Source organism: Neobacillus bataviensis LMG 21833, assembly GCF_000307875.1.
Taxonomy (GTDB): Bacteria; Bacillota; Bacilli; order Bacillales; family Cytobacillaceae; genus Neobacillus; species Neobacillus bataviensis.
In genome coordinates, this window is the sequence record NZ_AJLS01000009.1 from 57,672 (window position 1) to 115,342 (window position 57,671).

Below are 57,671 nucleotides of genomic sequence, written 5' to 3' on the forward strand. Positions count from 1 at the left end.
CATCGAACTGGTTTCAAGGACGATGTAAAAAACTAAGAAATTGAATCTGGAGGGACGCTTTTATGGAAGAAGATCACAAACACGACCAGCAGGCCCCTCCTCGTTATCGTTATAAGTTAATTAAATTCGTGACACTAACATTATTTTTTCTAGTCATCTTCTTTTCACTGGGGATTTTTGGGCTGGAAGCAACCTCCGGCTCAAAGTTTTGCTCATCGTGTCATGAGATGAAGCCGGAGTATTATACATGGAAAGCCTCTACCCACAGTGAAGTGGATTGTGTTAATTGTCATATCGAACCAGGGGTCAAACAGATAGCGAAGGATAAAGCAGAAGGTCTTATAAAGGAATTACGAAAAGAAGAGGGTATAACGGCAGCGATCATTCGGATGCCGAAAGAAATACCCGATAGTGCATGCGAAAAATGCCACACTATTTCAACACGCGAATTTACACCATCAGGGGATATCATTATTCCCCATCAGCAGCACTCAGATAAAAAGATTACATGTACGCAATGCCACAGCAACGTTGCCCATGGGAAAATTGCCGATCGAAATATGACCTTCAAGACTGACTATGATAAATGGGACAGTAAAGTAGGGCAGGCGGCAATGGCAGATTTAAAATTCACCCGCCCAACCATGGAAACATGCATGGATTGTCATATCGCACGAAAGATTACCACTGAATGCAGTGCATGCCATACGACTGGAATGATTCCAAAGAGCCATAAAAAGGCAGATTTCAAAATCAAAAATCACGGTGTCATGGCAAAAACAGATTTACAGGACTGCAATTCATGCCATAAATATATGTCAACTGCCAAGCTGGAAGGGTATGAAGAAGCATCAACCATTGACAAGTATTTAAATACTGACAGCGGGCAATCAAACAAGGATGAGCACACCTACGCAAAAGAAAATACTTTTTGTCAAGATTGCCATAAAACGCGTCCAGCAAGTCATTCGAAAGCATTTATCGGTAATCATGGAACTGAGGCCAGTAAAAATGAACAAAAATGCTATACATGCCACGATCCTAACAAATCAAATACGGCTAGTAATAATACTGTGAATTGTTCTACGTGCCATCAGATGAAACATCTTAAAAATTGGCGAGAAGGTCACCCTATTCCTGTCGATAATGTTAAGAGACCGGAAGCAATGTGCTACACCTGCCATGTGGAAAAGAGATGCACAAGCTGTCATAAAAATTGATTCGGTTTTACGGCGCAGAGCTCTTTTTCTAAACAAAAATAGATGCACTTTGAGGAGGATACTTATGGAGGCCCAGGAACTCCCAATTATAGAAAAGCCTGAACCAAACAAGGAAACACGAACGAAAAAGCGAAATGACCGCTATACCAAATGGCAGGGGATATCGTTAATCATTGCCACATTACTAATCAGCTTGATTGGCGGTTACCTTATCTGTGAAAAATTCATTTGGACGAAAGATCAAAACAGATTAGACCAGCAAATTGCCTATTATGAGACCTTAGTAAGCAAGGAGCCTAATAAACCAGAACACCGGGTAAATTTAGGTTATTCCTACCATTTAAAAGGCGAGAGTGAGGATGCAGTAAAACAATTACAAATAGCCATCGATTTGGATAAAAAGAATGTCAGTGCCTATTTCAATTTAGGACTTGTCTATAATGATGAAAAACGCTATGACGATGCCCTTAAGCAGTCTAAACAGGCTGTTGAGTTAGCGCCGAAAGACTATAAGGGTTACTTATTAGAAGGAATGGTTTATCGAAAGCTTAAAATGTATAAAGATGCGTTGGCATCCCTTCAGGAAGCAGACAAGTTAATGCCGGTCAATAATGACATTATCTTCGAGATTGGAAGAGTAGCAGAGGACCAAGGCAATGTTAAAGATGCGGAAGAGCTCTACAAAAAGGCATTGAGCTATGACCCTCTTTATAAACCAGCATCAGAAGCATTAACTAGATTAGCAGCTAAAGATAAGACTGACAAATAAAAGGAGATGACTAGAATTGAAAAAGACCACTGTATATATATGGATGAGTGCGATGGTTGTCCTTTCTACAGCCCTATTCTCGGCCATCACTTTTTTGGATTTAGGGTCAACACTCAAGCCGATTGTGGCAGCAGCAAATCCTGTAGGAGGGGAGCCGGAGTTTAGACAATCTTTTTATGGCAGCTTTGAATCACCTCTAAATAAACCAATGGATGTATCGAAGATTGGCGAGTTCATTTATGTAACAGACACAAAGAATAATCAGGTACAGGTTTTTAATCAAGCTGGAAATAATGTATTGAAATTTGGTAAAGCAGGGTCGGAAAAAGGACAGTTTCAATTTCCATACGGAATCACCGGGGATAAAGATGAAAATATTTATGTAGCGGATTTGTATAATGCAAACATTTCAATCTTTAATTCTAAAGGGGAATTTATCAAATATTTCCCCGATCCGGAGAAAGCTATAAAGGCTCCAGGTGGAATGCGTATATATGATGAAAAATTATATGTTACAGATATTAAGGAAAACAAACTATTTGTGTTTAATTTAGCAGGAAAAAAATTAATGGAAATCGGCGGGCCGGGTCAAGATGAGGGCAGGTTTATTGCACCCAATGCGGTAGCAGTCGACAAAGATAAACAAATTTATGTCACTGATTCTGGAAATAATAGAGTTCAAGTGTTTGATAAAGAAGGTAAATTTATAAAAGTTATTAATGGTTCAAAAGATGGAAAAGGGAATTCTATATTTGTTAATCCAAGAGGAGTTGCCATTGATTCAAAAGGGACTGTTTATGTGGTAAGCAATTTATCTCATAACATCTATGCATACGACAAAGAGGGAAATGAAGCACGTGTTTTAGGAGGCATGGGGACAGATAATGGTCAGCTTTACCTGCCCAATGGCCTGTTTATCGATGATCGAGATGCAATATACGTAACGGATACCATCAATCAAAGAATATCAGTTTTTTACTAATTAGCTTAGTTCCATGGTTCAAGTTAAACCTTAACTTAAAGGGGGTGATGCAAAAAAGAACTGAGACTAGGAAAGGGTTTACGAAAAGAAAGAGAAAAACAGAGAGAGAAAGAGAGAGAAGGAAATTTGGGAGGTTTTTAGAAATGAGCAAGATAAAAATAGGCTTTTCCGCATTGCTGACGCTTATAATGTTAAGTATGTTTGCTGCCCTTGCATCTGCAGAGGGGAATTTCACACCAACACCCAGCAACCCAGCACCTGGAATTAATGTTGGTACAATTGATAACAGTGGTCAAGTAAATCAACATAAAACACATGGAAATTTCCAAAACAATACAAACTCATGTGCGAACTGCCACAGCACACATAATGGTGATGACAGCCGCTTATTGAAATTCAAAAATGCAGAATATGATATGTGTTTATCCTGTCATGACGGTACAATGGGCTTTTATAACGTCCAAACTGCTAGCGGCGCTGGTATCTTCAGCGAATCTCATGAAAGTGAATCCATGCATAATGTATCATCAGGAATCATAAATGGAAAGGCTCCTGGTGCATATCTCAATAAAGATACTAACGAATTAGAATGTTCAAGCTGTCATAATCCGCACGGATCTGTGAACGATAGATTATTAAAAGAAAATGTTATCGGTAGTGTCCCTTTTGCATATGGAACAGTGAATGGTGTTAAAGTGCCTGTACAAAACGGAGTTAAAACGATTAATCTTTCTTTATCAGATGATCCTGACTTTGCAGCAATCAATGCCTCTACAACCAATTCAGGATTAAAAATAACGAAATCAATTGGACCAAAAGATTCTCAAGATAAAATCAATTATTCTCAATTCTGTGCGGCCTGTCACGATGACTATGCTGCAAGCAGAACTGCTGGCAGACCTAGTAACGCAGGAAAAACTGCTGGAAACACGAATCATGATTTCCTTTACACGCATACTTCTAACTCTAGTTCACAAGGTAGAAACTGTGCAGCTTGTCACTATGCTCACGGTACAGATATTACGACTTTGATGGACACAGCTGGAAAAACAATTGATGATCTGAAAAAACCAGTTGCCCAAGGTGGAAAAGGGTGGTCAGATGCGGTTGCTAAAGATTACATGAAAGATGTAAGTGTTGGCGGTTCTTCTAACAAGAAGTTCACAAACATGGCAGTTTGCTGGTCTTGTCACCAAAGCACACATAAGATCGATACTCCTGTCGTACCAGGCGGAGATTATAGCGGTAAAAATAAAATCCGTTAAAAAAAGCTAACCAATAGCCCTACTATTAGTTAGCCCAGCAAAATGAATAGTAGATAAACAAGGTAGTAATATTCATTATTACTGCCTTGTTTTATTATTCCAGCGAGAAGACAAATTGTCAAAAAGATTTAACTTAACAACGATAATTCATGTTAATTCAGTTGATATAATAAATTTAAACCCCTGTTATACTATGAAAAAGTAAAGGATGAATATCATGAAAAGGACGAACTACAAACGAAAGCTAATTTCATATGTTGTTATTTGGAGCCTTTTTCTTAGTTCCTTCCTTTTATATTCTCCTAAAAACGTTGCCTTATCAGCATCAGGTGTTCCTGAAATAGCGATTATTACGCCGAATGCAGGAGCGATGTTGGATGTTTCAACGGTTGAATTTACAGGAACAATTTCCGAAGATCAAACTTCGTCTGACAAGCTGTCAATAAAGATATTTGAACAGCTGGGTGATTCACAGCAGCCTATTGAAATTACTGGTGAGGGAAAGCTATCAATAACAATGCATGATAAATATGCCGACTTCTCTTTTTTAAAAGACTTCAATGACGGGGTTCATAACTTAACATTTGTAGTCACTGACGAGAATGGGGTAAGCAATAAGATTGACCACTCTTTTACTATTACTGGAGGAGAACAGAGTAAAAATACTTCGATGGCTATTAAAAATGGACTTACCAATCAAGGGCAAACTTCTGCTGTAGAAATCACTACGAGTCAACTATCCATTGTGTCAGCTGCAGTAAATCTGCCCGCTGATGAACAAATGGGTAAAAGGCCATATATGGAAAAAATGTTTCTCATCCCAAAGGGGCTAGCTGGCGAATATGAACCAGGAAAAATTGTCCCTGAAACTTTTCTTCCTGCGGAAGATATGACTCGTGTTCCATTGAATTATGAAGTGTTAATTGATGTAAGAAGTTCGGAACCAATAACTACCACTCAACCATTGGTAACATTTTTTGGAGAAATTACAGGAAAAGAGAAAAAAATAAAGACATCGAAGCTATCGGATGAGATTAGTGCTTATATTTATACCTTTACACCGGATAAGCCATTTGATCCCCGTACAACCTATTATGTTTATTTGAATCCAAATTTCTCGAATGGGCCAGGGGAAAATATCATTCCAAGGTTTTTGAAATTCACAACGGTCAGTGCCAATCATCAAGATGTGAAAGATCTTATTCAAGATCCCGATACAAACCTTGCTGACATACCAGACCATAAACGATCGTTAGACTTCAATATACATGGGAATTTTTCAAATGTAACCAATGCATGTGCCTACTGCCACAGTGCACATAACGGTAAGAATGAAAGCCTTGAGGGCGGAATATTTGGGAATGATGAAGAAAATGTCTGTATGGCTTGCCATGATGGGACAACAGGAACGAAGATTGCGCCTAAGGTTGCAGACCATAAAGCTGAGCTTAAAACCAATCAGCATGTTCAAAGCTCTGGGAGTTCATGTACTAGCTGTCATAATCCACATATTCCAGGGACACCGGAAAATCCAAACAGTTTTAAAGCTATCTCCGATAAAGATAGTCATATTCGAACGTATAAAAAAGCTAGTACAGCAACGGGCAAGGCAGATGATTTTTCATTATGTTTGAGCTGCCATAATGGGAAAAAAGATGAAAAAAGTCAAAAAGTGATTACAGATATTAAACAATATTACAGCAGTACAACGTATATTAGTCAATCCGGACACAAAATAACAGCGGCCGCTGATAGTGGCAGTAATTTAGATGGCCAGATTCCATGCGCGGAATGTCATGAAACACATAGTTCCAATAATATAAAAATGTTAAGAGCTGAATTAGGCAATATAAAAATTACTGATGATAAGGATAAATTTATTTCATCCGGTATTGAGTGGAATGCTGAGAATGAACGAGAATTCTGCAGCAAATGTCATAATGGATCAACGCAAATTTACGGTGTAACGGGTAAAGCAATCTATGATAAGGAAACTGGTAAAGCGATTAATCCAGATAACCCTGACCATAATAAGGGCACTAAAAATGAGGAAAAAGCTTGTTCAGCATGCCATAGTAATGGCGGAGACAATGCCTTTAGGGAAGCTGCCCATGCACCTAAAAAAATTACTAACCCATAATAAAACGAGCGGGGCTTCTTCTCCGCTCGTTTTTGTTGCGATTATTTTTTACCCTTCAACCACTCCCGCAATCCATCAATCTTCCCCCACAAATGCAGATGCATATCCGCATAAACAATGGCTTCATTTTCATCACCAAAACCAAAAAATTCAGGTGGATAGGCAGGGAGCCGTTTTTGGCCGGTTAAATAGCCAATCACATGTTTGTTTTCTTTCTTTGCTGCCTTCAAAAGCATTTCGGCCTCTTTAGTAAAGCCGTTTTCATGCAGCTCGAGTAAAAGCTTGTTATACAAGCCTTGCGCCGAAGACTCTTCATATTGTTGAAGCAGATGGCCGGCTTTTTTAAACTCACCTGAATCAATATAGGCGACAAATAAAGAATAGCGCACCCCTTGATTATCCATTGGATTTAACTCGAGGAGTTCTTCGTATTGTTTTACCGCCTCATTTATTTTTCCTAAAAGGGATAGCGCCTCTGCGTAATGAAGCTTTGCCCGCATGTATGGTCTTGTTTCAATTAAGCCCCAGAAATGTCCCTTGTTTTCTTTGAAAAAGGCTTTACCCAGTTCCCTTTCCCCAGCCTGTATTCCTTTTTCATACAGGAAAAAGGCTTCTTCCAGGCTTTTTGTCTTTTCAGCAAGAATGACATAGGCATCGACACAATTGGGGTTTAGCTTTAATGCTTCTTCGGCGAATTTATAACGCTGCTTCCCGTCCGATTGATAGGCATCATAGATTAAGTTTCGTGCCCGTTCTTCGTCTCGTCTGGAAACCTTCCGTGCGGTCTTTTTATGAACAGGATTTCCACTGGTTAATGGCTGGACTAATGCCCCAGCACCATTTAACTTTTCTTCCTTCGTCGTGCCTCGGCTGTTAGGGAACTGGATGACGGGTGCTTTTCCCATTGGAGGGAGGTCAGAAGGCTGTTCACCACCATATACAAGACCCATTAATTCGGCAATCTCTTCCGCTAATTCGAATTCAAGCTCTGAAACAATGGAGGAAATACTGCCGGCAGAAACGCCGTATTCTTTCGCCAATTCCTTTTGTGTAACCATTTCTTCTATCGGAGCAATCATGGTTAGTAAATAATGCAGGGCTGCGACATAAATATTGGGATTTTGGATCCGTTTTTGCCTTTTTTGACAAAAGTTTAGCCAAAGAATAATCCCTGTGTCGACGATAGGAGGCGGGAGAACCATTTCCAGTTTTTCCTTGAATTGGTCTGCCACCTGTTTGTAAATGGGGGCTGGCCAGTCCAATTCATCCACTTCAAGCAGACCGCCAATCATCGGGAGCTCACTTAAGACCTCCATGAAAAAATCAGTCAAATACTCCTGTGGGGAGTCATAATCGCTGTCAAGGCTGCTTTCTACAATGTAGGAAAAGGCATGTTCAGGCTTGAGATCCGGTAAATCAAAGGGTGATGGGAAAAAGACATAATTTTGCTCGTAAGGGAGCAGAATGCCAATAAAGAAATCCCCTTCCTCAATCGTGATCGGCAAATTGGTTATGACGGTCTCCATTTGTTCCGATGTGAAACCATCTTCAATCGTCAGCTTGTTGTTTTCAACATTAAGCACCTTTCCCGCGATCGTTCTGGCATATGTCCATGTTTGTAAAATTTGTTTCAGTTTCGGCCGCTTAATTTTTCCGCCCTCAACCGTGATAAATTTTTCAATGATGGTTTTTCCGTCAACTAACCCTTCAAAAAGGGAAAACCAAATGGCATGAATCAGCTCATAAAATTCTCGTTCCTGCTCCTGATCGATGTCTATCACCGATTCAAGAACTTCAAAATCCTCTTGTATTTCATGTCCATAGTGGTAATAGGCAAAGTGAAGAAGCTGCTTTTGCAGTTCATCGATTTCGTTTTCAATAATCTGGGTGATCGAAACAGCTTCGTTCATTCCGCAGCACTTTTTATACTTTTTTCCACTCCCACACGGACAACGATCATTTCGGTTTATATGCTCCATTTCCCTCACTCCTTTGATCTTTCTATGTTTTATCCTCATTATTTAATGTGAAAAGTATTTATTCATTATGTATTTATGGCTGGCTTAAAAGGTTATTTTTCCACTCTATACTAACTTAATAGTACCATTTTTGACAGAATGAAATATATAAATACTAAGGAAGTTTAGTGGATTCTAGTGTAAAATTGATTGAAGTTTAAAGTGGAGGGTTTTTGTTACCTTTGAATTTTACCTAGTTATCAAGCTATAATGGAAAAGGAACTGACTAGAACAAACCGGACGTAATTTATATTTTTATAGAGGTGAAGGAAATGGAATTAGCAGAAATTCGTCATGAACTTGAAAAAACAGCTAAGACATTAGCGGACTTTAGGGGGTCTCTTTGACCTTGAAAATAAGGAAGCCCGCATCGCTGAGCTAGATGATACAATGCTCCAGCCTGATTTTTGGAATGATCAGGAGAAGGCACAACTCGTTATCAGTGAGTCCAATGGCTTAAAGGATCAGGTAAATGAGTTTACTGAATTAAGTGACTCGTATGAGAACCTGGAATTGACCTATGAGCTTGTGAAGGAAGAAAATGATGAAGAACTTCGGGCGGAGCTGGAGGAAGAACTTCAGCAGCTAACAGAGCGCCTAAGTCAATTTGAACTGCAGCTTCTCTTGAGCGAGGAGTATGATAAAAATAATGCGATATTAGAGCTTCATCCGGGTGCAGGCGGTACGGAATCGCAGGACTGGGGCTCGATGCTGTTGCGGATGTATACCCGCTGGGCTGAGAAAAAAGGTTTTAAGGTAGAGACGCTTGATTATCTTCCAGGTGATGAAGCGGGGATTAAAAGTGTGACGCTAGCTATTAAAGGACATAATGCTTACGGGTATTTAAAAGCGGAAAAAGGGGTTCACCGCTTGGTAAGGATTTCGCCGTTTGATTCTTCAGGCCGCCGTCATACATCGTTCGTTTCCTGTGAAGTCATACCTGAACTTAATGATGACATTCAAATAGAAGTTCGGACAGAGGATTTAAAAATTGATACCTATCGTGCCACTGGTGCGGGCGGACAACATATTAACACCACCGATTCGGCCATCCGGATTACCCACTTGCCAACGAATGTTGTTGTCACATGCCAAGCGGAACGTTCGCAAATTAAAAACCGCGAGGCAGCGTTGAAAATGTTAAAAGCCAAACTGTATCAGCTTGAAATTGAGCGCAAAGAACAAGAGCTACTTGAAATCCGTGGTGAGCAAAAGGAAATTGGCTGGGGCAGTCAAATTCGTTCCTACGTCTTCCATCCGTATTCGATGGTAAAGGATCACCGGACATCTACTGAAAGCGGAAATGTTCAGGCGGTTATGGACGGGGATTTAGATCAGTTTATTAATGCTTATTTGCGTTCAAGAATTTCATAATAAAAATTTGAAATAGCCTTTGTCGGCATAGAAGCGGCAAAGGCTTTTCTTTTTGGGATTTTTTTCCGTTAATGATGAACAAGCGGGGAATAGGTGGCAAATGATAAAAGATTATTCCTTATTAGTTGATGGTTTATATTCGTATGGAGGAAACTTAATTACCTCACCAATTATGCCAAGCATATTTTCATGTCGATCCAGCTTAGATCCGATATGTCGAAAATGGCTGCGATATTCCGAGGCATGATTGTTAACAGTATTCTCTAGAGAATGAATGTTTTCTTCCACTCTATCTAATCGTTGGTTCACTCCAACAAACTGTTGATCCATGCTATCAAATCGCTTGTTCATTTGTTCCATTATTTGTTTCAACAATTGCTCCATCTATTCCACCTCCTTCTCAACAGATTATACCATAATTCGGTAAAGTTTTTGCTTTCCTATTTGGGCAAATATTTGTCAAATTCGCCCCTCTTATGAAAAAGAGGTTAATAGCAAATGCTAATGTAAATTTTAGCCCTTTATCGCGTCACTTTACTGTTATTTACACTATATTTTCCCCATGCTATACTCACTTTCGGTTATTATAAAAACTTTTTTTGCAAAAGGATTTTTAGAGGAGAATACCAGTATGAATATTTTGAACAATCTGATGCAAACCTATCCAAAAACAAGGGTGGCCATTGATTACATTTTTGTTTTGATTGGTGCTGCTATTATCGCAGTTTCATTTAATGTTTTTTTACTGCCCAACCAAGTGGCTTCAGGCGGCGTCAGCGGGATTAGCACCATTCTAAAAACAGTTGTAGGGTGGGAGCCGGCTTATGTTCAATGGGCGTTTAATATTCCATTGTTTATTGCCGGTGTCATTTTTTTAGGAAAACAATTTGGGGTAAAAACGCTGGTGGGTACAATCTTTTTACCGTTTGTCGTATTTTCGACAAACAATTTGGAGCCGTGGACACACGACGCCTTGCTGGGTGCCTTGTTCGGCGGAATCGGTGTAGGACTTGGGCTCGGAATTGTGTTTCGAGGAAAAGCATCTACAGGCGGTACAGACCTTGCCGCCCAAATCATTAATAAATACACGGGCTTTACACTTGGCCGATGTGTGGTCATGATAGATGGGTTAATCGTCCTAACAGCCGCACTTGTTTTTAATATTGAAAAGGGTTTGTATGCGTTAATTGCCCTTTATGTGACAAGCAAAACGATTGACCTCGTTCAGGTTGGTTTTGGCAGATCCAAAATGGCCATGATTATTACTAGTAAACAGGAAGAAGTTCGCGCAGGAATTTTGAATAAAATTGACCGTGGTGTGACAAAACTATCAGCATATGGTGGTTTTACAGACCATGAACGACCAGTTCTTATGTGCGTGGTGGACCAAACGGAGTTCACAAAATTGAAACAATTGGTCAAAACCCTTGACCCATCTGCATTTGTGGTCGTTATGGACGCAGCAGAGGTCTTAGGTGAGGGTTTTAAACGGGCATAGTCACTGGTATAATAAAGCATTGATGGTATTTATTTCTGAAAGGGGATTCGTTATGAAGAAAAAGCTACTAACATTGTTGCTAGGGACTTCCCTAGTAATGGGACTTGCTGCATGTGGGGGCGGCAATGACACATCAAAAGAAAAGAATAACGGCGGTGGAACCGAAACGGCTTCAGCGGGCGAAGGACAAAAGATTTACGATCAAAAGTGCTCAAGCTGCCACGGTGGGGATCTTAAAGGAGCAGTTGGTCCAGACCTAACAAAGGTTGGAGCAACATATTCTAAAGATGAAATTGCAGATATTATTAAAAATGGTAAAACCGGTGATAAAGGCGTAATGCCTCCTGGTATGGCAACAGGTGACGATGTTGACAAAGTTGCCGAGTGGCTTGCAGGTAAAAAGTAAAATAACAAAACGTTCTGTGATTAAAGTGCAGAGCGTTTTTTATTTGTGGGAAAAAATGGTGAACAGGAAACGCGTGACCAAATTTATTGCAAAGATGTCGTGGTTTTGGCGAACTTTGTCAACTAATGTATCTTTTGAAAAGAAACTGTAATAATTTTACCGCTTTTTTTAGCGTTTTATGATGTTATAATAGATTTATGCGAAATTATGCACATTTCGTTTATTATTTTGGTCTATTTTGCAAATAAAATAAGATTATGTCGAATATTGAGATTCGAAATAACTTTAACTATAGGTGATAAACTATGATAGAACTACAAGAGGTATATAAAAAGTATCGGAATGGCGTTACGGCCATTAATGGCATAGACGTGCGGATAAACCAGGGCGAATTTGTTTATGTCGTTGGCCCAAGTGGTGCGGGGAAATCGACATTCATTAAAATGATGTACCGTGAAGAGGTACCATCATCTGGGACAATCTCGATGAATGGTGTCAATCTCGCCAAATTAAAAATGAGTAAGGTTCCGATTTTTAGAAGGAATCTTGGTGTCGTTTTCCAGGACTTCAAATTGCTGCCATCTAAAACCGTCTATGAAAATGTGGCATTTGCCCTTGAGGTTATTGAAGCACAGCCAAAGTTCATTAAGAAGCGTGTGATGGAAGTATTAGATCTGGTTAACCTGAAGCATAAGGCAAGAATGCTGCCGACAGAGCTTTCAGGCGGGGAGCAGCAGCGTGTATCGATTGCCCGTTCCATCGTGAACTCACCCAAAGTGGTGATTGCGGATGAGCCGACAGGAAACCTTGACCCTGAAACATCATGGGAAATCATGAACATTTTTGAAGAAATTAATACAAGAGGAACGACAATCGTGATGGCAACCCATAACAGGGAGATTGTCAATACAATAAAGCATCGCGTGATCGCCATTGAAGGCGGAAAGATTGTTCGCGATGAACAAAGAGGTGATTACGGTTATGAAAATTAGAACAATTGGCCGTCACGCCCGTGAAAGTTTAAAAAGTATTGCCCGAAATGGCTGGATGACGTTTGCATCCGTAAGTGCTGTGACCGTTACCTTGATATTAGTCGGTGTCTTTTTCGTTATTATGATGAATCTTAACAGAGTGGCACAAACCATAGAAGAAGACGTGCAAATTCGCGTTCACATCGATGTTGCTGCGAATCAAGAAGAACAGCAATCATTAAAAGGTGAGATTGAAAAGATTCCTGAGGTAAAAAGTGTCAAATTTTCTCCAAAACAGAAAGAACTTGATAATTTAGTTGACAGTCTTGGTGAGGATGGTAAGGCATTTAAGCTTTTTGAACAAGATAATCCGCTTAACGATGTATTTGTCGTAAAAACGAAAAAACCGACAGACACAATGGTTGTATCTAAAAAGCTTGAAAAGCTAAATTATGTGGCAAAAGTAAAATATGGACAGGGCAAAGTCGAGAAGTTATTTAAATTTATTAATGCGAGCCGCAATGTGGGTGTAGTTCTGATCATTGGCTTGTTCTTTACAGCAATTTTCTTAATCTCGAATACAATTAAAATTACGATTATTGCGAGACGAAGAGAAATAAAGATTATGAGATTAGTAGGCGCAACAAATACCTTTATACGCTGGCCATTTTTCTTAGAAGGTTTATGGCTCGGCATTCTTGGATCGATTTTGCCAATCATCCTTATTTCAATTGCCTATTATCGTGCCTATGATTACATTGGACCTAGGCTCGAAGGTACCTTTATCAAGGTGCTGCCATTTGAACCATTTGTTTATCAAGTTTCCGGCATTTTGCTTTTAATGGGCGCTTTAATTGGCGTTTGGGGCAGTGTCATGTCCGTTCGAAAGTTCTTAAAGGTTTAATTTTATCAGGAAGGACTAAAAAAAGGGTCCTTCCTGAATTTTTAGTTTACAAGAATAAGATTTTTATAAATCGTAGAAAAAGAGATGTACCTGTACATAGGGAGAGGGGAACCAAAAGAAATGAGAAAAAAGGTAATGATGCTCACAATTGCGGCATCCATTGGAATGGGGACAGCTTTTGGTGGACTATCGATAAAAACAGAAGCAGCCTCCATCTCCAAACTAAAAGGTGATCAAAGTAAAATTCAAGAGAAACGCTCCGATGTAAAATCCGGGTTAAATGAAGCGAACGAAAAGATTAATTCGATAAAAGACCAGCAGGCAGAAGTAAAAAGTGATATGAAACGGATTGATTTTGCAATCGGTGATACCACGACCAAAATGAATGAGAAAACGGCTAAGATAGAAGAAACAAGAGCAGAGATTGCGAAGCTCCAGGAAGAAACGAAGATTATCATGGAGCGGATTGAAAAACGTAATGTGCTGTTGAAGGACCGTGCGCGCAGTTATCAGGAAACTGGCGGGATGGTCAATTACATTGATGTGTTAATGGGTTCATCGAGCTTTAGCGATTTCATTGACCGGGCAAACGCTGTCGCAACGATCATGCAAGCGGATCAGGATATCTTAAAACAGCATGAGGCTGACAAGAAGCAGCTTGAGTTAAACAAGGCACAGGTCGAAAAAGACCTTGCGGGACTTGAAAAGATGCTCGCAGACTTAGAAAAAATGAAGCAGCAATTGGCTGCTCAAAAGGCGGAAAAAGATAAACTACTAGCGAACTTAGTCAATCAAGAGCAAGAAGAACATGAACATGCAATGGATTTGCAAGAACAAGAGCAAATCCTTGCGGCACAAGAGAATGCAATTCAAATGTCAATTAAACTAGAACAAGATCGCCAGGCTAAGGCGGCGGCAGCGGCAGCTGCTGCTGCGGCGGCTGCTAAGGCTACTAAGGCTCAAGGTAATGCATCAACTAGCGGCGGAGGTGGAGGTGCTTCAGCTGCACCTCCGGTTTCTGGCGGAAGCTTCACAAGACCGACTTCAGGTGTTATTACCTCGGGGTTTGGCGGACGCGGCGGGGCATTCCACTATGGCGTTGATATCGCCAAAGCCGGCACGGTACCAATTGTTGCGGCAGCAGATGGAGTAGTATATGTCTCACATTACTCAAGTAGTTATGGAAACGTAGTCTATATTTTGCATAATATTAATGGTCAAACCTATACAACCGTTTATGCCCATATGCAAACAAGAATGGTTGGAGAAGGTACAACAGTGAGCAAAGGACAGCAGATTGGCATTATGGGGAATACCGGTGATTCTCATGGCCAGCACTTACACTTTGAACTCTATCAAGGGCGATGGGCCTATCATTCAGCCATCAATCCAATGGGGATCGTACCACTATAAAAAATGTTGGAGAAGCTGTTGCTTCTCTTTTTTTTGTGCATATGTTTCAATCATAACTCGTCCACTCCTCACATATAAGTTAATAAGCGGGCAGGAATTTGGGCCTTTTTAGAAAAAATTGAGCTGACAGGCATTTTTAAACTTGAGGAGGATTCGGATGAATCGAAAATGGATCGCCCTGTTGATGACGGGTTCGCTGCTTACTGGCGCGGGGGGCACCTATGCTGGAATGAAATTTCTTAATCGGACGGAAGCAGCCCCTAAACTTGAAGAGAAGGCCGCCCCCAAAGAACAAGCTATTAATTCCGAAGAAAATACAGAAGACCTTGACAAAGTGGCGCAGGCCTACGATATGATCCTAAGACGCTATGTGGAAAAAGTGGATCAGGAGCAGCTGGTTGAAGGGGCGATTCAAGGGATGCTCTCCGTTCTAAAGGATCCATATTCCGTTTATATGGACAAGGAAACGGCCAGGCAATTCACGCAAACATTGGAATCGTCCTTTGAAGGCATCGGTGCCGAGGTCGGTATGGTTGATGGGAAAATTGTAATTGTCTCTCCTTTTAAAAATTCTCCAGCTGAAAAAGCAGGCATCAAACCAAATGATCAAATTTTAAAAGTAGACGGGCATAGTGTGGAGGGTCTCGACCTCAATAAGGCAACCATTAAAATTCGTGGAAAAAAAGGCACGACCGTTAATTTAGAAATTGCCAGGAAGGGTTTAAAAGATCCTTTAACCATTGATGTAAAGCGGGATGAGATTCCACTTGAGACAGTTCATGCTTCCGTTAAAAAGCATGATGGCAAGAAGGTTGGCTATATTGAGATTACCTCTTTTTCACAAGATACAGCGGCAGATTTTAAAAAGGAATTAAAAGCGTTGGAAAACGATGATATCAAAGGCTTGATTCTTGATGTGCGCGGCAATCCCGGCGGATTTTTAGATAGTGTTGGTGATATTTTAAAAGAATTTGTCCCGAAGGATAAGCCGTATGTGCAGATTGAAGGGCGTAACGGAAAAAAAGAACGGTACTTCTCTACCATTTCCGAGAAAAAGGATTATCCTGTCCTTGTGCTGGTCGACAAAGGCAGTGCTTCCGCCTCAGAAATATTAGCGGGATCCCTGAAAGAGGCGACCGGATATCAACTAGTGGGTGAAACCACGTTTGGCAAAGGAACGGTACAGCAGCCAATGCCAATGGGAGACGGCAGCAATATTAAGCTTACGTTGGCCAAGTGGCTAACTCCCGATGGGCATTGGATTCATAAAAAAGGAATCAAACCGGATGTAGCAATTAAACAGCCGGCAATCTTTGCCTCCCATCCGATTCAAGTCAAGAAGCCGCTCGTAGAGGATATGAACAATGAGCAGATTAAAAATGCCCAAGAAATTTTAGCTGGCTTAGGATTTGCGCCTGGACGGAAGGACGGATACTTTACTGCCCAAACTAAAATGGCCGTGAAGGGCTTCCAGCAGCAAAATAACCTGGAACCAACTGGAAAAATCGATGTCAAAACCGCTGCCAAGCTAGAGGAAGCCGTCGTCAAAGAAGTAAAAAAAGAGAAGAACGATTTGCAGCTGCAAATGGCATTGAAATTGATCACGAAGTAATCAAAAAGCAGAGGCTGCGGCCTCTGTTTTTATTTTGATTTCAGCAAAATGGGGGGGGGCGGAAATATTGTCTAGTTTGGCGGAATTATTGGGAATTTCCGCGGAAATAGTTTTTAAGTTGGCGGAAATAAGCCAAGCTTTCGCGGAATTTCAACAAATGTTGGCGGAATTCCCTCCTAACCACATCATCAAAACCCACATTGTTACGACATTTTAAATATTTCTAGAAACTAGCAATATGTTTTACAGTGTAAATTTGGTAAAATAATCTTTAAGGACTTTTACATGATAGATTACTAGAAATATAAATAGAGGCAGGTGACAGGAAATGGTGCAAATATGGCTTGTAGAGCTACTTAAAGGGACAGGCAAGTTATTTCTTCATCCTGTTTTATACTATCTTCTTTTCCTTTCAGCGCTTTTAGGTGTGTTGAGAGTGAAACGGGAACGGAAAAATTTCCATGTGCGGGCGCATGATGCCTATTTTGAGCTGCGGCAGTTATTCCCACTGGGAATGATCATTGGGCTTATCCTTTCATTTGTGGTAGTTGCAGCAGGGATCACCGTACCATTTGCTGCTATCCTTCTTATAGCTGGATTTACGCTGTTGTGGTCACTAACGACCAATATACGGTTAGTGTCACCGGCCTACACGGTTGGGGCTGCCTTTTTCGCGGTTATTTTAATCGCTGAAAATAACTTGTCGATTCCGCTTTTTTCAAAGTCGTTCCAATCTATAAGTGATAAGGTGTATCCTTCGATTGTTGTGGTTATGGGCTTATTGATAATAGCAGAAGGTATCCTCATTTTTAAAAATGGTGCTAAAGGAACATCGCCTAAAATTACAAAAAGTAAACGCGGCCAAAGTGTTGGTGCACATGAAGTAAAACGTTTTTGGATGATGCCGTTATTTTTACTGATCCCAGGGAATGCACTTCAGCTTCCATTTGAATGGTGGCCGGTCTTCCATTTAGGCGCAAACGAGTATTCTTTGATTCTTGTTCCCTTTGCGATAGGCTTTCAGCAGCAGGTCAAAGGAATGCTTCCGGCAAAAGCAATCCATCTGCACGGTCGGAGGGTAATGACTCTTGGTGTGTTCATCGCACTCATTTCGATCGCAAGTTATTGGTACCCACTTGTTTCCATCGTGGCCGCTGCTTTGGCAGTTATTGGCCGTGAATTCTTAGCCTTATTGGCTTATATGAAGGATGAGAGCCTGCCGCCTTATTTTTCAAGAAAAAATCAAGGGGTCATGATTATTGGCGTCATTCCTGAATCACCCGCAAGTAAAATGGGGCTTCAGGTGGGAGAATTGATTGCGAAAGCCAATGGTGTATTGGTACGTGACGAAAATACCTTCTACGAGGCACTGCAAAAAAACCGTGCCCACTGCAAGCTCGAGGTCTTCGATACCAAGGGCGAGATCCGCTTCGTCCAACGCGCCCTCTACGAAGGTGACCACCACGAACTCGGCGTTCTCTTTGTCCAGGACGCGAGAAAATATGACGAAAAGGGTGCCTGATGTAATTTTTCATTAACTGCCAAAATAGAGTCATAAATAACCGGAATGAATTTCATAATTCACTGGAATTGAGTCATATTTTAACGGAATATTCTCCATAATTTACCGGAATAATAATTAAAGTTTACAGCGAGAGATTGAATCTCTCGCTATTTTATTAGTGTAGAATATTATGTAAGTTAATCATTCTATAGATCATCTACTACCAGTACCACCACCTTTTGAATGTGAAAGTTTATCCGGTTATATACAACGTGTTGCGTTAAGTAATGGTTATTATTATGCCAATTGGATTTAGTCTCTTGGTGATATAAATAAGAATCTTAAAACAAAATTAGAAATTGAGAAAGATTTATATAAACTTGCTAATTTACTTGTGAAATACAATAAATTCACAAGCAGGGTAACGTAAAGACCCATCATCCCCCCTTTTTCAACTGAAATTTGGAAAACACCATGTAAAAAGGTAAAATAAATGACAATCATATTTCACAAGGATTTCACATTTGTGTTTTATACTCCATTCATGTACGAGGTTACTCCACAAAGGAGTGAAAATCAAAATTGATAAGGGTGGAAACGATGAAACATAAATCATTACTGATGCTATTTGTAGTATCTATCATGGTGATTGCCGCGGGATGCGGAACCAGTAAGGAAAAAGACACTAGCAGCCAAAATCAACAGCCACCGGAAATGATTGACGTTGGATTAAAAATCAATCCGGAAAATCCACAGCCAAATAAAGAGGTAACATTTAGTGCAACGGTAACCCAAGGCAAAGAGAAAGTGGACAATGCTGATGAAGTAACGTTTGAGATTTGGAAGGACGGACAGGAAGAACACGATAAGATTCAAGGGGAGCATAAAGGTGATGGCGTCTACTCCATTACAAAAAGCTTTCCGGAAGCAGGAAAGTATTTTGTGATTTCGCACGTAACAGCTCGAGATATGCACAATATGCCGCAAAAGGAATTTACCGTCGGGGATGCAAATGCTGCCGATGACCAAGCCGAGAACACCGAACATCATGAAGAAGGCCATAATTCCGATCACCACGATCACCATGACGCGGCGGGCGTATCCATGCATTTTATGGCTGCCAAAGATTTAATAGCTAATGCAAAAACAACCTTAACCTTACATCTGCAAAAGGATAATTCTGCTTTAACTAGTGCAAGAGTAAGATTTGAAGTTTGGAAGGACAATGAGGAAAAACATGAATTTATCGAAACGAAGGAAAATAAGTCAGGAGAATATACAGCAGAGACTACTTTCCCAACCACTGGAGAATACACGGTCAAAGTCCATGTAGAAAAGGGCGAGATTCATACACATGAGGAAAACACTATAACTGTCCACTAAACGTTTACGCCTGATTTCAACATCAGGCGTATTTCCCATTAATGAAAAAGCACTGATTTTTTCAACAATGAGAGGGGGATTAGATGAAAAAAGTCGGTCCATTTTTACTTATCTTATTTCTTTTAGCAGGCTGTCAAACAGAGAAACTTTCAGTCCCTCAATCAATGAAAGACATCCTTGTTATTTCTAATTTGAAAAAGCAGGAGATTTCCTTTGTTGATCTACAAACAGGCAAATTAACCGCAAACGACTTAAACTTTCGTATTACTTCAATGGAAAAAATCAATCCTAATACGATTATTCTGGCGGGGGAAAACGAAGATTCACTTTATCGACTGCAATTAAAGGAGGGGTCGCTTACTAAATCAGTACAGACCGGTAAAGGTGTTAATGAGATGTTATACCGGCCGAAGGACCACCTGCTCTATTTTTCAAATGGTTTGAAAAATACGGTTGGATTCTATGACGTTCAAAAGGGCAAAGTTACAGATGAAGTAAAAACAGGTAAATTTCCGAATTCGATGGCACTTAACGAAAATAAGAATTTATTATATGTTGTAAACGTAAAAGGTGCATCAATCTCTGTCATCGATATTAACACAAAGAAAGAACTTGCTCATTTTCCTATCGTTGAGCGGCCAGAGGGGATCTTTTTTGATGGCAAATATGTTTGGGTTGGCGGCCACGGGCCATACGGGTCTTTGAACGATAATATTTATGTGTACGATCCGGAAACGGGAAAAGAAGTAGATCGGGTCAAAGTTGGGGTAATGCCGGTTGGATTTTACGGGGACGCGTCAAATTCATATGTGTATGCGATTTGCCACGGCTCCAGCAGCGTATATAAAATAGATATTAAGAACAGGTCCACCAGCAAGCCGCTGAAGGTTGGCGCCAATCCGAATGATATTATTGGTGACAAGCACAGGATTTATGTTACAAGTTTGGATGGTGACTCGCTTTCCATTATTGACCGCACGGCTTTTATTAAAAGTAAGCAAATCCTGATAAAAAACGGACCACATATGATGGTTCTAGGTGATGAAAATGAGTAAATATAAAGTTTTAATAGCTGATGATGAAGAGCAGATGCTGATGCTGGTTGGGTCCTATTTGGAAAAAGAAGGCTACGAGACGGTTACTGCTGTGGATGGGATAGAAGTGTTGGCACAGTGGGAACAAGGGGCGTTTGATTTGGTAATTTTGGACATCATGATGCCGAAAATGGACGGCTTTACGGTGTGTGAAAAAATTCGCGAGGTCTCAAAGGTCCCGATTATCATGCTGACGGCAAAGAGCGCGGAGCTGGATCGGATTCATGGTTTAAAAATCGGTGCCGATGATTACATAGTGAAACCGTTCAGCCCAAAAGAATTAGTCGCCCGCGTAGAGGCATTGCTAAGAAGGTCTAATGATTTTAAACCAGGGCAGAACGTACTGGAACTAGGGGATCTGTCAATTGATTTGGAAGGACATACCGCCAAAGTCCAAGGAAAAAGAATAAATTTGACGCGTAAAGAATTTAGTTTACTGGAGTTTTTTTTCAATCATAATGGACAAGTTTTTTCCCGGGAGCAGTTGCTCGACCATGTGTGGGGACTGGAGAGTACAGGAACATTACGAACCGTTGATACTCATATTAAAACATTAAGAATTAAGCTTGGTTCAGCAGGTCATTTGATTAAAACGGTGTGGGGAGTGGGGTACAAATTCAAAGACTAAACCTTGGGTTAAAGCAGAAAATTTGGACGACCATTACCATCGTAGCCGTAATTGCGATTGTGTTTGGAACGGGATTAACCTACTATTTGTATGAGAAATTTTATGTAGAAAAACAAAAAGAAATCTTGATTATGCAAGGGGAAGAGCTTCGGAAATTTTATTATAAAGAGTTGAACAAGGCAGAGTTTAAAAAACGGGTACAATGGACAGATGCCAGCTCTGATGCCAAGGTGATTTTTACTGAAGACCCGATGCTGTTAAGCGCGGGGATTCCTTATGATGAATTGGCCGAAAACAATTTAATTACGTTTGATGAAAGACAGCGGCTGCTCGCGGGGAAAAAGGTTATTTTCATTCGCGAGCATCCACGATTCCATCAGGATATTTTGGCGGTTACGATTCCATTATTGAAAAAAGACCAACTAACAGGGGCACTGTTTCTTTATATGCCGCTTGCTGATATTTACGAACCGTTTAAGTCAATTCGCATTGTGCTCGCGGTTTCGTTAGTATTGCTTTTATCGCTTGTAGTCTGGATGGGGCATAAAATGACAAACAGGCTGATTAAACCATTAAAAGAGATGGAAACCATTTCGCGAAAAATGTCCCAAGGTGATTTTTCCAAAAGAATCGAGGCCCGACAAACAGATGAAGTCGGGAATCTCGCCGCCTCTTTTAATACTCTTGCCTCTTCATTGGAAGCCGTCGATCAAAAGCGGAGGGAGTTTTTGCAAAATGTTTCCCATGAATTACGGACACCGCTTAGCTATATGAAAGGATACACGGAGGCCATTCTCGACGGTGTGGCAAGGGATCGGGAGGCTTCTCTAAAATATGTTTCGATTATACATAACGAAACGGAAAGGTTGCAGCGGCTCGTTCATGATTTGCTGGATCTGGCGCAGTTGGAGGGTGACTCGTATCCGATGAAGGATGAACCGCTGCCGTTTGCCCAGCTAATTTCGGAGGTGGCCGATCGGTTTGAATTGTCTGCTCAACAAAAAGCGATTCAACTGGTGCGGAATCTGTATGATGAGATTATTGTCAATGGTGACTCTGATCGGCTTGAGCAGGTGGTCAGCAATCTGCTTGATAATGCGATACGGTATGCGCCTAAGGGTAAGCCAATCAGAATTATTTTAACGGAGGAAGGGCCCTTTGCCGTGTTGATGATTCAAGATTTTGGACCTGGCATCTCTAAGGAGGACTTGCCAAAGGTCGTAGAACGTTTCTATCGCGTCGATCGGGCCCGTTCGCGAAAAGAGGGCGGAACCGGGCTGGGCCTCGCGATTGTTTTTCAGATTGTTAAAAAACATTACGGGGAATTAAATATTGAATCTGAGGAAGGCGGCGGTACAACGGTTGTTGTGAAACTGCCTTTATTTGAATAATTCCGTAAAAGGGCAGTAAGGTTAATACTTTACTGCTATTTTGTTGTCAATTCGTTTATTGGAAACACGTTTCATGGTGTCAGGCACAAAATGGAAGAAATATTAAATAAAAATAAAAATCCTCCTAGGCGGGTGCATCGTCTAAGTGTTTATGGCATTTTGTTAATGATGTATGTAAAGGCAGTGTGATTATTAATTACTTTTAATTACTACTCAAAACAAGGTGCATAGATTCTAATATTTTCACATAATTGTTACGCTGTGGTTTTAGTATTAACGAGGAGTTAAGATGTGTACGGTTATTACCATTAATAGAATGATTCTTCTGCTTATTTTTTGTATTAGATGAAATGAACTCCAAAAAAAATTTAATAAACTTCACTCTTTTCTCACATTTAGGTGTTATAAAATAATTGTTGCCAACAAACAGGCTACAGTCTTTTAATCAATTAAAATGAAACTATTGGTGGGGGTTTAGAAGTGGGAAAAGGTAATTATAATCGATTTTGGAGATGGCATTTTTATGCAGCAATATTTATTTCACCATTGCTGATTACATTAACGTTTAGTGGAATTGGCTATTTATTCTATACTAATGTAGAAAATAATACTTACAATCATTTGTTTTTTGAAGACAGTGCCAAAACACAAAAATTAACCATTGATGAGGGAATAGAAAAAGCAGAGGTACAATACAAAGACTACTCTGTCTCGAAGGTTATATTATTGGAACATCCGTATAATACTCGCTTAACGATGAAAAATAAAGATGGCGATCAAAAATATGTCTTTTTAGATAAGAATTATCAAATAGTCGGTAGTCAAAATGCGAAATATACATTTTCTAATGTTATGCGAGAAACACATAGTTCACTTTTAATAGGTGGGACAGTTGTAAATTATTTAGTTGAACTAGCTGCATGTTGGGCCATTTTTTTAATGTTTTCTGGAATTTACATGACATTTAAGGGAAAAGCATTGAAGAAGAAGAAGAATCCAACGAAACGACAAAAAAATAAAAAATGGCATTCTTTGTTAGGGACAATTATTACACTTCCTATGATTATCATCATTTTTACCGGTTTACCTTGGTCAGCATTTATGGGCAATTTTATATACTCAGCAGCTCAAGAACATCCTTCAATTGGATATCCAACATTAACACAGCAGCCTCCTACATCGGATATGAGTGAAATTCCATGGGCTACTCGTAAAAATGAGGCACCAACATCTACTCATTGGCATGAACATCATGAAGATATGGCTACAATGCCAGGAATGTCATCTAACAGCACTATGTTAAGTGTTCAAGAATTAATGAATAAGGTTGAGAAAGAGCACATTTCGAAACCATATTCAATTATTTATCCAACAAGTGAAGACGGCGTTTTTACTGTATCTAAAGGAAGTAATACTGGTGTAACAGGCTTAGATGTTAGCCCGTATGATGAAGTAACAACATATTTTGATCTATATAGTGGGAATTTGATTTCGAAGGTAGGCTTTGAGGATTACGGCATTTTAGCAAAATGGTTTACATGGGGTATTCCATTACATGAAGGTCATTTATTTGGATGGCCCAATAAGTTAATTAACTTAGCGGTTTGTCTTGCTTTCCTATTCGTTATTTTTTGGGGATTTAAAACGTGGCTATCTCGCAAAAGAGAAAGTTCATTTTCAGTTCCACCAAAAACATCAAGCAGAATATCGATTGGATTCATTGCCTTCATGGTAATATTAGGATTGGCAATGCCATTATTTGGTCTTTCTTTGATTTTAGTAGCTATTCTTGAAGGAAGTTTTTATTTTATCAATAGACGAAAAAAGTGTCTTAATTAATAGTATAGAAAACTCGGTCAAGCCCCTAAAAAATGGAAACAGAAACAATTCGACAAAAACGGAATTTTACCGTTGATTTTTGAAAGTTGCAACCCCGCTTCGCTTGGTGGCCTTCACCTGGAAGAACAGAATTGATTCTATTCTTCCAGGTGAAGGAAAAGGTGCCAGCGCTAAAACAGTGTTCATTTGTGGTAATGAACTTAAACTTAATATTATTCTTTCCGGCAATAATGAAAATTCGATTAATAAGCTTTGATTGAGTTTTTACAATTCCGGAGAAAAATGAATAAAACAGCATACAAAAGATTGTAAAGTCAATATATCGTTCCGGAAGTTAATGAAAAATTACACCTGACACCCTTTCTAAGATCACCACTTAGTCTATATTGGCTATGTGGTTTTTTTATTTTCTCCATGGAATTAATCCTCCTTACTGCTTAAAAGATAAAATCGTTGACAGTGGGGAGGAAATGTAATATTATTATCTCGGATTAAGAATATCATAATTCATAATAGCAGAATCCGAGATTTTATCATAAGGTGGTGCAGGGCATGGGTTTTTTGGATAAATTATTTGGGAAAACAGTTGAGGAGGAAACGACAATGACAAAATTAAACATTGGTATTATTTTAGGTAGTACACGTCAAGGACGGGTAAGTCCACAAGTAGGAGAATGGGTAAAAGGGATTGCTGACAAACGTGGGGATGCAAATTACGAAATCGTTGATATTGCAGATTTCAATTTACCATTCTTAGGTACAACTGACGGTTCTGAACCAGGCATCGCAGCATGGAACCAAAAACTTGCTAACTTAGATGGTTTCGTATTCATTGTACAAGAATACAACCACAGCATTACAGGCGCATTAAAAAATGCCCTTGATTTTGCACGTGAAGTATGGAATGACAAAGCTGCTGGGATCGTAAGCTATGGTTCAACCGGCGGTGCTCGTGCTGCAGAACACTTACGAGGAATTTGTGGAGAATTGAAAATTGCCGATGTTCGCACACATCCAACATTGTCTTTATTCACAGATTTTGAAAACGGAAGTGACTTCAAACCTGCTGAATTGCATCTGACAAATGTAAATGCAATGCTTGGCGAAGTGGTTGCATGGAGCGGTGCATTAAAAACAATTAGATAATGTTATAAGAAAAGAGGGGATGAGCACTCATCCCCTCTTTTCTATAATTTCCGGTATTTTTTCAATGAAAAGATATTAAGCAGGATGAATACACCAGCGAATACGACTAATGCCAGAAGATCCCCGCCAATCTCACTAAAACTATACCCCTTATACATGACGCCCCTTAAGGCATCGCCTGCATAATACATTGGAAACACCTTTGCAATCACCTGCAGCCAATCGGCCATTCCCTCAAGTGGGAAAATCCCCGCGAAAAATACTTGCGGAATAACCGCAATCGGAATAAATTGCATCATTTGAAACTCGGAAGCGGCAAACGTCGATAACAATATTCCCAGTGATAATGCCACCAATGCTAACAGCAAATTAATCAGAAGGACATTCCATATCGAGCCAACGAGCACGATATCTAATACAGTGATCGAATAAAAAACAACAATAATCGTTTGCACCACCGCAAATAGGCCATAGCCGACCAAATAGGCGCTGACAATTTCTCCTCTTCGAATCGGGGTAGATAATAGCCGTTCTAACGTCCCGGTCGTCCGCTCGCGTAGTAAACCAATTCCAGAAATGATAAAAACAAAGAAGAAGACAAAGAAACCGACTAAAATAGGGCTTAATACATCAAAAAACACCGTGTCTTTGTTTCCATACACATAGTTTGGTTCAATCTTTTTTGGCAGCATTCCTGCTAATGCCGGATTTTGCTGGATGAGTTTGCCTTCCGCAAGGGCTGAAACCATTTGGTTGACTTTCGCTTGCAACCCCTTGGCAGAACTAGGATCGTCATTCTGAAGCGTTAATTTCATTTGGCCATTTTCCTGCTGCAGCAATCCATTAAGATCGTCGTCCACTACAGTGTTTTTCGTTACTGTGTCATATTCCTTTACCTTTATGTCCGCCTCTTTGAAGGCTTTTACAAGACTGGAATCAACCCCAACAACGCCTATGGTCGGTTTCACGGTATTGCCATTAAATAAGAAGTACATTAGGGTCAAAATTAATAAAGGAGCCACAAACATTAAGGCCAACGTACGTTTATCACGAAGCATTTGCTGTATAATCCTTTTGATTAGCGCCGATGTTCTCATGGCCGTTTCACCCCTGCTTTCAGGAATACCTCATCGAAATCGTCTGTTTCGTATAACGCCTTTAATTCACTTGGAGTGCCGCTCGTTAAGATGCGGCCGTCCCGAACCATGGCGACATAATCACATTTAACGGCCTCATCCATGACATGTGTGGTGACGATAATGGTTTTGTCTTCTTCATTTTTCAGACGTAAAAATTCCTTCCAAATCGATAATTTCAATTCCGGATCAATTCCCACTGTTGGTTCATCTAAAATTAATACCTTTGGGTCTTGGATAAGGGCAATGGCCAAGGATAAACGCCGTTTCATACCGCCTGAATAGGCTGCTACCCGCTTCTTTAGGTCATCTGTCAGGTTGACTAAGTTAGCAACGTAAGCAATCCGCTTTTTTTGTTCGCCTTTACTTAACCTGTAGAGTGAAGCAAAAAATTTCAAGTTTTCTTCCCCTGTTAACTCTACATACAAGGCATCGGATTGTGCCATATAACCAATTTCCTGAAGTAGGCCAAGATTCGGCATCCTTTCCCCTAAAACATGGATCGAGCCTGTATCGGCCTTTTCCATGCCGACAATCATTTTGACAAGCGTTGTTTTTCCAGCACCTGAAGGGCCGATTAACCCAAATAATTGGCCTTTCGGGATGGTTAAATTGACATCATTCAAAACAGGCTTCTTCCCAAAGCTTTTATTGACTTCCTCTACTCTAATGGTTGGATTCACATGAAAGCCCCCTCTAATTCACGCGGTTAATGAACAGCGTGTTGACCATCTTTCTACCCTAATAGTAAAATGGCCAGTCATAAATTACAATGAACAATTGGTGTAAAATGTAAGATGGTGCCTGACACCGATTTTTGCGGAAAATTTTTGTATATTTGGAAGGCCAACCGTTAAACATAAAGTGGAAAATTTACCATTTACGAAAGGTGGTTGAGCCATGTTGATGAGCTTGTTGCAAGGTTTTACGGTTCAAAATTTTGAAATTCTTACGATTGAAGGAGCTGCGGCCATCGTGTTCTATTTCACGGTGTATTCGTTTTTTGGCTGGCTGCTTGAAAATAGTTACAGCTTCTTCACTAAGCGGGAATTTTTCAAAGAAAATTTTCTATATGGCCCCTTTAAACCGATGTACGGCTTTGCCCCGGTACTGTTGGTTTATTTGATTTCCCCCGAAACAAATGGGCTCATGATGATCCTATTATGCTTTTTCATTCCAACACTAGTGGAATATGTAAGTGGGGCGATGCTCCAAAAATTTTTTCATAAACAATGGTGGGATTATTCGGGTACACCGATGCAGCTGCATGGCCATATTTGTCTGCCCTTCTCCATTTGCTGGGTTTTCTTGTCCCTTGCAGTTGTAAAATGGATTCATCCGGCAATTGCTTCCATGTATGGGGTCATAGAACCTTATTGGGCATGGGTTTGGTCAGCCGCCGGGCTATATTTCCTTGCCGACCTCGTTTTAGCGGTACGGAGGCATTCGCTGCAGAACTTTCTTTCAGATGAACCGACTAACCCCATTCAGTAGGATATTTAGCCCTCATGAGGGGTTCATGAGGGCTAAAATTGGGGCAGCCCGTTTGACATAATTCGCATGAACCGACATATACTTTAAAGTTAGTAAAAGGATCTTTCTCTAAAAATGCAGTATATAGCAGAGGGAGGGAAGATAGTGCATGTTCGATGATTTTTGGCTCCAAGGTCAATTGTTGTGGAACACCCCTTTATTAGCTGGTTTTATTATGGCGGGTGTGCTATACGGTTTCTTATTGGTGAACTTTACAAAAGGAAAAATTCATCCTAAACAACCTATCCTTTTTTTCCTCGGCTTGGGTTTACTCTATATAACGGTCGGCAGTCCTTTATCCACCATCAGTCATCTCTCGTTCAGTTTGCACATGATCCAAATGAGTATGCTATATTTCATCATTCCACCGCTACTTCTGTTAGGAATGCGGGACTCCTGGCTCACTAAGAGCACACGAATAAACAAAATTTTCCTCCCCCCTCCCGCTGCACTATACACCTTTGCAATCCTGTTCCTGCTGTACCATATGGGAGTCATTTTAACCTTTCTTTCGCAGCATTCGAATGTTCATAATAGCTATTTGCTCGTTCTGCTGTACACCTCCTTTAGTATGTGGCGACCCATTGTAAACGGGCAGAATGAACGCTATGCCATGTTGAGCGGGCTGTTATTGCTGCCTGCTTGTATTCTATTTATCTTTAATGCTAGCCTGGGCGAGGTGAATAACCCTCTGCTTGCGCAAATGACCGCAACACTTTGCTTTACACCCTCTGAATTTAGTTCTTTCAATCTACTTCCAGCACCGTTCAACACCAGACTTGACCAAATGATGGCGGGATTTCTCATGCTCGGAATGCATAAATTTGCGCTCATTGTGACCGTGCGCCTCGGGAAAAAAGTACAGATGCATGACTGGGGGAGGGATGGTTAACAAACCGTTCCTCCCTTTTCTGTAAATGGATTTTTGCATGATTAAAATTCGAAGCATTCCTTAGCAATTAGTTCTCAGTTAGTAACAAAATATGGGTATAGTAATAGAGAAGTGTTTACAATCTAAGGATTGGGAGGCGAAATCCCATTTATAAAAACCAAGAACGGAAACTCATTTGGCTGTCCTTTATTGTTGCTACCATACTAGGACTAGCGATTATTGGCAGGATTGTTTCAAGCTGAGAAAAGGAGGGTAGCGTATGGGAATGGAAGAATCCGTATTTTTTAGCCGTGTTTTAACAGAATTAACCTTATCCTTCCACATCATTTATGCAACCATCGGTGTTGGTATACCGCTGTTGATCATGATTGCTCACTGGGTCGGGATTAAGAAGAATGACGAACATTATATCGTACTAGCTCGTAGATGGACGCGGGGGTTTGTTATTACCGTGGCGGTCGGGGTTGTAACTGGGACCGCTATCGGCCTGCAGCTCTCGCTGTTATGGCCGAAATTTATGGAGCTGGCGGGAAATACGATTGCCCTGCCATTATTCATGGAAACCTTCGCTTTCTTTTTTGAAGCAATATTTTTAGGAATCTACATATATACGTGGGATCGATTTGAAAATCAGAAAAAGCACCTGCTGCTGCTGATTCCCGTCGCGTTGGGAGCTTCCTTTTCCGCTGTGTTTATCACCATTGTGAATGCATTTATGAATGCACCGCAAGGGTTTGACCTAGTGAAGGGTGAACTGGTGAATGTAAGCCCGCTCTTGGCGATGTTTAACCCGGCAATGCCAACAAAAGTGGCTCATGTCGTGGTAACCGCCTATATGACTTCGGCGTTTGTACTGGCCTCCATAGGTGCTTTTCGTCTGCTGAAAGGTTCGAATCAGGTATACCATCAAAAGGCGTTATTTTTAACAATGAAGCTCGGACTTATTTTTTCGATTGCAACAGCGATCCTTGGAGATTTTTCCGGAAAGTATTTAGCGGAATATCAGCCGGAAAAATTAGCCGCAGCGGAGTGGCATTTTGAAACAGAAAAAGGAGCACCGCTGATATTGTACGGTGTCTTAGATGACGGAGAAATAAAATATGCGATTAAAATCCCATTTGGTCTGAGTTTCTTAGCGCACAGCAATCCGAATGCGGAGGTCATTGGCTTAGACCAATTTAAGAAATCAGACGTGCCGCCGCTTTATATCCATTATATGTTTGATATTATGGTGACCATTGGGATGTGGATGTCTGCCCTATCATTTGTGTATGTTATCGGAACATGGCGGAAATGGCCGTTTAGTGAGACAAAATGGTTTAGATGGCTGATGGTGCTTGGCGGCCCCTTGTCAATTATCGCAATTGAAGCGGGCTGGTGGCTCGACGAGGTTGGGCGTCAGCCGTGGGTATTGCGCGGGATTTTACGGACAAAAGATGCGGCAACGACAAGTGGACAGGTGGATACAATGCTTTGGTTGTTTGCAGGATTATACCTCGTCCTTGGGATTGGCAGTGTATTCGCATTATGGCAGATGTTCCGCCGTAATCCAGTGGAACGGGAATTAGCTGACCGGGCAGCAGATAGGGCGGGTGAGATGAAATGACACTTGAAATTCTCGGTATTACCGTACTTGGTATCTTTCTATTCGGTTATATCATTGTTGCCTCGATTGACTTTGGCGCCGGGTTTTTTAATGCTTTCAGTACATTAACGGGCAAGGGTCATGTATTAACAAAGATTATTCAACGGTATTTATCTCCTGTTTGGGAAGTGACGAATGTTTTTCTTGTTTTTTTCTTCGTCGGGATTGTCGGTTTTTTTCCAAAGACAGCTTATTATTTTGGCTCAACCTTACTTGTTCCGGCAAGCATCGCCATTATATTGCTGGCGATTCGAGGTGCCTATTATGCGTTTACTACCTATGGCGGATTTAAGCAAAAACGCTACACTATACTTTACGGTTTGACTGGGTTATTTATTCCAGCCTCGTTATCCATCGTATTGGTGATTTCCGAGGGCGGCTTTGTCACCATGGAGGATTCTGGACCTGTACTCGATTATTGGACTTTGTTTACGAGTCCGTTGTCTTGGAGTATTGTTGCCCTCAGTCTGACATCTGTCTTGTACATTTCCGCCGTTTTTTTAACATGGTATGCCCAAAAAGCGAAAGACAAGCACGCGGCAAACCTGCTGCGAAAATATGCGCTTGTTTGGGCGGGGCCAGCCATCATTACCGCTGCCGGCATTATTGTGGAGATGAAGAATCATAATCCTGAACATTACGAGCGATTAGTGGATCTCTGGTGGCTTTTTGGCTTATCCTTGGTTTTGTTTGCGGGAACGGTTTATTTACTTTGGCAGCGGCTTGCCTATGGCTTTGCGTTTTGGCTATTGATTGGACAATTTACACTCGCCTTTTTGGCTTACGGAATTTCACATTATCCGTATTTAATGTATCCGTATTTAACGCTTTATGACAGCTTTACGAATCAGGCAATGGCTACCGCGCTCGTGATTGCCTTTATTGCCGGGCTTTGCCTGCTCCTGCCATCGCTTTATTTGCTGCTCAAACTGTTCTTGTTTAATAAGGCTTATGTTCAAGGTGATCGCAATGATCATGCATAAAGGAGGACTGCCGCTGTGTTTGATGAATTCCTAATGTTTTATGCACCGTTTTTGGTGCTGATCGCTTCCATTGTGGTTTCTTTCTGGGCTGCCCTGAAAGATAGTGTTTTGGAAAAATAAAATATATTCGGCAACAACCCAAAGGAGAGCACCAATTGCTCTCCTTTTACAATTAAATTTAAAAATTGACACATAAAACATAATGCAATAACATAAATTGGTGTTACGATTTAATTGGAAAGTAACACGATTAAGGTTCGGATACAGGAGAAACAGACAGTTCTCCATATTTTACCCCTTTTAAACTAAGTAATTTGTCTCGTAACGTACGGATTTCTTGAGCATTTCCACGTACGACAATCATCTCGAGGCAATTATGATGATCAAGATGAAAATGTGTCGTTGCGAGAATGGCATCATGATAGTCATGCTGAATCGTGGTCAGTTCTCCCATTAGATGGCGTTGATGATGGTCATAAAAGAGTAACAGACACCCAGCAACCTCCTGATCATCTTGCTCCCATTTTTGTTGGACTAACTTTTCACGGACTAAATCACGGACAGCTTCAGAACGGGTTTTATATCCTTTCTCTTCGATTAATTGGTCAAAGCGTTCTAGTAAGCTTTCTTCCATCGAAACGCCAAACCGGCTTAAGTTTTTTGATGTCAATGTTTTGTTCCTCCTATGCGTATTTCATAACCATATTATAAATATTTTAATAGAAAAAGGGAAAAGGAGAATTGATATGCATATTCCTGACGGGATTTTAAGTCCCACTATTTTAGCAGCAGGTGCAGTTGTATCTGTTGCAGTTCTTGCAAAAAGCGTTCAAGAATCGAAAAACAATCTTGAGCAGACGGCTGTCCCCATTATGGGCGTTATGGCTGCCTTTATCTTTGCCGCGCAAATGGTGAATTTTCCACTATTAGGAGCGGCGGCATCAGGTCATTTGATTGGCGGGGCGCTGGCAGCCTATCTTTTTGGCTTTTGGCCGACTACGCTTATTATGACGACTGTCGTCACGATTCAAGCAATCGTGTTCCAGGATGGCGGCATCAGTGTACTCGGTGTCAATATCCTGAATATGGCGATCCTTGCACCGCTAGCAGCAACGCTTGTTTATAAACTTTTAGGAAAAAGTAAAATACCTGTATCGGCACTGGTTTTTATCGCTGGCTGGGTGTCGGTTGTTGTTACATCGATAGTTGCTGCTCTTCAGCTCGGAGCGTCAGATGTTGTATCCTATCAGCTGGCACTTAAAACACTTATTCTTTGGCATGCAATCATTGGCATAGGGGAAGGCTTGATCACGGCAGCGGTCGTTCCGTTTGCGCGCCGCTCATCTTTTTTCCTTAGAAGAGGGGAGGAGCATTCATCATGAAGAAACGAATCTATCTTTGGATTATGGCAGCGGTAGTGATTGCCGGAGCAGTTTCTTTACTAGCTTCGGGACATCCGGATGGATATGAAAAGGCAGGCGAACAGCTTGGATTTATTGACAGGGCAACATCGTATCTGCATTCCCCGCTTCCAGATTACGCCATCCCAGGTATGAATTCCTGGCTGTCTTCAAGTCTTGCGGGTATCATTGGTGTCGCCTTAACATTTAGCATCTTTGTCTTGCTTGGAAAATTAGCTGGAAAACGCCGATGATCAGCTTGCCAAATCATAAGGTTAAGGTGGTGATGTCCCTATTGATGATTATTCTCGGGGTCTTGCCGAAGGAGCTTTTGATCATTGGGGGAAATCTCGTGATCGGGACACTGCTACTGCTAATTTATCGTGTACCAATTCAGGCTTTTATCAAACAGCTTAAACCAATTGCTTTTTTTATGCTGTTTACGTTTTTATTTTTTCCGTTATATGAAGGAGGACATGGCTGGATCAAAGCACTTCAATACAGCGGCCGCTTGCTGTTTGTTGCACAGGTGCTCACTTTTATGTTTTATCGCATGGGGGTTCCAGCTTTTTTACAAGTGTTAGCTGAACTGCGGCTGCCAGCTATTTTCATCGAATTAATTATGTTTACCTTACGATTTATGGACGTGTTCCGCGGAGAAGTACGACATATGCTGTTAAGTCTTCGAAGCAGGGGGTTTTATACGGGGCATTGGTTTCAAATAAAAAAGTATCGAGTACTGGGCGGGCTGCTGGGTAGCCTGCTGCTGCGATCGTTTCAACGATCCGAACGGATTTATTTAGGGATGTTAAGCAAGGGCTACAAAGGAGAACGCAAGTCCATTAGAACAGAATCCGTGCCTAAATATGAGTGGCTGCATGGTGTACTGTGGGTTGGCAGTCTTCTCAGCTTGTTTTTTGCAGGAGGAAAGCAATAATGGATATATTTCGATTTCAGCATGTATCATATGGCTATACGAAGGACAAGCCGATACTAAGAGACATCTCCTTTTCGATTTGCGAGGGCAGGAAAACAGCGATTGTCGGTGCAAACGGTGCCGGTAAGTCAACGGTTTTGTTTCATTTGAACGGTCTGTACGCCCAGCAGCAAGGGGATATCTTTTTCCATGAGCAGAAGCTTGATAAAAGGGTACGGAAAGAATTATATAAGCATGTCGGTATCGTCTTTCAAGACCCAGACGACCAGCTGATATCATTAACAGTGTCCGATGATATTGCGTTTGGACCTGTGCAGATGGATGTCACGGACGATGAAGTTCAGGAAAGAGTCGCTAAGTATAGTAAGCTAGTAGGAATTGAGCATTTACTTGCGGAAAATCCATCTGAGCTAAGCTACGGGCAAAAAAAGCACGTCACCGTTGCCGGTGTGCTTGCGATGGAGACGGACGTGTTTATTTTAGATGAGCCGATGGCCTTTCTGGATCCCTTAGGAAAAGAACGAATGGCCTCGATTTTACAGCTGTTGCAGGAACAGGGAAAGACAGTAATTGTGACCACTCATGATATGCAGTTTGTGGCCGAATGGGCGGAGGATGTGATTGTCATTCATCAAGGTCAATGTTTAGGCTTGTTTCAGGCAAGAGACCTTTTTCAGCGCCATGATCTGATGAAACAGGCGAATTTAACGCTGCCGCCGATTGTCGAGTTGATGACAGCCGTTTGGAAAGGGAATAAAGATGAAATGCCGATTCGCGTTGAAGAAGCGAAAAAATGGTTAGCATCGAAAATATAAATGGAGAGGACGAAATCGTTCTCTCTATTTTTTTGTAAAAAAAAGTAAAGCCATTGACATTCAAACCTCCATTTGAATATCATATAATCAAATGAACATTTGAATGAAGGAAGTGATCTGCATGAAAGAGCATGATGTTTGCGAGATTGCTTGTGTGGATAGTAAAAAAACCACTCGAGTTCAGCGGCACCTTGAAAAAGGGAGCCATATTCTTGAAGTTAGTAAGCTTTTTAAAGCGTTAGCGGATGAAACTCGGATGAAAATTGCCTATGCCTTGACGCTAGAAGATGAGCTTTGTGTCTGCGATGTGGCCAATATTGTTGGGGCTACAACGGCGACAGCTTCCCATCACCTAAGGCATTTAAAGGGACTAGGCCTTGCAAAATACCGCAAAGAGGGTAAACTTGCCTATTATTCACTTGATGATGATCATGTGAAACAATTAATCCATATCGCGGTGGCACATCAGAAGGAGGTGGCAGGTCGTGAGTGAATCGATTGAAAAACAAGTCTATCGTGTTCAAGGCTTTTCCTGAACGAGCTGCGCCGCAAAGTTCGAAAAGAACGTACAGCACCTGGATGGTGTTGTGGATGCAAAGGTAAACTTTGGTGCCTCCAAACTGACCGTATTCGGAAGCACCACCATAGAACAACTGCATGAAGCAGGAGCTTTTGAAAAATTAACGATTTTTCCGGAAAAAGAAAAACCACCTGTCGCACCAAAGGAACCGATTTGGAAACGGTTTGGACTGCTCGGGCTATCATTACTTTTTCTCGCTGCCGGAACTATTTTTTCCGAAAACATCCTATTTGCCGCGGCCATTTTATTTGGGGGCTATCCACTATTTAAAATCGGACTGAAAAATTTAATCCATCTTGATTTTGACATGAAAACGCTGATGACCATCGCGATTATCGGTGCGGCCATTATTGGGGAATGGAGCGAGGGGGCCGTTGTTGTCATCTTGTTCGCGATTAGCGAGGTTCTTGAACGATACTCCATGGATAAGGCAAGGAATTCGATTCGCTCGCTGATGGAAATGGCACCAACGGAAGCCGTCGTTGTCAGGAACGGCAAAGAAATTTTGCTAAAGGCAGAAGATATTGAGGTTGGCGATTTGATGCTTGTGAAACCGGGGCAAATGATTGCCATGGATGGAATCATTGTCGACGGCCATTCCTCTATCAATCAAGCGGCGATCACAGGCGAATCCGTGCCTGTTGAAAAAGCGGTCAATGATGAAGTGTTCGCGGGTACGTTAAATGAAGAAGGATTTTTAAAAATAAAGGTCAGCCGGCTCGTTGATGACACGGCTATTGCGAAAATCATTCATTTAGTGGAGGAGGCGCAGGCAGAAAAGGCGCCATCCCAGCAGTTTGTCGACCGGTTTGCGAAATACTACACACCCGTTATTATGCTAATCGCGGCACTCGTTGCTGTGGTACCGCCGCTATTATTCGCGGCTAGCTGGCAGGAATGGATTTATCAGGGTCTCGCCGTTTTAGTAGTTGGCTGTCCATGTGCGCTGGTGATTTCTACCCCAGTAGCCATCGTTACAGCAATCGGAAACGCAGCACGTAACGGGGTGCTCATTAAGGGTGGCAGCTATTTAGAGGAATTAGGTGCGGTAAAGGCAATTGCGTTTGATAAAACGGGTACGTTGACAAAAGGGTCGCCGGTTGTGACGGATTTCATCAACTATAGCGGTGATGAGAATCTGCTTGTGATTATTGCTGCACTCGAAACCAAGTCGCAGCACCCGCTCGCCAGTGCCATTATCAGAAAAGCAGCATACCTTGAAAGTAATGTTGTGGAGGTTACGGAGTTTACCTCAATTACAGGTAAGGGCATTAAAGGGGTGGTAAACGGTGTCGAGTACCGAGTTGGGAATACAAAACTGTTCGAATCAATCCCTTCGGAAATTGACGACCAAATCTCAGTTCTGCAAAATGAGGGCAAAACCGTAATGATTGTAGGAACGGCGTCTTTGGAAATCCTCGGTTTAATTGCAGTTGCTGACGAAGTCCGCGCTAGCAGCCGTGCCGTTATGGAGCGGCTCCGTCAACAGGGCATTCAGCATACGTTTATGTTGACTGGAGACAACAAGGCAACGGCCGCTTCCATTGGCCGTCATGTCGGCATTACCGCTGTGCAGGCGGAGCTGCTGCCAGAGGATAAATTGACTTTTATAAAAAAATTAAAGTCACAGTTTGGTAGTGTAGCGATGGTCGGCGATGGGGTCAATGATGCACCGGCACTCGCCACGGCGACCGTGGGGATTGCGATGGGCGGGGCTGGTACGGATACCGCTTTAGAAACAGCTGACATTGCCTTAATGAATGACGACTTAAAAAAGCTGCCGTTTACCATTAAACTAAGCCGGAAAACATTACGGATTATCAAGCAAAATATCACGTTATCACTTGTCGTAAAACTGGCGGCTCTTCTGTTGGTCGTTCCAGGCTGGCTGACCCTGTGGATTGCGATTTTTGCCGATATGGGGGTGACATTGCTAGTTACATTTAATGGTTTAAGGCTGCTGCGGGTAAAAGAATAGCCATTTTTTAAAATTCGCTGATAAAGTAGTTGAAATCGCCAATAAATGGGGAAAGTTTACTGATATAACCTCATTTTTCGCTGATAAAATAAATTTCACAGGCATACGCTTAATCAAACTTAAGTTTATTTGCGAATCTTCCGGGTTTATTTGCGAATCCGCTGGGTTTACTCGCGAATCTAGCCCGTTTATTCGCGAATTTCACCAATTTATTCGCGCATTGATTTTCCAATAAGAATGGCTTCACCATCTCCATGAATCGAAATTTCATTTTTTGAAAAAACTAGCCTTATTCGTAACAATTTCGTTTTAGAAAGAGAAATATAAAAGAGTCGCCACCATGGGGCTCTAGGGGGGATAAACATGGGTCATCACCACCATCACGGACATTCTCACGGCCACTCGCATGGTCATTCACATACAAGCAATAAAAAAGCCTTATTGAGTTCTTTCATTCTGATTGCTGCATTTATGGTCGTCGAAGTAATCGGCGGATTTTTGACAAATAGTTTAGCACTGCTTTCTGATGCCGGTCACATGCTGAGTGACGCCGCGGCACTTGGCTTGAGCTTCTTTGCCATCAAGCTCGGGGAAAGGCAAGTTTCACAGGAAAAAACCTATGGCTACAAACGATTCGAAATTATTGCGGCAGCCCTAAACGGAATAACGTTAGTTGTGATTTCATTATTTATTTTTTATGAAGCGATTCAGCGCTTTTTCGCTCCCCCAGAAGTGCAAAGTACCGGGATGCTGATCATTTCGATAACGGGATTAGTGGTAAACATCATTGCTGCCTGGATTTTAATGCAAGGTGACAAGGATGATAACTTGAATGTTAGAAGTGCCTTTTTACATGTGATTGGTGATATGCTTGGGTCAGTCGGAGCGATTATTGCGGCACTGCTCATCATGTTTTTCGGCTGGGGCATTGCCGACCCAATTGCCAGTGTTATTGTAGCAGCGTTAATTCTTGTCAGCGGATTCCGCGTTACGAAGGATTCTTTCCATATTTTAATGGAAGGGGCGCCTACGCAAATTGATATCAATCAAGTGAAGTCAGCGCTTGGCAGGATTCCGCTCGTAAAGGAAGTCCATGACCTTCATATCTGGACGATTACCTCCGGTTATCCGGTCTTAAGCTGTCACATTACCATCGCCGATAACGGAGTTCATGATGAAATTCTATCACAATCCCAGCGGATCCTTCACGACGAATTCCACATCGAACACAGCACCATCCAAGTTGAAAGAGAAACCAACGGCTGCCCAAGCCCGCACGGCACATGCAACTAACAGCACTTACCATTTGGTACCATTTTCAATTTGGTACCATTTTTAATTTGGTGTCTTTTCCTATCTGGTACCTTTTCCCATTTGGTGCCTGACACCATTACTACCCTTCCCAACTTATAAATGTTTTTTATGCTTTTTTCTTTACCTCTCTCATTAGTTTGGTAAAATGTTCATTATTCGTTCAAAATAGACTAACCATAATTTTTGAGGGGGAAACCTGTTGAAAAAAACAGTCGATTCGCTGGACAAGCGTTTTATAATCGCTCATCGCGAAGCTCTAATCGGCGTTGTCCTTGTGATTATCAATTTTATCTGGTGGTATGGGTTTGCCTACGGACTCGGTTCCGCTAAGGTTGAAAGCTATACATACATATTTGGATTACCGGCATGGTTCTTCTACAGCTGTATCGTTGGATCAATTGTCATGATTATTCTCGTTATTCTAACGGTGAAATTCCTGTTTAAAGACGTTCCCTTCGACGTGGAAGAGGGGGACATCAAGTGAATTGGCCAGTAATAACACCGTTACTCATTTTCTTACTCATTATCTTTTCAATCGGCTTATGGTCAAACAAATTTGTCCTCAAATCTAACTCATTCCTTGAAGAGTATTTTTTAGGTGAGCGGCAAATGGGCGGGTTCATCCTAGCGATGACCATGGTCGCGACATATGGCAGTGCCAGCAGCTTTATCGGCGGCCCGGGAATCGCTTATACGCAAGGGTTAGGCTGGGTGCTCCTTGCCATGGCCCAACTGGCGACCGGTTACTTTACGTTAATGGTGTTGGGAAAGAAATTTGCGATTGTCGCGCGGCAATACAAAGCAATTACGCTCATCGACTTTCTCAAAGAGCGTTATAAAAGTAAAACCGTTGTCATTGTATCGGCAGCGAGCATCATTATCTTTCTTTTTTCATCGATGACTGCGCAATGGATTGGCGGGGCGCGGTTGGTTGAATCGCTAACAGGCCTTCCATACGCAACAGCCTTATTAATCTTCGCCTTCTCGGTTCTCGTCTTTGTCATTGTCGGCGGCTTTCGAGCCGTGGCCTTGACTGATGCCGTTCAGGGCGTTGTGATGTTCATGGGGACGCTGATTCTGCTGATTGCGACCATTAAAGCTGGCGGCGGCATCCCGAAAATTATTTCCGATTTGACGGCGGAGAATCCAAATTTGATCACCCCATTTGGTGCAGAGCGGAGCCTCACTCCTGCCTATGTTTCTTCCTTTTGGATATTAGTGGGAATTGGTGTTGTCGGCCTGCCGCAAATTACCGTGCGTGCCATGTCTTATAAAAACTCGAAAGCCATGCACACCGCTATTATTATCGGAACGATTGTTGTTGGTTTTATCATGCTGGGCATGCATCTGATTGGTGTTTTCGCTAGACCAGTCCTCCCAGGGGTGAAAATCGGGGATACCGTCATGCCGCTGTTATCGATGAAGGTGCTGCCGCCGTTTGTAGCCGGAATTGTTCTCGCTGCCCCGATGGCGGCAATCATGTCAACCGTCGATGCCCTGTTGATTTTGGTCAGCTCCGCGCTTGTAAAGGATGTTTATTTAAATTACATCAAGCCTAATGCAGCGGACGACCATGTAAAAAAGGTCAGCTTTAGTGTAACAGCGATTATCGGCATTCTCGTCATTCTGCTGGCGCTGAGTCCGCCTGATTTAATTGTTTGGCTGAATTTATTCTCCTTCGGTGGTCTCGAATCCGTCTTTATTTGGCCGGTTATTTTAGGTCTGTATTGGAGTAAAGGAAATAAATACGGGGCAATCACCTCGATGATTTTAGGAATGGGCTCTTATATTCTATTAGATCGTTTTTATCCCAATCCATTCGGGCTGCATACCGTTGTCACGCCGATTGTCCTTTCCTTCCTTGGATTTGTTGTTGTTAGTTTATTATCCCAGCAAAAAGCCGAAGTTAGTTTTTCTAAAAATTAAAAAGTAGACAATTCAAACTTTTTTATTGCAATTTCATTAATAAATTTCTAGAATAAACAAACAGAAATCTTTAAATAAGGTGGGAGCCCATTGATAAGTGTTATTCAGTTTTTATCGGCAATTATTTTGCCAGGGTTACTAGTCTTACTTTTCACAAGAGTCACCTATAATCGTCTCATCGGTCTTGTATTAACCATTGCGCTCATCGCTGCGTCTGCTTATAAAGGGTACACAAACAATATTGCACTTATTATCATTGATGCTTTCTCGTTAACCGCAGGCTTCTGGCTAGCGGCAAAAATGAAACCGCGTGCGGTGAAAAATAGTTAATGCTTCCTTACAAGTCTGTCCATCGTGACAGGCTTTTTATTTTTAAAAAATAAAATCGAATACTAGTTCGCATATTAGTGGTTTGTTTTTTGCTGATTGTGGTAGAATGTTAATATGAAAATTAGAAAATACACTTTCCAGCACCATCCCGTCCAAAACTGAGTTTTTCAAGCTGTAAAGTGATTCATTTTAACGGGAGGAAACCTTTGTGAAAGACCAATTTGAATTAGTGTCGAAATATTCGCCACAAGGTGATCAGCCAGAGGCGATTCGCCAGTTGGTGGAGGGCATTCACCAAAATAAACGCCATCAAACACTGCTTGGCGCCACCGGTACGGGTAAGACATTTACCGTTTCAAACGTGATTAAAGAGATAAATAAGCCAACCCTTGTCATTGCCCATAACAAAACACTTGCCGGCCAGCTTTACAGTGAGTTCAAGGAATTCTTTCCGAACAATGCGGTCGAGTATTTTGTCAGTTACTATGATTACTATCAGCCGGAAGCGTACGTGCCACAGACCGATACATTTATTGAAAAAGATGCCAGCATCAATGATGAGATAGATAAACTGCGCCACTCTGCCACCTCTTCTTTATTTGAGCGTAAAGATGTCATTATCATTGCCAGCGTCTCCTGTATTTACGGTCTCGGTTCACCGGAAGAATACCGCGAGATGGTGCTGTCCCTTCGGACAGGGATGGAAATCGAGCGCAATCAGCTGCTGCACCGTCTCGTCGATATCCAATATGAACGAAATGATATTGATTTCAAGCGGGGAACCTTTCGTGTCCGCGGCGACGTCGTGGAAATTTTTCCGGTTTCACGCGATGAGCATTGCATGCGGGTTGAATTTTTCGGAGATGAAATCGACCGGATTCGTGAGGTCGATGCCCTTACAGGTGAAATCATGGCCGAACGCGAGCATGTGGCCATTTTCCCGGCATCCCACTTCGTCACAAGGGAAGAAAAGATGCGTGTTGCCATTGAGAATATTGAAAAAGAATTAGAGGAGCGGCTTGCCGTACTTCGATCAGAGGATAAATTGCTTGAAGCCCAGCGGATTGAGCAACGCACCCGTTATGATCTGGAAATGATGCGTGAAATGGGCTTTTGCTCAGGGATCGAAAACTACTCGCGCCATTTAACACTTAGACCAGCGGGTTCAACTCCCTACACACTTCTGGATTATTTTCCGGAAGATTTCTTAATGATTATCGACGAGTCACATGTCACCCTGCCGCAGGTTAGAGGAATGTTCAATGGCGACAAAGCACGGAAACAGGTGCTTGTTGACCATGGCTTCCGCCTGCCGTCAGCACTTGATAACCGGCCGCTTACATTTGATGAATTTGAAAAGCATGTCCACAATGCTATTTTTGTTTCAGCTACACCCGGCCCATATGAGCTTGAGCATACACCGGACATGATTCAGCAGATTATCCGCCCGACAGGACTCCTCGATCCAACCATTGAAGTCCGTCCAATTGAGGGGCAAATTGATGACCTGATTGGTGAAATTCATGAACGTGTGAAGAAAAATGAACGCGTACTTGTCACCACCCTTACGAAAAAAATGTCCGAGGACTTAACTGATTACCTAAAGGAAATCGGTATTAAAGTGCAATACTTGCATTCGGAAGTCAAAACGCTCGAGCGGATTGAAATAATCCGTGAGCTGCGCATGGGTAAATATGACGTTCTAATCGGAATTAACCTGCTTCGGGAAGGTCTAGATATCCCTGAAGTATCGCTCATAACGATCCTTGATGCCGACAAAGAAGGCTTCCTCCGTTCGGAACGTTCACTGATCCAAACGATTGGCCGGGCTGCCCGGAATGCGAATGGCCACGTCATCATGTATGCAGACCGAATGACTGATTCGATGACAAAAGCGATCAGTGAGACAAAGCGGCGCCGTGAGATCCAAGAGGAATATAATGAGAAACATGGCGTTACACCTACAACGATTCAAAAGGCAATCCGCGATGTCATTCGTGCCACCCATGCAGCTGAGGAACAGGAAGAGTATACACCTGCAGCATCGTTTGGCAAGATGAACAAGAAAGAAAGAGAAAAACTAATTGCGACAATGGAAAAAGAAATGAAGACAGAAGCCAAAGCGCTTAATTTTGAACGGGCTGCTGAGCTTCGTGACTTACTTTTGGAATTGAAAGCGGAAGGATGACGTATACAAATGGCAATGGAAAAATTGATTGTGAAAGGCGCCAGAGCCCACAATTTGAAAAATATTGATGTCACGATTCCGCGAGATAAGCTTGTTGTCGTGACGGGACTTTCCGGGTCAGGAAAGTCCTCGCTCGCGTTTGATACCATTTATGCCGAAGGCCAGCGCCGCTATGTGGAATCCCTTTCGGCCTATGCAAGGCAATTCCTTGGCCAGATGGATAAGCCTGACGTCGATGCCATTGAGGGTCTATCCCCGGCGATTTCGATTGATCAAAAGACAACGAGCCGCAACCCGCGCTCAACCGTCGGGACGGTGACAGAAATCTATGATTACTTACGGCTATTATACGCAAGGGTCGGACATCCAACCTGCCCGATTCACCATATCGAAATCTCCTCACAAACGATTGAGCAGATGGTCGACCGAATCCTTGAATATCCAGAGCGGACGAAAATGCAAATCCTTGCCCCAGTTATTTCCGGACGAAAAGGAACGCATGTGAAGGTCTTCGAGGACGTGAAGAAGCAGGGCTTTGTCCGTGTGCGTGTTGACGGAGAAATGGTGGATATCGGTGATGAGATTGAACTTGAAAAAAATAAAAAGCACTCAATTGAGGTTGTTGTCGACCGGATTGTCGTTAAGGAAGGAATCGCTGCCAGGGTGGCTGACTCACTTGAAACAGCCTTGAAACTTGGCGAAGGAAAAGTAATCGTCGACGTGATGGGAGAAGAAGAGTTGTTATTTAGCGAAAACCACGCCTGTCCGATTTGTGGTTTTTCCATCGGCGAGCTTGAACCGCGGATGTTTTCCTTTAATAGTCCTTTTGGTGCCTGCCCAGAGTGTGACGGGCTCGGCTCCAAGCTCGAAGTCGATGTCGACCTTGTCATTCCGAACAGGGACTTAACGTTAAAGCAGCATGCGATTGCCCCGTGGGAGCCGACAAGCTCGCAGTACTACCCGCAGCTCTTGGAGGCCGTTTGCAACCATTTCGGAGTCGATTTAAATACACCTGTTAAGGATATCCCGGAACATCTTTTGGAAAAAGTTCTCTATGGTTCCGGTCGTGAAAAAATATACTTCCGTTACGAGAACGATTTTGGCCAAATCCGCGAAGGAAACATCGAATTTGAAGGTGTCATCCGTAACGTCGAACGCCGCTTTAAAGAGACAAGCTCGGATTACATTCGTGAGCAAATGGAAAAATATATGGGACAGAAGCCGTGCCCAACCTGCAAAGGCTATCGTTTGAAAAAAGAAACGTTAGCTGTTTTGATTGACGGCCGCCACATTGCCAAAGTGACGGATCTTTCGATAGAAGAGGCTTATCAATTTTTCGCCGAATTACAGCTGTCGGAAAAAGAAATGCAAATCGCCAAGCTGATTTTTCGTGAAATCAAGGAGCGTCTTGGTTTCCTAATCAATGTCGGTCTTGATTACTTAACGCTTAGCCGCATGGCTGGCACGTTGTCAGGCGGGGAAGCGCAGCGGATTCGCTTAGCGACACAGATTGGTTCGCGCTTAACAGGCGTGATGTATATTTTAGATGAGCCGTCGATTGGCCTTCATCAGCGCGACAATGACCGCTTAATCGGTACATTGCAAAGCATGCGTGATATTGGCAATACCCTAATTGTCGTCGAGCACGACGAGGACACCATGCTCGCCGCTGATTATTTAATTGACATCGGCCCTGGCGCAGGTATCCATGGCGGTGAAGTGGTTTCCGCTGGAACGCCTGCCCAGGTAATGGCAGACCCGAACTCGTTGACCGGTCAATATTTATCCGGAAAGAAGTTTATCCCCTTACCATTGGAACGCCGTAAGCCAGATGGCCGCTATATTGAAATCAAGGGTGCCTCGGAAAATAATTTGAAAAATGTGAATGTGAAGTTTCCACTGGGCTTGTTTGTTGCTGTAACAGGTGTGTCTGGTTCAGGAAAAAGTACACTCATTAACGAGATTCTCCATAAATCGCTGGCGCAAAAGCTTAACCGTGCCAAAACAAAGCCTGGGGAACACAAGAGTATCAAGGGAATTGAACATTTAGAAAAAGTCATCGATATTGACCAGTCGCCAATTGGCCGGACACCGCGCTCCAATCCAGCTACCTACACCGGTGTATTCGATGATATCCGTGATGTGTTTGCTTCAACAAATGAAGCAAAGGTCCGCGGATATAAAAAAGGTCGCTTTAGCTTTAATGTCAAGGGCGGGCGCTGTGAGGCCTGCCGCGGTGACGGGATTATCAAAATTGAAATGCACTTTTTGCCTGATGTTTATGTTCCCTGTGAGGTTTGCCATGGGAAACGCTACAACCGTGAAACACTGGAAGTGAAATACAAAGGGAAAAGTATTGCCGATATTCTCGATATGACCGTCGAGGCGTCTGTTGAATTTTTTGAAAACATTCCAAAAATCAGCCGCAAGCTGCAGACGATTTTGGATGTTGGTCTTGGCTATGTTAAATTAGGTCAGCCAGCCACAACCCTTTCCGGTGGAGAAGCTCAGCGTGTAAAGCTTGCTTCGGAACTTCATCGTCGTTCGAATGGAAAGACCTTTTATATTTTGGATGAACCGACAACAGGTCTCCACGTCGATGACATTTCCCGTTTGCTGGTCGTGTTGCAACGCTTAGTAGAAAACGGCGATACTGTTTTGGTGATTGAACACAATTTAGATGTCATCAAGGCCGCCGATTACCTTGTAGACCTTGGCCCTGAAGGCGGCGACAAGGGCGGAACGATTATTGCAACAGGAACACCGGAAAAGATTGCAGAAACCCCTGCGTCATATACCGGAAAATACTTAAAGCCAGTCCTTGAGCGTGATCGTTTAAGAATGAAACAACAAATTGCTGAAAAAAGTACCGTAAAAGCATAATTTTGAAGAAGAGTCCGATGAGTTCGGCTCTTTTTTTGTTGTGTTTGGGGGACTTAACACGGTTAGAGTGAGTTTGGCGGAATCAACCGAGAAGTTGGCGGAAATTCCTTAAAGGTTTGGCGGAATTAACCGGAAGTTTGGCGGAATTCCACTTCAAACCGGCGGAATCGCTCCCAGCAGAACTTTTTTCAAAAAAAAATTCCCTGCGTTTCGAACCGATTTATAGAAACTTTTTTCAATCCAGTGCGTACATAAAGGATAGAGGTGATGTACGAAATGGAGACAAGAAAAGTTCTATCAAGTTTGTGTTATTTCAGTATTTTTTTCGCTGGGTTTATTTTTCCGCTTGCTGTTTTTATCGCGACGGGGGATGAAACTACTAAAAAGCATGCCAAGAAGTCGTTATTATCGCATTTAATTCCACTTATCCCGACACCGCTGATAATATTTGCTGTATTTCATGATTTTACCAATCTCCAAGATACGGTTCCTGCTTTTACTATTGTTAGCATCGTGGTGTTGGTCATCATTTGGATTGTTGTAGTGATTTGGAACATTATCAAAGGCGTAAAGGTGCTACTGGCTGAATAGGCTGTAAGAGAGAAAAAATTCTAAATCTGAGGTGGAAACGATGAAAGAGGAAAGAAAACGAATTCTGCAAATGGTCGAAGAAGGAAAGTTGAAGGTTGATGAGGCGCTGGCGCTTCTCGATGAACTAGAAAAAGCACAGCAAACGATGGAGCAGAAGCAGGAACAAATTGTAAACGAGCTTTCAACGGCTGTTCAGTTTGAAGAAGCAAAAAAGGACGACCCCTTCCAAGCGAAATACCAATCAACAAAGGATAAAATTTTTGATTTTGTTGATTCGGCACTGAAAAAAATTAAAGACTTCGATTTTGACTTGAACTTTGGTCAATCGGTTGATATCTCTCATATTTTCCATCAAGGAAATGTGGATGTAAAAGATATTGACATCGATGTGGCCAATGGATCCGTGAAGCTTGCCGCTTGGGAACAGCCGGACGTAAGGATTGAGTGCCAGGCGAAGGTGTATCGGGTGGACAATCAGGATCAGGCACGGCAAAATTTCCTCCGAGATGTGCTTTTTTCCGTGGATGACCAAAAGTTACGTTTTGCAACCCAGCAGAAATGGATGAAGGTGGAGGCGGTCATATATGTGCCAAAACTGCAATATGAGCGCGTACGGATCAGAATGTTTAATGGCGGCGTAACCGGTGAAGAAATGAATCTCCATGACCTTCGAGTAAAAACCGCGAATGGAAAAATTGATCTTAATCGAGTGAATGGAAAAAAAGCCGAGGTCGAAACGGCGAATGGCAGAATTAAGATTACTGGCAGCCAGCTTGATGAGGTCGAAACAGAGACGATAAACGGTGCGATTCAGCTTGAGGGTGATTTTAGAAAGGTGGAATCGCAGTCGTTTAACGGTAATATCAGTGTGAACCTGCACGGAAACCGCCCCGAATTGATTCAAGCAAAAGCAACAACCGGCGGCATTGATCTATTTGTTCCAGAGGGATTGCCGGTCAATGGCGAGCTTAAGACCAATCTTGGCGGCTTTAATGTGAACCTAACCGGCGTCCAGGTGCTGGAGGAGAAAAGCGAAATGATTCAAAAATCGCTTCGCTTCCAATCGGTCAACCATCCTGATAAAATGATGAGAATCTATGCCGATACGAAAACAGGCTCGATTACGATTCACAAATCACAAGAATCATAAATAGGGGATCTTAGAAGATGAGATGGCTGATTGGATGTTTGATTAATGCGGTTTTGTTTATGGCACTTGCGGGCTATTTTCACGAAAGCTTTCAACTGACGGGGTTTTGGGCTGCTCTCCAGGCGAGCATTTTATTATCCATCTTAAATGTGCTGGTGCGTCCGCTCCTTATTTTATTTACCTTACCGGTAACGGTTTTAACGATGGGACTTTTTCTTTTTGTCATTAACGCGATGACACTGGAACTGACCGATTATTTAATGGGTGATGCCTTTGAAATCAACGGCTTTGGCATGGCACTGTTTTTTGCGGTGCTGATGTCGCTTGTGAACATCGTTATTCAAAAAACAATACTGGAGCCATCCAGAAAAGCGAAAAAATAAGGAACTAAGGGTGCAGACCATTGATAAACGTCTGCACCTTTTTCATTTTTTGAACAACTTCCATTTGGTTCTTATTCAAAAAATGCTAAAATAAGAGGAAATGAATTTTTTAGAAAAAATCCTTTAAGGAGGAAGTTCCTTGACAAAAGTACGCACCAAAGATATTTTAGATAAATTTCATCTTGAATTGGTCAGTGGCGAGGAGGGAATTAACCGCCCCATCACCACAAGCGATATATCACGGCCGGGAATTGAAATTGCCGGTTACTTTGAATTTTATCCTGCAGAAAGAATTCAACTGTTAGGAAAAACAGAGCTGTCCTTTTTTGAGGAGTTGCCTGAAGGGGAACGCATTTCCAGGATGGAACGGTTATGCACCGATATCACTCCGGCGATTATTGTTACAAGGGATATCGAAGTTCCGGTTGAACTCATTGAAGCAGCTGAACGGGAATCTGTGCCCGTTTTACGGACAACCATGAAGACTACTCGTTTTTCCAGCCGTCTAACCAATTATTTAGAAAGCAAGCTCGCGCCAACAACGGCAGTGCACGGCGTATTGGTCGACGTTTATGGAATCGGGGTATTAATTACCGGAAAGAGCGGCGTTGGTAAAAGTGAAACAGCGCTGGAGCTCGTGAAGCGCGGCCACCGTCTTGTTGCCGATGATTGCGTGGAAATCCGTCAGGAAGACCAGGATACATTAGTCGGGACATCTCCGGATTTAATAGAACACTTATTAGAAATCCGCGGCCTCGGAATTATCAACGTGATGACACTGTTTGGTGCCGGAGCTGTTCGCAGCAACAAACGGATCACACTGATCATGGATTTAGAAATCTGGGATTCGAAAAAGCAATATGACCGCCTTGGGTTGGATGAGGAAAAAATGAAGATTATTGACACGGAGGTTACAAAACTGACCGTTCCGGTTCGCCCTGGACGGAACCTTGCTGTTATCATTGAGGTAGCCGCGATGAATTTCCGTTTAAAACGGATGGGCGTAAATGCGGCCCAGCAGTTTACCGAGCGTCTTTCAGATGTGATTGAAGACGGGGAACATGAAGATATGTAGGGGGAGAGAGAAAAATGGACGAAACGATTCAACCGCTTAACCCAATTGCCTTTTCACTCGGCCCGATTGACGTGCACTGGTATGGGATCATTATCGGCTCCGGACTGGCACTTGCGCTGTTTATAGCCATTAGAGAAGCAAATCGCCGCGGGCTGCCGAAGGACACGTTCGCTGATTTGATGCTGTGGGCGATTCCGATCGCGATCATTTCGGCGCGGATTTATTATGTGATTTTTGAATGGAAGTATTATGTCAATCATCCGGCAGACATTCCGCAAATTTGGAATGGCGGGATTGCGATTCATGGAGCATTGATTGGTTCCGTCATTACCACGATTGTTTTTGCTAAAAAGCGAGGCATTTCTTTTTGGAAAATTACCGACATTGCTGCGCCAAGTATCATTCTTGGGCAGGCGATTGGCCGCTGGGGAAATTTCATGAACCAGGAAGCCCATGGCGGTGAGGTGACAAGGTCGTTCCTTGAGAACTTGCATTTACCGGATTTTATTATCAATCAAATGTATATTAATGGAACCTACTATCATCCGACATTTTTATATGAATCCATCTGGGATATAGCCGGCTTTTTCCTATTAATTTTCCTTCGCCGGGTAAATTTTCGCCGCGGAGAATTATTCCTATCTTATGTCATTTGGTATTCGGTGGGTCGCTATTTTGTCGAAGGACTTAGGACGGATAGTTTAATGCTTGGCGGCCTGAGGATGGCGCAGACCATTTCGATTGCCTTAATTGTGGCGGCAGTGGCGATTATTCTTTATCGCCGGACTAAACAACAGTCAGTGGCACGCTATTTAGATCAAGCTAATTAAAAAGGGGTATGGGGAAATGTTCGTAAACTCTTTAAAACAGGGGTTACTGGTAGGTTTAAAGACAACATGGTCATTGGGGAAAATTATTTTTCCGGTTACCCTTATTGTGGCAGTGCTGCAATATACACCTGTATTGCCATGGGTGATGAAATTGATTTCCCCACTGATGAAGCTGATTGGTCTATCGGGGGATGCCGCAATTCCGCTTGTACTAGGGAATTTCCTTAATCTTTATGCGGCAATTGGCGCCATTTTGACGCTTGATTTTTCAGTAAAAGAAGTATTTATTTTAGCCGTGATGCTGTCCTTTTCTCATAATTTATTCATCGAATCAAGTGTGGCAATGAAAGCGGGCGTAAAGCTGTGGGTGGTTCTGGTTACAAGACCGGGGCTCGCTCTCCTTTCGGCCATCGTGATTAACCTTGTTTGGCATGGGGGCGGGGAAACCGCGAAGTATGGCTTGATTCAGCAGAGCACGGCACCGGCGGATGGTGTTGCGGGGATTTTACTCGAGGCCGTTCAAAAAGCAGGGCTAGGCATTTTCCAATTGGCCATGATTGTGATTCCGCTAATGGTGGTCATTCAAATTTTAAAAGACTTAAACTGGTTAAATAAATTTTCGAAAACAATGGCTCCGATTACGAAAACGCTTGGCATGAAGGAAAATACCTCCACGACGATGGCTGCCGGTCTATTATTCGGTCTGGCCTATGGCGCGGGGGTCATGATCCAGGCCGTAAAAGAAGATGGCGTCAGCAAAAAGGATATTACCCTGGCGTTTATTTTTCTAATGGCCTGCCATGCGGTCGTCGAAGATACGCTAATCTTTGTCCCGCTCGGTATCCCGGTGCTGCCGCTGTTTTTAATCCGGCTGGGTGTGGCGGTGGTTTTAACTTTAGTGGTCGGTATGATTTGGAAACGCTCGGGGCTAGTGAAAAGAAAGGAAGGCAACTATGAACAACAAAATTACGACAATTCTCTTTGATTTAGATGGTACATTAATTGATACGAATGAATTAATTATTTCGACCTACTTGCATACATTGGAAAAATATTATCCAAGCACTTACAGCCGCGAGGACGTGCTGCCGTTTCTCGGCCCAACCCTACATGATGTCTTTGGCGGCATGGATCCTGATCGTGTCGAGGAAATGGTCTCAGAATATCGTGCCTATAATATTGCCAATCACGACGAGCTGGTAAAAGAATTTGCTGGGGTACAGAAAACGGTTGAAACCTTGAAGAAGCGGGGCTATAAGCTTGGTATTGTGACAACCAAAAAGCTGGATGTGACAATGAAAGGGCTGCGCTTGATGAATTTAGAACAATTTTTTGAAGTGATTGTGGCCTATGATCATGTGGAAAAGGTCAAGCCTGATCCGGAGCCAATCCATAAGGCACTCGAACAGTTGAATTCGACACCATCTGAAGCGATTATGGTCGGCGATAATTTCCATGATATTTTAGCCGGAAAAAATGCCGGCACGTTGACAGCCGGTGTTGCCTGGTCTATCAAGGGAAGAGAATATGTGGCAAAATATGAACCGGATTACATGTTAGAGAACATGGCTGACCTATTAACTGTTCTCGGAGAGTGAGAAGATGAGAAATACGACCCGCCACCCTGTTGAAGGGGCGAACTCTTTATGGCACGTCTACAAGACCGTGCCGTTTTGGAAGGTTGTTAAAAATTTTATTGTGATTCAACTGGCACGTTACACGCCGTTTTTGGGGATGAAGAACTGGTTATACCGTACTTTTCTGAAAATGAAGGTCGGCGAGCAAACCTCCTTCGCCTTGATGGTCATGCTCGATGTGATGTTTCCGGAAAAAATCAGCGTCGGCTGCAACACGGTCATTGGCTACAACACCACAATCCTTGCCCACGAGTACTTGATTAAAGAATACCGGCTGGGTTTTGTCGAAATTGGCAGTGAAGTGATGATTGGCGCCAATTCTACCATCATGCCGGGCATCACGATTGGCGATGGGGCGATTGTCTCAGCTGGGACACTTGTCCATAAGGACGTTCCGCCCGGATACTTCGTTGGGGGCAACCCGATGCGGGTGATTTATACGAAAGAAGAACTAGAAAAACGACGGGCTGATGACCCGATCTATCAATAAAAAGTACAGGCTGGTCTATTTAGACTATGCCTGTTTTTATTTTTCAAAAAAAGGGGACGAAAACAGGAAATATAACACATTTCTGTTCCTTATTAAGGACGATATAATAGTAGGGCATTCATACTAAAAGATTCAGTCTCTATTCATAGAATTGCCTGCGGCAGATTTTTTAATAGCCATTATTCTATTAAAAAATTTGCCGTTTTTTGCTGAATCTTATAAAAGGGAGGGTTACTTTTCATTATTTTTTAGCCTGTATTCTTACTAGTAAGATTAATTACAAGGGATAGGTGATCGGCGGATGAGGAAAAAAAGAAGTTTTGGACAAGTAAGCAAAATAACAGCGGCAGCATTGATATTCAGTACAATGGTATCACCGGCCATTCCGTATAATGTGAAAGCAGCGGAAACAGGCAATACGGCAACCCTACGTATCTTGGAAACTACGGATCTCCATTCAAACATCATGCCATATGACTATTACCAAGATACCGATGCCGGAATTAACTATGGGCTGGCCAAAACAGCTACTTTAATAAAGCAGGCAAGGTCGGAAGTCAGCAATTCCATGCTGTTTGATGCAGGGGATTTGATTCAAGGCACCCCGCTTGCGGATTATGTTAATCGCATTAAACCGTTGGGAAAAGATGATACCCACCCGATATTAAGAGCCATGAATTATTTAGAATATGATGGGGGAATTGTCGGCAACCATGAGTTTAACTATGGTTTGGACTACTTAGACAATGTTATAGAGGAAGCAAAATTTCCAATTGTAAACGCCAACATTTATAAAGATGACAAAGATAGCAACCCTGATAACGATGTAAACTACTTTATGCCTTATCAAATTATCGATAAAACAATTAAAGATGCGGATGGCAATGAGTCAACCATTAAGGTTGGGGTCATCGGTTTTGCACCGCCGCAAATTATGCAATGGGACAAGGATAATTTAACGGGAAAAGTCATTACCAAGGATATTGTCGAACAAGCAAATAAATTCATTCCGGAAATGAAAGCTGCAGGCGCAGAAGTGATTGTTGCGATTGCTCACTCCGGATGCGATATTGCTGAAGAAGGAATAGAAGAAGCAGAAAATGCTGTTTACGATTTAACAAAGGTGTCTGGCATCGACGCGATGCTTTTTGGACATGCTCACGTGAACTTCCCTGGTGATGCTTCTTTTAATAATAAAACTGGCATTGATAATGCCAATGGAAAAATTAACGGTACGCAAGCGGTTGAAGCAGGCTTTTGGGGAAATAACTTAGGCGTCCTTGATTTAGCGCTGGTACAAGGTGCAAATGGCAAGTGGACGGTGGATAAGACAAAATCTACATCCGTAAACCGCCCGGTTACAGATGCCACCGGTTTGGATTCGACAATCGTAGAAGATGTGAAGCCTGAGCATGAAGGAACTCTTGCCTATGTGCGCGGAAAAATCGGGGAAACTACGATTCCAATGCATAGCTACTTCTCGCGGGTCATGGATGATCCATCTGTGCAAATCGTCAACAACGCTCAAGTGGATTATGTGAATAAATGGATTGACACGAAAGCTCCAGAACTTAAGGGTATTCCGGTCATCTCTGCTGCAGCACCGTTCAAAGGCGGACGCGGCGGTGTCAGCGATTTTACAAATATCACTAAGGGCGAGCTTTCGATTAAGAGTGCCAATGACTTATACCTGTTTAATAATACGTTAAAAGCAGTTAAACTAACCGGCGCTCAAGTAAAAGAATGGTTGGAAATGTCGGCAGCGCAATTTTTAACCATTGATCCAAATAAAGAAGGAAATCAAGACTTACTTGATTATGATTTCCGTCCTTACAATTACGATGTGATTGACGGTATTAAATACCAAATTGATGTTACAAAACCGGCGAGATACGACTGGGCAAAAGGTACTTTATTAAATGCTGATTCCCATCGGATTATTAATTTTACAATGATGGACGGAACGCCGATTGCTGACAACCAAGAATTCATTGTGGCTACAAATAACTACCGTGCAAGCGGCGGCGGCGGCTTTCCGCCATTAGTCGGCGGCAAGGCGCAGGTAGTGGTTGATTCACCATATGAAAATCGGCAAATATTAATGGATTATATCAGTGCTCAAGGCACCGTTAATCCTGTGGCAGATAACAACTGGAAAATTGCCCCTGTAGGCGGGAAAGCAACCTTAATCTTTAACTCTTCACCTGTGGCTAAAACCTATCTTGGTCAAACCCCAAATGTGAAGGATTTAGGTGCTTCCACAACGAAGGCAGGCTATGAAACCTATCAGCTTGATCAGTCCGTTCATGTTCAATTGCTAGGGATTAATGATTTGCATGGACAATTAGACTATAAAACTACTGTTTCTGGTCGTGAAGTGGGTGGAATTGAATATCTAGCATCTTACTTAAAACAAAGGGAAGCAACGAATCCTTCCAATACCTTAATGGTTCAGGCCGGAGATTTAGTCGGTGCCAGCCGTCCTGTTTCTGCTCTGTTACAAGATGAACCGACGATTCGTTTCATGAATGAGCTCGGTTTTGATGTTGGAACCATCGGTAATCATGAATTTGATGAAGGTGTAGCGGAAATGAAGCGTCTCATCTATGGCGGTGAACATCCAAAGACCGTTGAAAAATACGGGAAATTTGAAGGTGCGGCATTCCCGTATGTGGTGGCTAATGTTGAGGACGAAAAAACAGGTGAATTAATTTTACCTCCATATGTGGTAAAAGAAGTGGACGGCGTTAAGATTGGTTTTATCGGCGTGGTCACGACTGAAACACCAAGTATTGTGACAGCAAGCGGTGTTGCCGGCGTTAAATTTACAGATGAAACAGCAGCCATTAACAAATACGCAAAAGAGTTAAAAGGGAAGGGCGTCAAAGCCATTGTTGTCCTTGCCCATGACCCAGGAACCTCGGCTCCTAATGGAGACAATCCATCAGGTAAGGTAGTCGATATGGCCAAAGAAATCGATCCGGAAGTTGACGTTATTTATGGTGCACACGACCACAAGTATTTAAATGCAACTGTTTCTGGAAAACTGCTAGTTCAATCCTATTCCTATGGTACTGCTTTTTCCGATGTTGATTTAACCATTGACCCTCTTACACAAGATATTGTGGAGAAACGAGCTGAAGTTGCTTCAACCTTCAGAGATGCGGTTACTCCTGATGCAAAAATCAAGGCAGAGCTTGATCAGTACTTGGCAGAGATTGCACCTATCACTGGTGAAGTAGTGGGCGATGCGGCTGCACCGATATCTCGTACGGCAAATGAGGCAGGGGAAATGCCGCTAGGTAACCTGATTGCTGATGGCATGCGTGCAGCAACAGGAACTCAGTTTGCCTTTATGAATGCAGGCGGAGTTCGCGATGAAATTAAAAAGGCAGGTCCAATCACGTGGGGGGATTTATTCGCCATCCAGCCATTCGGCAATGATATCGTAACCATGAATATTACTGGTGCACAAGTAAGAACGTTATTAAACCAGCAGTTTGCAGCTGACAGAAACCGAATTATGCAAATTTCAGGTTTGAAATACACATGGACAAATAATCAGCCTTTAGGTCAAAAGGTGCTCGATATTTACCTGCCAGATGGTTCGAAAATTGATCCTAAGGGCGTTTATTCTGTGACTGTCAATAATTTCATGGCTGACGGCGGGGACGGATTTGTGGTTCTAAAAGAGGGAACAAATCGCGAAACTTGGATGTCAGATTTAGATGCTTTTGTAGACTATGTGAAATCCTTGAAAGGTCCAATTTCGGCGAAAATTGAAGATAGAATTCTCATTGATAATGTTGCACCAAACGCTCCAGATGTTGGTCAAATTATTGCCCCAGCTAAGAGTGTTACCGGAAAAGCCGAAGCCGGCTCAACCGTAAAAGTGTATGAAGGAAAAACACTCCTTGGCAGCGCCGTTGCTAGTCAAGACGGGGTATTCACGATTCCATTCAAATCCGCGCAGACGCACGGGACAGTGTTAACCTTCACGGCTACAGATGCAGCCGGAAATACAAGTAAAGTAACTTCAGTAACCCTTGTAAAAAGTAACCCGAAGTTCTGGTAGACAGTCCTACTGCACCCCTGAAAGTACCTTTTCAGGGGTGTTTTTCTATCCTAAAAAGGGCAATTTAAAAGGGTTTGGCGGAATTCATTGCAAAGTTGGCGGAATCAAGGCCCAGTTTGGCGGAATTAATCCAAACTATGGCGGAATAGTTCAAAAATTCTTTAAAAAGCACTCCACTAGTCCAATAAATAGGAGATTTTTTCGTTGACGAAATGAAATCAAAGGGGTACACTACTAATAATTATCTTTAATATACTACCAATTTAGCAGACTAAAGCAATGAAATAGAAAAGGGTGAACACATTGAGTCGCTTGTTTATGTTTGAAAAGCCTTTAGGGATGCGTGATACGCTGCCAGAGTTATATGAAAAGAAGCATCGCGTTCGGTCAAGTATGGCGGAAACGATGAAACTTTGGGGCTACCAATTTATCGAAACACCGGCACTTGAATACTACGAAACCGTTGGAGCGGCCTCAGCGATTGCTGACCAGCAGCTTTTTAAATTGCTCGACAAAGAAGGGCATACACTGGTGCTCAGGCCTGATATGACCGCACCCATCGCCCGGGTGGCGGCTTCAAAGCTATTAGACGAGGATCTTCCCGTAAGATTAGCCTACTCCGCCAATGTTTTCCGTGCCCAGCAGCGTGAGGGCGGCCGGCCGGCAGAGTTTGAGCAGATTGGCGTTGAATGCTTGAATGAAGATACTGTTTCATGCGATGGCGAGGCGATTGCCTTGCTGATTTCTTCGTTAAAAAAAGCAGGTCTCAGTGAATTCCAAGTGTCGATTGGTCATGTTGGCTTTGCCCAGGAACTGTTCGTGCAAATCCTTGGAACCAACGGACGTGCCGATGCATTGCGTAAATTTTTATATGAAAAAAATTATGTTGGCTACCGTGAACATGTGAATTCCTTGCAGCTATCATCGATTGATAAGCAAAGACTCTTACAGCTCCTCCAATTAAGAGGTGGTGAAGAGGTCATCGGTCAAGCCCTCGATATTATTGAAAATGACAAGGGGAAGCAAGCGATTATCGAGATGAAAGAGCTGTGGGATGTCATTAAGGATTACGGCGTTGAACAATTTGTAAAATTTGATTTTACCATTGTCAGCCATATGAGCTATTATTCCGGTATTCTATTCGAAGCCTATGCCGGGAATGTTGGCTTTCCGCTTGGAAATGGCGGCCGTTATAGTTTAATGGAGAAGTTTGGAAAGGCCGCTAGCGCCACAGGATTTGCTGTTCGGATTGATATGCTGCTTGAGGCGCTTGGAAGCTCACAGTTAGAAAATACAACTCACTGTATTTTTTTCAGCCAAGAGCGGCGCAAGGAAGCCTTTCT

The 57,671-nt window shown here is 42.3% G+C and carries 52 protein-coding genes (2 of these 52 cut by a window edge); 47 read left to right on the top strand and 5 right to left on the bottom strand.

Annotation, left to right across the window (positions count from 1 at the left end; translation table 11 throughout):
• From BABA_RS01730 to BABA_RS01755, 6 genes are all read left to right on the top strand, one after another.
• A protein-coding gene (locus BABA_RS01730; RefSeq protein WP_007083395.1) for a cytochrome c3 family protein crosses the window boundary here: on the top strand, nt 1–36 show its 3' portion. 1,368 nt of this gene lie to the left of the window's left edge; only the last 36 of its 1,404 coding nucleotides appear in the window; its start codon lies beyond the left edge, outside the window; the stop codon is at nt 34–36.
• 26 nt (nt 37–62) lie between these two features.
• Nucleotides 63–1,220 carry a cytochrome c3 family protein gene (locus BABA_RS01735; RefSeq protein ID WP_007083396.1) on the top strand — a complete coding sequence of 386 codons (1,158 nt, stop codon included), beginning with the start codon at nt 63–65 and terminating at the stop codon, nt 1,218–1,220.
• A 64-nt stretch (nt 1,221–1,284) separates the two neighbouring features.
• Nucleotides 1,285–1,989, top strand: coding sequence for a tetratricopeptide repeat protein (locus tag BABA_RS01740; RefSeq protein WP_007083397.1), 705 nt, complete (start codon nt 1,285–1,287; stop codon nt 1,987–1,989).
• 16 nt (nt 1,990–2,005) lie between these two features.
• Nucleotides 2,006–2,971, top strand: coding sequence for a 6-bladed beta-propeller (locus BABA_RS01745; RefSeq protein ID WP_007083398.1), 966 nt, complete (start codon nt 2,006–2,008; stop codon nt 2,969–2,971).
• 143 nt (nt 2,972–3,114) lie between these two features.
• Entirely contained in the window at nt 3,115–4,236 is a 1,122-nt protein-coding gene (locus tag BABA_RS01750) for a cytochrome c3 family protein (protein ID WP_007083399.1), read from the top strand.
• Nucleotides 4,237–4,453: 217 nt separating this feature from the next.
• Nucleotides 4,454–6,376, top strand: a complete 1,923-nt coding sequence (locus BABA_RS01755; RefSeq protein ID WP_007083400.1) for a multiheme c-type cytochrome — start codon at nt 4,454–4,456, stop codon at nt 6,374–6,376.
• 41 nt (nt 6,377–6,417) lie between these two features.
• On the opposite strand, the gene BABA_RS25915 is transcribed toward BABA_RS01755, so the two are convergent.
• Nucleotides 6,418–8,355, bottom strand: a complete 1,938-nt coding sequence (locus tag BABA_RS25915) for an SEC-C metal-binding domain-containing protein (protein WP_007083401.1) — start codon at nt 8,353–8,355, stop codon at nt 6,418–6,420.
• 311 nt (nt 8,356–8,666) lie between these two features.
• Here BABA_RS25915 and prfB point away from each other — a divergent pair.
• Nucleotides 8,667–9,768, top strand: a protein-coding gene (prfB, locus tag BABA_RS01765; protein WP_157273074.1) for a peptide chain release factor 2 whose coding sequence is annotated in 2 segments (ribosomal slippage) — nt 8,667–8,738 and nt 8,740–9,768 — 1,101 coding nt in all. Because the reading frame shifts where the segments join, the coding sequence is not laid out codon by codon here.
• Between the two features lie 111 nt (nt 9,769–9,879).
• Here the strand turns inward: prfB and BABA_RS01770 are convergent.
• Entirely contained in the window at nt 9,880–10,152 is a 273-nt protein-coding gene (locus BABA_RS01770) for a hypothetical protein (protein WP_007083403.1), read from the bottom strand.
• 247 nt (nt 10,153–10,399) lie between these two features.
• Here BABA_RS01770 and BABA_RS01775 point away from each other — a divergent pair, with 247 nt between their 5' ends.
• The 13 genes from BABA_RS01775 to BABA_RS01840 all read left to right on the top strand — a co-directional run bounded on the left by BABA_RS01775 (nt 10,400) and on the right by BABA_RS01840 (nt 25,557).
• Nucleotides 10,400–11,266, top strand: a complete 867-nt coding sequence (locus tag BABA_RS01775; RefSeq protein ID WP_007083404.1) for a YitT family protein — start codon at nt 10,400–10,402, stop codon at nt 11,264–11,266.
• A 52-nt stretch (nt 11,267–11,318) separates the two neighbouring features.
• Nucleotides 11,319–11,672, top strand: a complete 354-nt coding sequence (gene cccB, locus BABA_RS01780) for a cytochrome c551 (protein ID WP_007083405.1) — start codon at nt 11,319–11,321, stop codon at nt 11,670–11,672.
• A gap of 305 nt (nt 11,673–11,977) precedes the next feature.
• Entirely contained in the window at nt 11,978–12,664 is a 687-nt protein-coding gene (gene ftsE / locus BABA_RS01785; protein ID WP_007083406.1) for a cell division ATP-binding protein FtsE, read from the top strand.
• The gene (gene ftsX / locus BABA_RS01790; RefSeq protein WP_007083407.1) at nt 12,654–13,547 is read left to right on the top strand and encodes a permease-like cell division protein FtsX; all 894 of its coding nucleotides are present in this window, start codon (nt 12,654–12,656) and stop codon (nt 13,545–13,547) included. The genes ftsE and ftsX overlap by 11 nt, the downstream gene beginning before the upstream one ends.
• A gap of 120 nt (nt 13,548–13,667) precedes the next feature.
• The gene (locus BABA_RS01795; RefSeq protein WP_007083408.1) at nt 13,668–14,960 is read left to right on the top strand and encodes a murein hydrolase activator EnvC family protein; all 1,293 of its coding nucleotides are present in this window, start codon (nt 13,668–13,670) and stop codon (nt 14,958–14,960) included.
• Nucleotides 14,961–15,117: 157 nt separating this feature from the next.
• On the top strand, nt 15,118–16,572 hold the full coding sequence (locus tag BABA_RS01800; protein WP_007083409.1) for a S41 family peptidase: 1,455 nt from the start codon (nt 15,118–15,120) through the stop codon (nt 16,570–16,572).
• 328 nt (nt 16,573–16,900) lie between these two features.
• Nucleotides 16,901–18,094, top strand: a complete 1,194-nt coding sequence (locus BABA_RS01805; RefSeq protein WP_007083410.1) for a PDZ domain-containing protein — start codon at nt 16,901–16,903, stop codon at nt 18,092–18,094.
• A 582-nt stretch (nt 18,095–18,676) separates the two neighbouring features.
• Nucleotides 18,677–19,459, top strand: coding sequence for a FixH family protein (locus BABA_RS01815; protein WP_007083411.1), 783 nt, complete (start codon nt 18,677–18,679; stop codon nt 19,457–19,459).
• A gap of 83 nt (nt 19,460–19,542) precedes the next feature.
• A complete protein-coding gene (locus BABA_RS01820; RefSeq protein ID WP_007083412.1) occupies nt 19,543–20,514 on the top strand; it encodes a YncE family protein in 972 nt (323 codons plus the stop codon).
• Nucleotides 20,507–21,181 (top strand): response regulator transcription factor, encoded by a 675-nt coding sequence (locus BABA_RS01825; RefSeq protein ID WP_040344891.1) that lies wholly within the window; start codon nt 20,507–20,509, stop codon nt 21,179–21,181. The genes BABA_RS01820 and BABA_RS01825 overlap by 8 nt, the downstream gene beginning before the upstream one ends.
• On the top strand, nt 21,151–22,572 hold the full coding sequence (locus BABA_RS01830) for a sensor histidine kinase (protein ID WP_007083414.1): 1,422 nt from the start codon (nt 21,151–21,153) through the stop codon (nt 22,570–22,572). Before BABA_RS01825 ends, BABA_RS01830 begins: the two co-directional genes overlap by 31 nt.
• A gap of 480 nt (nt 22,573–23,052) precedes the next feature.
• Nucleotides 23,053–24,411 carry a PepSY-associated TM helix domain-containing protein gene (locus tag BABA_RS01835; protein WP_007083415.1) on the top strand — a complete coding sequence of 453 codons (1,359 nt, stop codon included), beginning with the start codon at nt 23,053–23,055 and terminating at the stop codon, nt 24,409–24,411.
• A 552-nt stretch (nt 24,412–24,963) separates the two neighbouring features.
• Entirely contained in the window at nt 24,964–25,557 is a 594-nt protein-coding gene (locus BABA_RS01840) for an NADPH-dependent FMN reductase (protein WP_007083416.1), read from the top strand.
• 41 nt (nt 25,558–25,598) lie between these two features.
• Here the strand turns inward: BABA_RS01840 and BABA_RS01845 are convergent, their stop codons facing one another.
• Nucleotides 25,599–26,654 carry an ABC transporter permease gene (locus BABA_RS01845; RefSeq protein WP_007083417.1) on the bottom strand — a complete coding sequence of 352 codons (1,056 nt, stop codon included), beginning with the start codon at nt 26,652–26,654 and terminating at the stop codon, nt 25,599–25,601.
• Nucleotides 26,651–27,376, bottom strand: a complete 726-nt coding sequence (locus BABA_RS01850) for an ABC transporter ATP-binding protein (RefSeq protein ID WP_007083418.1) — start codon at nt 27,374–27,376, stop codon at nt 26,651–26,653. Before BABA_RS01850 ends, BABA_RS01845 begins: the two co-directional genes overlap by 4 nt.
• Nucleotides 27,377–27,593: 217 nt before the next feature.
• Between BABA_RS01850 and BABA_RS01855 the strand changes: the two genes are divergently transcribed.
• From BABA_RS01855 to cydS, 5 genes are all read left to right on the top strand, one after another.
• Complete coding sequence (locus BABA_RS01855) at nt 27,594–28,187, top strand: putative ABC transporter permease (protein WP_007083419.1); 594 nt, start codon at nt 27,594–27,596, stop codon at nt 28,185–28,187.
• A 148-nt stretch (nt 28,188–28,335) separates the two neighbouring features.
• Nucleotides 28,336–29,118, top strand: a complete 783-nt coding sequence (locus BABA_RS01860; protein ID WP_007083420.1) for a cytochrome c oxidase assembly protein — start codon at nt 28,336–28,338, stop codon at nt 29,116–29,118.
• Nucleotides 29,119–29,377: 259 nt separating this feature from the next.
• A complete protein-coding gene (locus BABA_RS01865; protein WP_007083421.1) occupies nt 29,378–30,724 on the top strand; it encodes a cytochrome ubiquinol oxidase subunit I in 1,347 nt (448 codons plus the stop codon).
• Nucleotides 30,721–31,746, top strand: coding sequence for a cytochrome d ubiquinol oxidase subunit II (locus BABA_RS01870; protein WP_007083422.1), 1,026 nt, complete (start codon nt 30,721–30,723; stop codon nt 31,744–31,746). The genes BABA_RS01865 and BABA_RS01870 overlap by 4 nt, the downstream gene beginning before the upstream one ends.
• A 33-nt stretch (nt 31,747–31,779) precedes the next feature.
• Entirely contained in the window at nt 31,780–31,866 is an 87-nt protein-coding gene (cydS, locus tag BABA_RS28460) for a cytochrome bd oxidase small subunit CydS family protein (protein ID WP_420805971.1), read from the top strand.
• A 130-nt stretch (nt 31,867–31,996) separates the two neighbouring features.
• Here cydS and nikR read toward each other — a convergent pair whose 3' ends face one another.
• Nucleotides 31,997–32,416 carry a nickel-responsive transcriptional regulator NikR gene (nikR, locus tag BABA_RS01875; RefSeq protein WP_007083423.1) on the bottom strand — a complete coding sequence of 140 codons (420 nt, stop codon included), beginning with the start codon at nt 32,414–32,416 and terminating at the stop codon, nt 31,997–31,999.
• Nucleotides 32,417–32,492: 76 nt separating this feature from the next.
• Between nikR and BABA_RS01880 the strand changes: the two genes are divergently transcribed.
• The 22 genes from BABA_RS01880 to BABA_RS01985 all read left to right on the top strand — a co-directional run.
• Nucleotides 32,493–33,128, top strand: a complete 636-nt coding sequence (locus BABA_RS01880; protein ID WP_007083424.1) for an energy-coupling factor ABC transporter permease — start codon at nt 32,493–32,495, stop codon at nt 33,126–33,128.
• A complete protein-coding gene (locus tag BABA_RS01885; protein WP_007083425.1) occupies nt 33,125–33,400 on the top strand; it encodes a PDGLE domain-containing protein in 276 nt (91 codons plus the stop codon). The genes BABA_RS01880 and BABA_RS01885 overlap by 4 nt, the downstream gene beginning before the upstream one ends.
• On the top strand, nt 33,397–34,083 hold the full coding sequence (locus tag BABA_RS25920; protein WP_007083426.1) for an energy-coupling factor transporter transmembrane component T family protein: 687 nt from the start codon (nt 33,397–33,399) through the stop codon (nt 34,081–34,083). Before BABA_RS01885 ends, BABA_RS25920 begins: the two co-directional genes overlap by 4 nt.
• Nucleotides 34,083–34,898: an energy-coupling factor ABC transporter ATP-binding protein gene (locus BABA_RS01895; RefSeq protein ID WP_007083427.1), complete on the top strand. Its 816-nt coding sequence runs from the start codon at nt 34,083–34,085 to the stop codon at nt 34,896–34,898. The genes BABA_RS25920 and BABA_RS01895 overlap by 1 nt, the downstream gene beginning before the upstream one ends.
• A 121-nt stretch (nt 34,899–35,019) precedes the next feature.
• Nucleotides 35,020–35,391, top strand: coding sequence for an ArsR/SmtB family transcription factor (locus tag BABA_RS01900; RefSeq protein WP_007083428.1), 372 nt, complete (start codon nt 35,020–35,022; stop codon nt 35,389–35,391).
• Entirely contained in the window at nt 35,384–37,456 is a 2,073-nt protein-coding gene (locus BABA_RS01905) for a heavy metal translocating P-type ATPase (RefSeq protein WP_083865243.1), read from the top strand. Before BABA_RS01900 ends, BABA_RS01905 begins: the two co-directional genes overlap by 8 nt.
• A gap of 363 nt (nt 37,457–37,819) precedes the next feature.
• Nucleotides 37,820–38,749 (top strand): cation diffusion facilitator family transporter, encoded by a 930-nt coding sequence (locus BABA_RS01910; protein WP_007083430.1) that lies wholly within the window; start codon nt 37,820–37,822, stop codon nt 38,747–38,749.
• Between the two features lie 220 nt (nt 38,750–38,969).
• Nucleotides 38,970–39,254, top strand: coding sequence for a YhdT family protein (locus BABA_RS01915; RefSeq protein WP_007083431.1), 285 nt, complete (start codon nt 38,970–38,972; stop codon nt 39,252–39,254).
• Nucleotides 39,251–40,696, top strand: a complete 1,446-nt coding sequence (gene panF, locus BABA_RS01920) for a sodium/pantothenate symporter (protein ID WP_007083432.1) — start codon at nt 39,251–39,253, stop codon at nt 40,694–40,696. The genes BABA_RS01915 and panF overlap by 4 nt, the downstream gene beginning before the upstream one ends.
• Nucleotides 40,697–40,786: 90 nt before the next feature.
• The gene (locus tag BABA_RS01925; RefSeq protein ID WP_007083433.1) at nt 40,787–41,026 is read left to right on the top strand and encodes a CsbA family protein; all 240 of its coding nucleotides are present in this window, start codon (nt 40,787–40,789) and stop codon (nt 41,024–41,026) included.
• A gap of 208 nt (nt 41,027–41,234) precedes the next feature.
• Nucleotides 41,235–43,214: an excinuclease ABC subunit UvrB gene (gene uvrB, locus BABA_RS01930; RefSeq protein WP_007083434.1), complete on the top strand. Its 1,980-nt coding sequence runs from the start codon at nt 41,235–41,237 to the stop codon at nt 43,212–43,214.
• Between the two features lie 9 nt (nt 43,215–43,223).
• On the top strand, nt 43,224–46,097 hold the full coding sequence (uvrA, locus tag BABA_RS01935) for an excinuclease ABC subunit UvrA (protein WP_007083435.1): 2,874 nt from the start codon (nt 43,224–43,226) through the stop codon (nt 46,095–46,097).
• Nucleotides 46,098–46,373: 276 nt separating this feature from the next.
• Entirely contained in the window at nt 46,374–46,688 is a 315-nt protein-coding gene (locus tag BABA_RS01940; protein ID WP_007083436.1) for a magnetosome magnetite crystal formation protein family, read from the top strand.
• 40 nt (nt 46,689–46,728) lie between these two features.
• Nucleotides 46,729–47,838, top strand: coding sequence for a DUF4097 family beta strand repeat-containing protein (locus tag BABA_RS01945; protein WP_007083437.1), 1,110 nt, complete (start codon nt 46,729–46,731; stop codon nt 47,836–47,838).
• Nucleotides 47,839–47,855: 17 nt separating this feature from the next.
• Nucleotides 47,856–48,221, top strand: a complete 366-nt coding sequence (locus tag BABA_RS01950) for a phage holin family protein (protein ID WP_007083438.1) — start codon at nt 47,856–47,858, stop codon at nt 48,219–48,221.
• A gap of 139 nt (nt 48,222–48,360) precedes the next feature.
• Nucleotides 48,361–49,296 carry an HPr(Ser) kinase/phosphatase gene (hprK, locus tag BABA_RS01955; protein ID WP_007083439.1) on the top strand — a complete coding sequence of 312 codons (936 nt, stop codon included), beginning with the start codon at nt 48,361–48,363 and terminating at the stop codon, nt 49,294–49,296.
• Between the two features lie 14 nt (nt 49,297–49,310).
• Nucleotides 49,311–50,126, top strand: a complete 816-nt coding sequence (gene lgt, locus BABA_RS01960) for a prolipoprotein diacylglyceryl transferase (protein ID WP_007083440.1) — start codon at nt 49,311–49,313, stop codon at nt 50,124–50,126.
• Nucleotides 50,127–50,142: 16 nt separating this feature from the next.
• Entirely contained in the window at nt 50,143–51,111 is a 969-nt protein-coding gene (locus BABA_RS01965) for a nucleoside recognition domain-containing protein (RefSeq protein WP_007083441.1), read from the top strand.
• Nucleotides 51,080–51,724, top strand: coding sequence for a pyrophosphatase PpaX (gene ppaX / locus BABA_RS01970; RefSeq protein ID WP_007083442.1), 645 nt, complete (start codon nt 51,080–51,082; stop codon nt 51,722–51,724). The genes BABA_RS01965 and ppaX overlap by 32 nt, the downstream gene beginning before the upstream one ends.
• A 4-nt stretch (nt 51,725–51,728) precedes the next feature.
• Nucleotides 51,729–52,253: an acyltransferase gene (locus tag BABA_RS01975; protein ID WP_007083443.1), complete on the top strand. Its 525-nt coding sequence runs from the start codon at nt 51,729–51,731 to the stop codon at nt 52,251–52,253.
• 301 nt (nt 52,254–52,554) lie between these two features.
• Nucleotides 52,555–56,328 carry a bifunctional 2',3'-cyclic-nucleotide 2'-phosphodiesterase/3'-nucleotidase gene (locus BABA_RS01980; RefSeq protein ID WP_007083444.1) on the top strand — a complete coding sequence of 1,258 codons (3,774 nt, stop codon included), beginning with the start codon at nt 52,555–52,557 and terminating at the stop codon, nt 56,326–56,328.
• Between the two features lie 303 nt (nt 56,329–56,631).
• Nucleotides 56,632–57,671: the 5' portion of an ATP phosphoribosyltransferase regulatory subunit gene (locus tag BABA_RS01985; protein ID WP_040344893.1), read on the top strand. Its footprint extends 133 nt past the window's final position; the window shows 1,040 of its 1,173 coding nt (coding positions 1–1,040); it begins with the start codon at nt 56,632–56,634; the stop codon falls past the right edge of the window.

Excerpts from the sequence above, each read along its gene's own strand:
- BABA_RS01735 (WP_007083396.1), top strand. The coding sequence starts at position 63 with ATGGAAGAAGATCACAAACACGACCAGCAGGCCCCTCCTCGTTATCGT.
- BABA_RS01800 (WP_007083409.1), top strand. The coding sequence starts at position 15,118 with ATGAATCGAAAATGGATCGCCCTGTTGATGACGGGTTCGCTGCTTACT.
- uvrA (WP_007083435.1), top strand. The coding sequence starts at position 43,224 with ATGGCAATGGAAAAATTGATTGTGAAAGGCGCCAGAGCCCACAATTTG.
- ftsE (WP_007083406.1), top strand. The coding sequence starts at position 11,978 with ATGATAGAACTACAAGAGGTATATAAAAAGTATCGGAATGGCGTTACG.
- BABA_RS25915 (WP_007083401.1), bottom strand. The coding sequence starts at position 8,355 with ATGGAGCATATAAACCGAAATGATCGTTGTCCGTGTGGGAGTGGAAAA.
- BABA_RS01945 (WP_007083437.1), top strand. The coding sequence starts at position 46,729 with ATGAAAGAGGAAAGAAAACGAATTCTGCAAATGGTCGAAGAAGGAAAG.
- BABA_RS01755 (WP_007083400.1), top strand. The coding sequence starts at position 4,454 with ATGAAAAGGACGAACTACAAACGAAAGCTAATTTCATATGTTGTTATT.
- BABA_RS01880 (WP_007083424.1), top strand. The coding sequence starts at position 32,493 with ATGCATATTCCTGACGGGATTTTAAGTCCCACTATTTTAGCAGCAGGT.
- BABA_RS01795 (WP_007083408.1), top strand. The coding sequence starts at position 13,668 with ATGAGAAAAAAGGTAATGATGCTCACAATTGCGGCATCCATTGGAATG.
- BABA_RS01865 (WP_007083421.1), top strand. The coding sequence starts at position 29,378 with ATGGGAATGGAAGAATCCGTATTTTTTAGCCGTGTTTTAACAGAATTA.
- BABA_RS01775 (WP_007083404.1), top strand. The coding sequence starts at position 10,400 with ATGAATATTTTGAACAATCTGATGCAAACCTATCCAAAAACAAGGGTG.
- BABA_RS01805 (WP_007083410.1), top strand. The coding sequence starts at position 16,901 with ATGGTGCAAATATGGCTTGTAGAGCTACTTAAAGGGACAGGCAAGTTA.
- BABA_RS01980 (WP_007083444.1), top strand. The coding sequence starts at position 52,555 with ATGAGGAAAAAAAGAAGTTTTGGACAAGTAAGCAAAATAACAGCGGCA.
- BABA_RS01950 (WP_007083438.1), top strand. The coding sequence starts at position 47,856 with ATGAGATGGCTGATTGGATGTTTGATTAATGCGGTTTTGTTTATGGCA.
- BABA_RS01815 (WP_007083411.1), top strand. The coding sequence starts at position 18,677 with ATGAAACATAAATCATTACTGATGCTATTTGTAGTATCTATCATGGTG.
- BABA_RS01975 (WP_007083443.1), top strand. The coding sequence starts at position 51,729 with ATGAGAAATACGACCCGCCACCCTGTTGAAGGGGCGAACTCTTTATGG.
- cccB (WP_007083405.1), top strand. The coding sequence starts at position 11,319 with ATGAAGAAAAAGCTACTAACATTGTTGCTAGGGACTTCCCTAGTAATG.
- BABA_RS01910 (WP_007083430.1), top strand. The coding sequence starts at position 37,820 with ATGGGTCATCACCACCATCACGGACATTCTCACGGCCACTCGCATGGT.
- BABA_RS01900 (WP_007083428.1), top strand. The coding sequence starts at position 35,020 with ATGAAAGAGCATGATGTTTGCGAGATTGCTTGTGTGGATAGTAAAAAA.
- BABA_RS01770 (WP_007083403.1), bottom strand. The coding sequence starts at position 10,152 with ATGGAGCAATTGTTGAAACAAATAATGGAACAAATGAACAAGCGATTT.
- BABA_RS01940 (WP_007083436.1), top strand. The coding sequence starts at position 46,374 with ATGGAGACAAGAAAAGTTCTATCAAGTTTGTGTTATTTCAGTATTTTT.
- BABA_RS01845 (WP_007083417.1), bottom strand. The coding sequence starts at position 26,654 with ATGAGAACATCGGCGCTAATCAAAAGGATTATACAGCAAATGCTTCGT.
- ftsX (WP_007083407.1), top strand. The coding sequence starts at position 12,654 with ATGAAAATTAGAACAATTGGCCGTCACGCCCGTGAAAGTTTAAAAAGT.
- BABA_RS01870 (WP_007083422.1), top strand. The coding sequence starts at position 30,721 with ATGACACTTGAAATTCTCGGTATTACCGTACTTGGTATCTTTCTATTC.
- ppaX (WP_007083442.1), top strand. The coding sequence starts at position 51,080 with ATGAACAACAAAATTACGACAATTCTCTTTGATTTAGATGGTACATTA.
- BABA_RS01885 (WP_007083425.1), top strand. The coding sequence starts at position 33,125 with ATGAAGAAACGAATCTATCTTTGGATTATGGCAGCGGTAGTGATTGCC.
- BABA_RS01855 (WP_007083419.1), top strand. The coding sequence starts at position 27,594 with ATGTTGATGAGCTTGTTGCAAGGTTTTACGGTTCAAAATTTTGAAATT.
- BABA_RS01965 (WP_007083441.1), top strand. The coding sequence starts at position 50,143 with ATGTTCGTAAACTCTTTAAAACAGGGGTTACTGGTAGGTTTAAAGACA.
- BABA_RS01825 (WP_040344891.1), top strand. The coding sequence starts at position 20,507 with ATGAGTAAATATAAAGTTTTAATAGCTGATGATGAAGAGCAGATGCTG.
- lgt (WP_007083440.1), top strand. The coding sequence starts at position 49,311 with ATGGACGAAACGATTCAACCGCTTAACCCAATTGCCTTTTCACTCGGC.
- BABA_RS01895 (WP_007083427.1), top strand. The coding sequence starts at position 34,083 with ATGGATATATTTCGATTTCAGCATGTATCATATGGCTATACGAAGGAC.
- BABA_RS01820 (WP_007083412.1), top strand. The coding sequence starts at position 19,543 with ATGAAAAAAGTCGGTCCATTTTTACTTATCTTATTTCTTTTAGCAGGC.
- BABA_RS01750 (WP_007083399.1), top strand. The coding sequence starts at position 3,115 with ATGAGCAAGATAAAAATAGGCTTTTCCGCATTGCTGACGCTTATAATG.
- cydS (WP_420805971.1), top strand. The coding sequence starts at position 31,780 with ATGTTTTATGCACCGTTTTTGGTGCTGATCGCTTCCATTGTGGTTTCT.
- BABA_RS01740 (WP_007083397.1), top strand. The coding sequence starts at position 1,285 with ATGGAGGCCCAGGAACTCCCAATTATAGAAAAGCCTGAACCAAACAAG.
- BABA_RS01840 (WP_007083416.1), top strand. The coding sequence starts at position 24,964 with ATGGGTTTTTTGGATAAATTATTTGGGAAAACAGTTGAGGAGGAAACG.
- BABA_RS25920 (WP_007083426.1), top strand. The coding sequence starts at position 33,397 with ATGATCAGCTTGCCAAATCATAAGGTTAAGGTGGTGATGTCCCTATTG.
- BABA_RS01860 (WP_007083420.1), top strand. The coding sequence starts at position 28,336 with ATGTTCGATGATTTTTGGCTCCAAGGTCAATTGTTGTGGAACACCCCT.